56 protein-coding genes (1 of these 56 only partly in view) are annotated in these 57,671 nt (G+C 39.5%); 33 read left to right on the top strand and 23 right to left on the bottom strand.

Features of this window, described 5'->3' with window-relative positions; translation table 11 throughout:
• Positions 1-54 precede the first annotated feature (54 nt).
• Positions 55-1,950, bottom strand: coding sequence for an acetate--CoA ligase (acs, locus tag ACFE6N_RS16305; protein WP_378938174.1), 1,896 nt, complete (start codon positions 1,948-1,950; stop codon positions 55-57).
• 292 nt (positions 1,951-2,242) lie between these two features.
• On the opposite strand from acs, the gene rpmB reads away from it, so the two are divergent.
• The 6 genes from rpmB to rimO all read left to right on the top strand — a co-directional run bounded on the left by rpmB (position 2,243) and on the right by rimO (position 5,833).
• Positions 2,243-2,476: a 50S ribosomal protein L28 gene (gene rpmB, locus ACFE6N_RS16310; protein WP_025145121.1), complete on the top strand. Its 234-nt coding sequence runs from the start codon at positions 2,243-2,245 to the stop codon at positions 2,474-2,476.
• Positions 2,477-2,520: 44 nt separating this feature from the next.
• Entirely contained in the window at positions 2,521-2,703 is a 183-nt protein-coding gene (gene rpmG / locus ACFE6N_RS16315) for a 50S ribosomal protein L33 (RefSeq protein WP_010599807.1), read from the top strand.
• A gap of 83 nt (positions 2,704-2,786) precedes the next feature.
• On the top strand, positions 2,787-2,942 hold the full coding sequence (locus ACFE6N_RS16320) for a DUF4295 domain-containing protein (protein ID WP_010599808.1): 156 nt from the start codon (positions 2,787-2,789) through the stop codon (positions 2,940-2,942).
• Between the two features lie 82 nt (positions 2,943-3,024).
• Positions 3,025-3,987: a signal recognition particle-docking protein FtsY gene (gene ftsY, locus ACFE6N_RS16325; protein ID WP_378938177.1), complete on the top strand. Its 963-nt coding sequence runs from the start codon at positions 3,025-3,027 to the stop codon at positions 3,985-3,987.
• Positions 3,988-4,063: 76 nt separating this feature from the next.
• A complete protein-coding gene (locus ACFE6N_RS16330; protein ID WP_134204166.1) occupies positions 4,064-4,438 on the top strand; it encodes a GxxExxY protein in 375 nt (124 codons plus the stop codon).
• 66 nt (positions 4,439-4,504) lie between these two features.
• On the top strand, positions 4,505-5,833 hold the full coding sequence (gene rimO / locus ACFE6N_RS16335; protein ID WP_378938180.1) for a 30S ribosomal protein S12 methylthiotransferase RimO: 1,329 nt from the start codon (positions 4,505-4,507) through the stop codon (positions 5,831-5,833).
• A 166-nt stretch (positions 5,834-5,999) separates the two neighbouring features.
• Here the strand turns inward: rimO and ACFE6N_RS16340 are convergent, their stop codons facing one another.
• The 4 genes from ACFE6N_RS16340 to ACFE6N_RS16355 all read right to left on the bottom strand — a co-directional run bounded on the left by ACFE6N_RS16340 (position 6,000) and on the right by ACFE6N_RS16355 (position 12,068).
• Positions 6,000-6,341: a hypothetical protein gene (locus ACFE6N_RS16340; RefSeq protein ID WP_378938182.1), complete on the bottom strand. Its 342-nt coding sequence runs from the start codon at positions 6,339-6,341 to the stop codon at positions 6,000-6,002.
• Between the two features lie 1,683 nt (positions 6,342-8,024).
• Entirely contained in the window at positions 8,025-9,023 is a 999-nt protein-coding gene (locus tag ACFE6N_RS16345) for an NAD(P)H-dependent glycerol-3-phosphate dehydrogenase (protein WP_166672333.1), read from the bottom strand.
• Between the two features lie 215 nt (positions 9,024-9,238).
• Positions 9,239-10,576 (bottom strand): efflux RND transporter periplasmic adaptor subunit, encoded by a 1,338-nt coding sequence (locus ACFE6N_RS16350; protein WP_378938184.1) that lies wholly within the window; start codon positions 10,574-10,576, stop codon positions 9,239-9,241.
• 139 nt (positions 10,577-10,715) lie between these two features.
• Positions 10,716-12,068 (bottom strand): TolC family protein, encoded by a 1,353-nt coding sequence (locus ACFE6N_RS16355; protein ID WP_378938186.1) that lies wholly within the window; start codon positions 12,066-12,068, stop codon positions 10,716-10,718.
• Between the two features lie 81 nt (positions 12,069-12,149).
• Between ACFE6N_RS16355 and ACFE6N_RS16360 the strand changes: the two genes are divergently transcribed.
• From ACFE6N_RS16360 to ACFE6N_RS16370, 3 genes are all read left to right on the top strand, one after another.
• Entirely contained in the window at positions 12,150-12,818 is a 669-nt protein-coding gene (locus ACFE6N_RS16360) for a polysaccharide deacetylase family protein (protein ID WP_378938188.1), read from the top strand.
• Positions 12,819-13,178: 360 nt separating this feature from the next.
• Positions 13,179-15,944: a bifunctional aconitate hydratase 2/2-methylisocitrate dehydratase gene (locus ACFE6N_RS16365; protein ID WP_378938190.1), complete on the top strand. Its 2,766-nt coding sequence runs from the start codon at positions 13,179-13,181 to the stop codon at positions 15,942-15,944.
• Between the two features lie 193 nt (positions 15,945-16,137).
• Positions 16,138-18,417 (top strand): aconitate hydratase, encoded by a 2,280-nt coding sequence (locus ACFE6N_RS16370; protein WP_378938192.1) that lies wholly within the window; start codon positions 16,138-16,140, stop codon positions 18,415-18,417.
• Positions 18,418-18,836: 419 nt separating this feature from the next.
• Here ACFE6N_RS16370 and ACFE6N_RS16375 read toward each other — a convergent pair whose 3' ends face one another.
• Both ACFE6N_RS16375 and ACFE6N_RS16380 read right to left on the bottom strand, forming a co-directional pair.
• Positions 18,837-19,274, bottom strand: coding sequence for a DUF2007 domain-containing protein (locus ACFE6N_RS16375; RefSeq protein ID WP_378938194.1), 438 nt, complete (start codon positions 19,272-19,274; stop codon positions 18,837-18,839).
• 48 nt (positions 19,275-19,322) lie between these two features.
• Complete coding sequence (locus tag ACFE6N_RS16380; protein ID WP_378938196.1) at positions 19,323-20,660, bottom strand: GH1 family beta-glucosidase; 1,338 nt, start codon at positions 20,658-20,660, stop codon at positions 19,323-19,325.
• Positions 20,661-20,759: 99 nt separating this feature from the next.
• Between ACFE6N_RS16380 and ACFE6N_RS16385 the strand changes: the two genes are divergently transcribed.
• Complete coding sequence (locus ACFE6N_RS16385) at positions 20,760-23,300, top strand: PKD domain-containing protein (protein ID WP_378938198.1); 2,541 nt, start codon at positions 20,760-20,762, stop codon at positions 23,298-23,300.
• Positions 23,301-23,427: 127 nt separating this feature from the next.
• Here the strand turns inward: ACFE6N_RS16385 and ACFE6N_RS16390 are convergent, their stop codons facing one another.
• Both ACFE6N_RS16390 and ACFE6N_RS16395 read right to left on the bottom strand, forming a co-directional pair.
• Positions 23,428-23,865, bottom strand: coding sequence for a hypothetical protein (locus ACFE6N_RS16390; protein WP_378938200.1), 438 nt, complete (start codon positions 23,863-23,865; stop codon positions 23,428-23,430).
• A 177-nt stretch (positions 23,866-24,042) separates the two neighbouring features.
• Positions 24,043-25,860 carry a MutS-related protein gene (locus tag ACFE6N_RS16395; RefSeq protein ID WP_378938202.1) on the bottom strand — a complete coding sequence of 606 codons (1,818 nt, stop codon included), beginning with the start codon at positions 25,858-25,860 and terminating at the stop codon, positions 24,043-24,045.
• 110 nt (positions 25,861-25,970) lie between these two features.
• Between ACFE6N_RS16395 and rlmH the strand changes: the two genes are divergently transcribed.
• Positions 25,971-26,444 (top strand): 23S rRNA (pseudouridine(1915)-N(3))-methyltransferase RlmH, encoded by a 474-nt coding sequence (gene rlmH / locus ACFE6N_RS16400; RefSeq protein WP_090983930.1) that lies wholly within the window; start codon positions 25,971-25,973, stop codon positions 26,442-26,444.
• Between the two features lie 86 nt (positions 26,445-26,530).
• Positions 26,531-26,656 (top strand): hypothetical protein, encoded by a 126-nt coding sequence (locus ACFE6N_RS16405; protein ID WP_262987382.1) that lies wholly within the window; start codon positions 26,531-26,533, stop codon positions 26,654-26,656.
• Between the two features lie 59 nt (positions 26,657-26,715).
• On the opposite strand, the gene ACFE6N_RS16410 is transcribed toward ACFE6N_RS16405, so the two are convergent.
• A complete protein-coding gene (locus ACFE6N_RS16410) occupies positions 26,716-27,255 on the bottom strand; it encodes a DUF5606 domain-containing protein (protein ID WP_090983932.1) in 540 nt (179 codons plus the stop codon).
• Positions 27,256-27,392: 137 nt separating this feature from the next.
• Positions 27,393-27,854 carry a peptidylprolyl isomerase gene (locus ACFE6N_RS16415; protein ID WP_090983934.1) on the bottom strand — a complete coding sequence of 154 codons (462 nt, stop codon included), beginning with the start codon at positions 27,852-27,854 and terminating at the stop codon, positions 27,393-27,395.
• A 230-nt stretch (positions 27,855-28,084) separates the two neighbouring features.
• Between ACFE6N_RS16415 and ACFE6N_RS16420 the strand changes: the two genes are divergently transcribed.
• Together ACFE6N_RS16420 and ACFE6N_RS16425 are read left to right on the top strand one after the other, a co-directional pair.
• Positions 28,085-29,266, top strand: a complete 1,182-nt coding sequence (locus tag ACFE6N_RS16420) for an asparagine synthetase B (protein WP_378938315.1) — start codon at positions 28,085-28,087, stop codon at positions 29,264-29,266.
• Positions 29,267-29,547: 281 nt separating this feature from the next.
• Positions 29,548-30,288 (top strand): porin family protein, encoded by a 741-nt coding sequence (locus ACFE6N_RS16425; protein ID WP_378938205.1) that lies wholly within the window; start codon positions 29,548-29,550, stop codon positions 30,286-30,288.
• A 78-nt stretch (positions 30,289-30,366) separates the two neighbouring features.
• Here the strand turns inward: ACFE6N_RS16425 and ACFE6N_RS16430 are convergent, their stop codons facing one another.
• Genes ACFE6N_RS16430 through lpxK form a run of 3 tightly spaced genes read right to left on the bottom strand, consistent with a single transcriptional unit; the run spans position 30,367 to position 34,223 of the window.
• Positions 30,367-32,373 carry a putative porin gene (locus tag ACFE6N_RS16430; protein ID WP_378938207.1) on the bottom strand — a complete coding sequence of 669 codons (2,007 nt, stop codon included), beginning with the start codon at positions 32,371-32,373 and terminating at the stop codon, positions 30,367-30,369.
• A gap of 1 nt (position 32,374) precedes the next feature.
• On the bottom strand, positions 32,375-33,190 hold the full coding sequence (locus ACFE6N_RS16435; RefSeq protein WP_090983940.1) for a purine-nucleoside phosphorylase: 816 nt from the start codon (positions 33,188-33,190) through the stop codon (positions 32,375-32,377).
• Positions 33,162-34,223 carry a tetraacyldisaccharide 4'-kinase gene (gene lpxK, locus ACFE6N_RS16440; RefSeq protein ID WP_378938209.1) on the bottom strand — a complete coding sequence of 354 codons (1,062 nt, stop codon included), beginning with the start codon at positions 34,221-34,223 and terminating at the stop codon, positions 33,162-33,164. The genes ACFE6N_RS16435 and lpxK overlap by 29 nt, the downstream gene beginning before the upstream one ends.
• A 378-nt stretch (positions 34,224-34,601) precedes the next feature.
• Here lpxK and ACFE6N_RS16445 point away from each other — a divergent pair, with 378 nt between their 5' ends.
• The 8 genes from ACFE6N_RS16445 (at position 34,602) to pruA (ending at position 42,026) form a co-directional block, all read left to right on the top strand.
• Positions 34,602-35,909 (top strand): NAD(P)/FAD-dependent oxidoreductase, encoded by a 1,308-nt coding sequence (locus ACFE6N_RS16445; RefSeq protein WP_378938211.1) that lies wholly within the window; start codon positions 34,602-34,604, stop codon positions 35,907-35,909.
• Complete coding sequence (locus ACFE6N_RS16450; RefSeq protein ID WP_378938213.1) at positions 35,910-36,623, top strand: methyltransferase domain-containing protein; 714 nt, start codon at positions 35,910-35,912, stop codon at positions 36,621-36,623.
• Positions 36,620-37,672, top strand: coding sequence for a type III polyketide synthase (locus tag ACFE6N_RS16455; protein WP_378938214.1), 1,053 nt, complete (start codon positions 36,620-36,622; stop codon positions 37,670-37,672). Before ACFE6N_RS16450 ends, ACFE6N_RS16455 begins: the two co-directional genes overlap by 4 nt.
• Before the next feature lie 25 nt (positions 37,673-37,697).
• Positions 37,698-38,144 carry a 3-hydroxyacyl-ACP dehydratase FabZ family protein gene (locus ACFE6N_RS16460; protein WP_378938216.1) on the top strand — a complete coding sequence of 149 codons (447 nt, stop codon included), beginning with the start codon at positions 37,698-37,700 and terminating at the stop codon, positions 38,142-38,144.
• Entirely contained in the window at positions 38,137-39,414 is a 1,278-nt protein-coding gene (locus ACFE6N_RS16465; RefSeq protein WP_378938218.1) for a beta-ketoacyl-[acyl-carrier-protein] synthase family protein, read from the top strand. Before ACFE6N_RS16460 ends, ACFE6N_RS16465 begins: the two co-directional genes overlap by 8 nt.
• The gene (locus tag ACFE6N_RS16470) at positions 39,407-39,670 is read left to right on the top strand and encodes an acyl carrier protein (RefSeq protein ID WP_145856965.1); all 264 of its coding nucleotides are present in this window, start codon (positions 39,407-39,409) and stop codon (positions 39,668-39,670) included. Before ACFE6N_RS16465 ends, ACFE6N_RS16470 begins: the two co-directional genes overlap by 8 nt.
• Entirely contained in the window at positions 39,657-40,112 is a 456-nt protein-coding gene (locus ACFE6N_RS16475; RefSeq protein ID WP_378938221.1) for a 4'-phosphopantetheinyl transferase superfamily protein, read from the top strand. The genes ACFE6N_RS16470 and ACFE6N_RS16475 overlap by 14 nt, the downstream gene beginning before the upstream one ends.
• Before the next feature lie 279 nt (positions 40,113-40,391).
• Positions 40,392-42,026, top strand: coding sequence for an L-glutamate gamma-semialdehyde dehydrogenase (pruA, locus tag ACFE6N_RS16480; RefSeq protein ID WP_378938223.1), 1,635 nt, complete (start codon positions 40,392-40,394; stop codon positions 42,024-42,026).
• A 95-nt stretch (positions 42,027-42,121) separates the two neighbouring features.
• Here the strand turns inward: pruA and ACFE6N_RS16485 are convergent, their stop codons facing one another.
• A complete protein-coding gene (locus tag ACFE6N_RS16485; RefSeq protein ID WP_378938225.1) occupies positions 42,122-42,883 on the bottom strand; it encodes a response regulator transcription factor in 762 nt (253 codons plus the stop codon).
• Between the two features lie 86 nt (positions 42,884-42,969).
• Between ACFE6N_RS16485 and ACFE6N_RS16490 the strand changes: the two genes are divergently transcribed.
• Positions 42,970-43,221, top strand: a complete 252-nt coding sequence (locus tag ACFE6N_RS16490) for a hypothetical protein (protein WP_378938227.1) — start codon at positions 42,970-42,972, stop codon at positions 43,219-43,221.
• Positions 43,218-43,946 carry a DUF3667 domain-containing protein gene (locus ACFE6N_RS16495; protein ID WP_378938229.1) on the top strand — a complete coding sequence of 243 codons (729 nt, stop codon included), beginning with the start codon at positions 43,218-43,220 and terminating at the stop codon, positions 43,944-43,946. Before ACFE6N_RS16490 ends, ACFE6N_RS16495 begins: the two co-directional genes overlap by 4 nt.
• Positions 43,947-44,118: 172 nt before the next feature.
• Here the strand turns inward: ACFE6N_RS16495 and can are convergent, their stop codons facing one another.
• From can to ACFE6N_RS16510, 3 genes are all read right to left on the bottom strand, one after another.
• Positions 44,119-44,775, bottom strand: a complete 657-nt coding sequence (gene can, locus ACFE6N_RS16500; RefSeq protein ID WP_378938231.1) for a carbonate dehydratase — start codon at positions 44,773-44,775, stop codon at positions 44,119-44,121.
• A 2-nt stretch (positions 44,776-44,777) separates the two neighbouring features.
• Complete coding sequence (locus ACFE6N_RS16505) at positions 44,778-46,385, bottom strand: SulP family inorganic anion transporter (protein WP_378938233.1); 1,608 nt, start codon at positions 46,383-46,385, stop codon at positions 44,778-44,780.
• Positions 46,386-46,530: 145 nt separating this feature from the next.
• The gene (locus ACFE6N_RS16510) at positions 46,531-46,833 is read right to left on the bottom strand and encodes a hypothetical protein (protein WP_378938235.1); all 303 of its coding nucleotides are present in this window, start codon (positions 46,831-46,833) and stop codon (positions 46,531-46,533) included.
• A 744-nt stretch (positions 46,834-47,577) separates the two neighbouring features.
• Here ACFE6N_RS16510 and ACFE6N_RS16515 point away from each other — a divergent pair.
• The 7 genes from ACFE6N_RS16515 to ACFE6N_RS16545 all read left to right on the top strand — a co-directional run bounded on the left by ACFE6N_RS16515 (position 47,578) and on the right by ACFE6N_RS16545 (position 53,595).
• Positions 47,578-49,119: an acyl-CoA carboxylase subunit beta gene (locus ACFE6N_RS16515; protein ID WP_378938237.1), complete on the top strand. Its 1,542-nt coding sequence runs from the start codon at positions 47,578-47,580 to the stop codon at positions 49,117-49,119.
• Positions 49,120-49,238: 119 nt separating this feature from the next.
• Positions 49,239-50,405 (top strand): MFS transporter, encoded by a 1,167-nt coding sequence (locus tag ACFE6N_RS16520; RefSeq protein ID WP_166672336.1) that lies wholly within the window; start codon positions 49,239-49,241, stop codon positions 50,403-50,405.
• Between the two features lie 14 nt (positions 50,406-50,419).
• Entirely contained in the window at positions 50,420-51,013 is a 594-nt protein-coding gene (locus ACFE6N_RS16525) for a hypothetical protein (protein WP_378938239.1), read from the top strand.
• Positions 51,014-51,015: 2 nt separating this feature from the next.
• Positions 51,016-51,426, top strand: coding sequence for a GNAT family N-acetyltransferase (locus ACFE6N_RS16530; protein WP_378938241.1), 411 nt, complete (start codon positions 51,016-51,018; stop codon positions 51,424-51,426).
• Positions 51,427-51,492: 66 nt separating this feature from the next.
• Positions 51,493-52,608 (top strand): M42 family metallopeptidase, encoded by a 1,116-nt coding sequence (locus ACFE6N_RS16535; protein ID WP_145856982.1) that lies wholly within the window; start codon positions 51,493-51,495, stop codon positions 52,606-52,608.
• Positions 52,608-52,880, top strand: coding sequence for a hypothetical protein (locus ACFE6N_RS16540; RefSeq protein ID WP_378938244.1), 273 nt, complete (start codon positions 52,608-52,610; stop codon positions 52,878-52,880). The genes ACFE6N_RS16535 and ACFE6N_RS16540 overlap by 1 nt, the downstream gene beginning before the upstream one ends.
• A gap of 310 nt (positions 52,881-53,190) precedes the next feature.
• Positions 53,191-53,595: a PAS domain-containing protein gene (locus tag ACFE6N_RS16545; protein ID WP_378938247.1), complete on the top strand. Its 405-nt coding sequence runs from the start codon at positions 53,191-53,193 to the stop codon at positions 53,593-53,595.
• Between the two features lies 1 nt (position 53,596).
• Here the strand turns inward: ACFE6N_RS16545 and xth are convergent, their stop codons facing one another.
• Positions 53,597-54,373, bottom strand: coding sequence for an exodeoxyribonuclease III (xth, locus tag ACFE6N_RS16550; protein WP_378938249.1), 777 nt, complete (start codon positions 54,371-54,373; stop codon positions 53,597-53,599).
• Between the two features lie 148 nt (positions 54,374-54,521).
• Between xth and ACFE6N_RS16555 the strand changes: the two genes are divergently transcribed.
• Together ACFE6N_RS16555 and ACFE6N_RS16560 are read left to right on the top strand one after the other, a co-directional pair.
• Complete coding sequence (locus tag ACFE6N_RS16555) at positions 54,522-54,980, top strand: hypothetical protein (RefSeq protein ID WP_378938251.1); 459 nt, start codon at positions 54,522-54,524, stop codon at positions 54,978-54,980.
• Positions 54,970-55,464 (top strand): hypothetical protein, encoded by a 495-nt coding sequence (locus tag ACFE6N_RS16560; RefSeq protein ID WP_378938253.1) that lies wholly within the window; start codon positions 54,970-54,972, stop codon positions 55,462-55,464. The genes ACFE6N_RS16555 and ACFE6N_RS16560 overlap by 11 nt, the downstream gene beginning before the upstream one ends.
• 152 nt (positions 55,465-55,616) lie before the next feature.
• Here the strand turns inward: ACFE6N_RS16560 and ACFE6N_RS16565 are convergent, their stop codons facing one another.
• The 4 genes from ACFE6N_RS16565 to ACFE6N_RS16580 all read right to left on the bottom strand — a co-directional run.
• Entirely contained in the window at positions 55,617-55,988 is a 372-nt protein-coding gene (locus ACFE6N_RS16565) for a two-component system response regulator (RefSeq protein ID WP_378938255.1), read from the bottom strand.
• 75 nt (positions 55,989-56,063) lie between these two features.
• Complete coding sequence (locus ACFE6N_RS16570; RefSeq protein ID WP_378938257.1) at positions 56,064-56,582, bottom strand: RNA polymerase sigma factor; 519 nt, start codon at positions 56,580-56,582, stop codon at positions 56,064-56,066.
• A gap of 125 nt (positions 56,583-56,707) precedes the next feature.
• Positions 56,708-57,358, bottom strand: a complete 651-nt coding sequence (locus ACFE6N_RS16575; protein WP_378938259.1) for a response regulator — start codon at positions 57,356-57,358, stop codon at positions 56,708-56,710.
• A gap of 40 nt (positions 57,359-57,398) precedes the next feature.
• Positions 57,399-57,671: the 3' portion of an ATP-binding protein gene (locus tag ACFE6N_RS16580; protein ID WP_378938261.1), read on the bottom strand. It continues 804 nt past the right edge of the window; 273 of the gene's 1,077 nt are visible here — the last part of the coding sequence; the start codon falls outside the window, past its right edge; the stop codon is at positions 57,399-57,401.

A 57,671-nucleotide genomic window follows, 5' to 3' on the forward strand; every position in this document is an offset into this window, starting at 1 on the left:
CAACAAAAATGCCCTCGAAAATTTCGGGGGCATTTCTTTATCTTACAATTAAATTTAAAGTTTCTTCGCAGCTTCAATAATTTCTTCTACCACACCCGGATCAAGCAAGGTAGAGGTATCGCCTAAATTACCGGTATCGCCTTCGGCAATTTTGCGTAAAATCCTACGCATAATTTTGCCCGAACGTGTTTTGGGTAAACCAGACACAAATAATATTTTATCAGGCTTGGCGATAGCACCAATTACACGGGTAACCGTCTGTAAAATATCTTTTTTGGATAATTCTGCTTCGCCATGCATATCAGGATAAATAACAAAAGCATAAATGCCCTGCCCCTTTACATCATGCGGATAACCCACTACTGCGCTTTCTACCACACCGGCGTGCATATTAATGGCATTTTCTACCTCTGCGGTACCAATTCTATGCCCCGAAACATTTAACACATCATCAACGCGGCCGGTAATCCGGTAATAACCATCCTCATCCCTTAAACAGCCGTCGCCGGTAAAATATAAATTCTCGTAAGTAGAGAAATAAGTCTGCTTGCAACGCTCGTGGTCGCCATAAGTGGTACGCAACATACCTGGCCACGGGAATTTAATGCAAAGATTTCCCATCACCCCGTTTCCTTCAATTTCATTGCCGTTTTCATCTACTAAAATGGGCTGGATACCGGGTAAGGGCAAGGTAGCAAAACTAGGTTTGGTTGGAGTTACGGTTGCTATAGGTGAAATCATGATTCCGCCGGTTTCGGTTTGCCACCAGGTATCCACAATAGGCGCTTTGCCATGTCCGATCTTCTCATCGAACCAATGCCAGGCTTCTTCGTTAATCGGCTCTCCTACCGAGCCTAAAACACGGATAGAGCTTAAATCTTTGCCATTAAGCGGATCATCGCCATAACTCATTAAAGAACGGATAGCCGTAGGTGCCGTGTATAAAGTATTTACTTTGTATTTTTCTACAATATCCCAGAAACGTGATGGTGTAGGGTAAGTGGGGATACCCTCGAAAAGCACCGAAGTGGCACCCTGCGAAAGCGGTCCGTAAACAATGTAGGAGTGTCCGGTAATCCAGCCGATATCCGCCGTACAGAAATAAACTTCGCCGGGCTGATAATTAAATACATTGGCAAAGGTATAGCCCGCATAAACCATGTAACCGCCACAGGTATGTACCACACCTTTGGGTTTGCCTGTAGAACCCGAAGTATACAAAATGAAGAGCATGTCTTCAGCATCCATTTCCTCTGCTTCGCAGATATCGTTTACGTGCTTCACTTCATCTTCCCACCATACATCACGTCCTTTCAACATTGAAACAGGCGTACGCACATGGGTTAACACAATACATTTCTCTACAGTTGGACAGCCGATCAATGCATCGTCAATTACATCTTTTAAAGGAATCTGTTTGTTGCCACGGTAAGAACCATCAGCGGTAATCACCACTTTGCATTGCGAGTCGTTAATCCTGTCGGCAATGGATTTGGCAGAGAAGCCGCCAAAAATAACCGAGTGTACCGCACCGATGCGCGCGCAGGCCAAAACAGCAATAACCAGCTCGGGTACCATGGGCATATAAATGCAGATACGATCGCCTTTTTTGGCGCCATTGCGTTTTAACACATTGGCAAAACGGCAAACACGCTCATGCAACATTTTATAGGTATAGGTAACACTTTCTTCTTCCGGGTTGTTCGGTTCCCAAACAATGGCTGGTTTATCGCCATTGGCAGCAAGGTGCCGGTCCAAACAATTTTCGGTGATGTTAAGCTTTGCCCCTTCAAACCATTTGATATCGGGTTCGTTAAAGTTCCAGGATAATACCTTAAACCAGGGTTTGCGCCATTGGAAGTTTTGCGCCACTTCGCCCCAAAACTGCTCAGGGTTTTCTACGCTTTTCTTATAATCTTCTTCGTATTGCTTAAAAGAGGTAATTTGCATCGCTAGTTTTTTATATTTTTGGATTTAGTGGCAGCTAATTTAACTAAATAATGCCAATGAAAAATAGTCTTATCGTATCAAAATGGAGATCAAATGTTAAGCAGACTGTTTATTTTAAAAGCTGAGAATTTAAATATCCGGAATAACGAACAAGGCATGAACCTTTACCAGCTGTAAATATTAATTATAAAAAATAATTAGCTAGGCTATTGCTGTTTACAATTATTATTCAGATATTTGCAAACTCTTAAAAAAATTAAGCGGACGATATTAACAACTATATTTACAAGTCATGTCAAGAGTTTGTGATTTAACAGGAAAAAAAGCAATGGTAGGTAACAACGTTTCTCACTCGAACGTTAAAACCAAACGCAAATTTTACCCAAACCTACAACTTCAGAAATTTTATATTCCTGAAGAAAACCGTTGGATTACGTTGAAAGTTTCTACTTCGGCGATTAAAACCATCAATAAAGTGGGCATCAGCGAAGCAATTAACCGTTTCGTAAAAAAAGGATTTTTGTAAAAAACATTAACTGTTGAGATTAACAGTTTTCAATTTATATTAAAATGGCAAAAAAAGGTAACAGAGTTCAAGTTATTTTAGAATGTACTGAACACAAAGAAAGTGGCATGCCGGGTATGTCTAGATATATTTCTACCAAAAACCGTAAAAATACTACTGAAAGATTAGAATTGAAAAAATTCAATCCAGTATTGAGAAAAGTAACCGTACATAAAGAGATTAAATAAGGCTGAAGGTAAAAGGCTTAGGCTTGAGGGTTTAACCACTCATTCAATCCTTCTATCATTCAATCATTTAAAATTATAAGAACATGGCAAAGAAAGTAGTTGCAACCCTTAAAACAGGTACAGGTAAAGAATATTCGAAAGTAATTACAATGGTAAAATCACCAAAAACGGGTGCTTACTCATTCAAAGAACTTATCGTACATAACGACCACGTAAAAGATGCTATCGCATCTAAATAAGGTTAATATTTTTTAATATAAAATATTACAGGCCGTTCCGTTTTTAACCGGAAGGGCTTTTTTTGTTATATCAAATTTAGATATGGGTTTATTCGATTTTTTCAAAAAGAAAGAAACTGCGCCTGAAGCTCAGGAAGCGCTGGATAAAGGTTTAGAGAAAACCAAAGACGGTTTCTTTAATAAAATTACCAAAGCTGTAGCCGGTAAATCGACTGTTGATGATGAAGTTCTTGATAACCTGGAAGAGGTTTTGGTTACTTCTGATGTGGGTGTAAGTACCACCTTAAAAATCATCAAACGCATTGAAGAGCGTGTAGCCAAAGATAAATACCTGAATACCGCTGAGCTTAATTTTATCCTTCGTGATGAAATTCAATTACTGCTATCCGAAAACAACAGCAATGATTTCCGTCAGTTCGAATATGGCGATCATAAACCCTATGTAATTATGGTGGTTGGCGTAAATGGCGTGGGCAAAACCACCACCATTGGTAAACTGGCACATAAACTTAAAGAATCGGGTTTAAAAGTTGTTTTAGGCGCAGCCGATACCTTTAGGGCTGCAGCCGTTGACCAGATTAAACTTTGGGGCGAACGTGTTGGCGTAAGGGTGGTGGCACAAGCCATGGGCTCTGACCCTGCTTCGGTTGCTTTTGATACCCTGCAATCGGCCGTGGCCAATGGCGAAGATGTAGTGATTATCGATACCGCCGGACGTTTGCACAACAAAATTGGTTTGATGAACGAGCTTGGCAAAATTAAACAGGTGATGCAAAAGGTAGTACCAGGTGCTCCGCACGAAATTTTATTGGTATTAGATGCCTCTACCGGCCAGAATGCCTTTGAACAGTGCAAGCAGTTTACCGAAGCTACCGATGTAAATGCATTGGCCATTACCAAATTAGATGGAACAGCAAAAGGCGGTGTGGTGATCGGGATTTCTGATCAGTTTAAAATTCCGGTTAAATATATCGGTGTAGGAGAGAAAATAGGCGATTTACAGCTTTTTGACAAGAAAGAGTTTGTGAATAGTTTGTTTAAGTAGCACCTCGTGTATGATTCCACTGATTTAGGGGATCACACGGATTAGTAGATTTCATCGATTTTATATAGATTTAATAATGATCAAATATGAAAAAGATACGCTAACACAAAAGATCATCGGCTGCTGTTATGAAGTTCATAATCAGTTGGGACCAGGTTTTTTGGAAAAAATATATGTGAATGCATTAAAAATTAAACTCCAGCAAAAAGGTTTAAATTACATTGCAGAAAAGGAATTTAATGTAATATTTGAAGATATTATTATTGGGAAATTCAGATGCGATCTTTTTGTTGAAAATAAGGTAATTGTAGAATTGAAATCCGTTACGGGGTACCAACCTAAGTTATTTCAAAGTCAACTTATATCATACTTAAAAGCCAGCAAAATTAAAACAGGATTATTGATTAACTTTGGCAACACAAGCTGCGAAGTAAAAAGACTGTCCGTTTAAATAATATATCATCGGTATTTCACCTGATCGGTGTAATCATTTTATATCGGTGCTATTACACATAACATGAATACCAAAACAATAAAAAAAACAACAATCAAACAACCTAAAATCAATGTGATTACCTTAGGCTGTTCTAAAAACATATACGATTCGGAAGTATTGATGGGACAGTTGCGCGGCAACAACCTCAACGTTGCCCACGAATCAGGCAAAATGGGTAAAGATGATATCGTAGTGATTAATACCTGCGGTTTTATCGATAATGCCAAACAAGAATCAATTGATACCATTCTGCAGTTTAGCGAACTTAAAGAAGCCGGCAAAATTGGCAAAGTGGTAGTTACGGGCTGCCTTTCTGAGCGTTATAAACCCGAACTGGAATCGGAAATTACCAACGTGGATGCCTTTTTTGGCACCAACGATTTACAAAATATTTTGCACGAGCTGGGCGCGAATTACAAACATGAACTGATTGGCGAACGTTTGCTCACCACTCCATCACACTTTGCCTACTTCAAAATTGCCGAGGGATGTAACCGTCCATGCTCGTTCTGCGCCATACCGCTAATGCGTGGCAAACACATGAGTAAACCGATGGAAGAATTGGTTAACGAGGCTAAAATACTGGCTAAAAACGGCACTAAGGAATTAATTTTAATTGCGCAGGATCTTACCTACTATGGCTTAGACCTGTATGGCGTGCGCAAGCTGGATGAGCTCATGCGTCGCCTGTCAGATGTACCAGGTATCGAATGGATCCGCCTGCAATACGCCTACCCTTCTGGCTTCCCGATGGAAATTTTGGATGCCATGAATGAGCGCGACAATATCTGTAAATATCTGGATATGCCCTTACAGCATATTACCGATAACATGTTAAAATCAATGCGCCGCGGCACCACTAAGCAAAAAACCATTGACCTGGTTAACCAGATCAGGGATAAAGTACCGAATATTGCCATGCGTACCACTTTAATATGTGGTTACCCTGGCGAAACAGAACGCGATTTCGAAGAAATGGCAGCATGGGTTGCCGAAACCAAATTTGATCGTTTAGGCTGCTTTACTTACTCGCATGAAGAAAAAACACATGCACACACATTGGTTGACGACATCCCTGAGGAAGTAAAACAACAAAGGGTAGACGATATCATGGAAATCCAGCAGGGCATATCATTTGATATTAACCAGGAAAAAGTAGGTAAAACCTTTAAAGTGCTGATTGATAAAAAAGAAGGTGATTTCTTTGTAGGCAGAACCGAATTTGACTCGCCAGAGGTGGATAATGAAGTGTTGATCGATGCGGCAACAGGTTACGCCGCTAACGGAAGCTTTGTTAATGTGAAAGTTGACAGAGCGGAAGATTTCGATTTATACGGAACCATCGTTTAAAAAAATATAGTCAACAAAAAGTCGCAAAAGCAAGCTTTTGCGACTTTTTGTTTTTAAAGCTTATTTAGTCGCACATGTCACGTTAAACCAGTTTGAATGCCTCCTAAAACATTTGAACAGTTCTTGTAGACAGATGACCATCCCCTATTTAGGGAGTGATGACTAACTAATTTTTAGAAGCTGGCCTGTTTTTAATCTGACTAGGTTTTAACCAGATTTTAGCGCCTGTAGCGTTTACATAGTATTTCTCGTTCTTTCCATTGATATAAACATCAGAACCATCTGGTGCCATTTTACCTTTCCAGGTTTTATCCGCTACCTTCGAACTACCTTTTACCGCTACTTCAGCCGTTTTATTTCCTACTGATTTGGCACCTTTACCAATGGCTTTCCCGGTTTTGTCTAATGCTTTACCTACCTCAGTTTTTTTCTCTTGTGCGTTTACGCTAAGGGTTACACCGCCAAATAAGGCCATTGTTAATAAACCCATTACTAATTTCTTTTTCATGACAGCTATATTTTTTATTTAAACTGATAACAGTTGATGGTAACATTTGTTTTATTTCTGTTACATGAGTAGAGATAAAGTTTTAAATATTATTTTCTGAGCATGTAAAATCAAGTGTACAGGATAGGAAAGGGCGATCTCCGCTTAAAAGCAGCAAGCCCTGATTTACAAATAATATTTATTCTTTTTCGGAGCGCAAAGGCTGTAGCAACTATTAATGTCTGTTCCCGTGCTTCGCTGTATCCCTCGCTGCGCTTCGGGGATGCCGCTGCGCCCGGGGCTAAAAACTCAGTTGCTGCAAAGAACATTGTATAAACTTTTAATATCGGGTAAAATACTTCTTGATTTTTTATTCTGTCTCCCGTTCAATAAACCTTATTGAAGCGGCTATCCTTTTTGGCGCACCAATTAAAATGTTCCTACTAACCCTCACAAAAAGATAATAGCGAAAAGAAGGACTGCACTAACCGAAAGGCAACGAACCCTGATTTACAAATAATATTTATTCTTTCTTTGAAGCGCAAGGGCTGTAGAAACTATTAATATCTGTTCCCGTGCTTCGCTATATCCCTCGCTGCGCTTCGGGGATGCCGCTGCGCCCGGGGTTAAAAACAAAGTTGTTGCAAAGAACAAATATAAACTTTCAATATCGGGCAAAATACTTCTTGATTTCTTATTCTGTCTCCCCTTCAATAAACCTTATTGAAGCGGCTATCCTTTTTGGTGCAGAAACAAAAATTTGCATACTAACCCTCACAAAAAGATTATAGCGGAAAGAAGGACTGCACTAACCTAAAGGCAAAGAAACTTGCTTTACAAATGATTTTTATCCTTTTCTGGAGCGCAAGGGCTGTAGCAACGGTTAATGTCTGTTCCCGCGGTTTGCTGTATCCCTTGCTACGCTCCGGGGATGCCGCTGCGCCCGGGGCTAAAAACTCAGTTGATGCGAAGAACAAAGTATAAGCTTTCAATATCGTGTAAAATACTTCTTGATTTCTTATTCTGTCTCTCGTTCAATAAACCTTATTGAAGCGGCTATCCTTTTTGGTGAAGAAACAGTCATTTGTTTACTACACTTTCACAAAAAGATAATAGCGGAAAGAAGGACTGCTGTAACCGAAAAGTAGCAAGCCCTGATTTACAAAAACCCTGATTTTTCAGCATTTCTCTAATAATAAAGACCCTGAAATAAATTCAGGGTGACGGCTACTTTAAATAAGGTGATTTTAACTGCCAAAATGTAGATTTATCGAACTCTGGTTAAAAATATTTTTTTTGGAGCGCAGGGGCTGCAGCAATGATTAAAGTTTGTTCCCGTTCTCCGCTATATCCCTCCGCTGCGCTTCAGGGATGCCGCTGCGCCCGGGGCTAAAAACTCAGTTGTTGGAAATAACAAAGTTTAAAACTTTCAATATCAGGCAAAATACTTCTTGATTTTTTATTCTGTCTCCCCTTCAATAAACCTTATTGAAGCGGCTATCCTTTTTGGCGCACCAATTAAAATGTTCCTACTAACCCTCACAAAAAGATAATAGCGGAAAGAAGGACTGCACTAACCGAAAGGCAACGAACCCTGATTTACAAATAACTTTTATTCTTTCGTTGAAGCGCAATGCAACGATCGGCATTAAAACTATTGCCCGGCTACTTGAATCTAGAAAGTAAAGCTAATCTTTATTCTATTTAACTCAATTTCTCGGCTAATAACTTCATTTCAATCTGTGGGGACCGTTTCTCGTAAATAATGTTATGAACGGCCTTACAAATTGGCATATCTACATGATACTCCTGGTTTTTGATGTGCATACATTTAGCAGCATAATAACCTTCGGCAACCATATTCATTTCCAGCTGAGCCGATTTTACCGTGTAGCCCTTGCCCACCATATTACCAAAGGTTCGGTTGCGGCTAAACTGCGAATAAGCCGTAACCAGCAAATCGCCCAGATAGGCTGATTCTTTAATGTCGCGGTCTATTGGGTGAACCACATCTACAAAACGTTTCATTTCGCTTATGGCATTACTAATCAGCACGGCCTGAAAGTTATCGCCATAACCTAAGCCATGGCAAATACCACTGGCTACCGCGTAAATATTTTTTAAAACCGCAGCGTATTCGGTACCGAAAATATCGTCAGAAACGTTGGTTTTGATATAGCGTGTACTTAAAAGAGCGGCAAATGCGGCTGCTTTTTCTACATCGGTACAAGCTATGGTAAGGTAAGATAGTTTTTCAAAGGCTACCTCTTCGGCATGGCAGGGACCGCTTACCACCAAAATATCATGGTATGGGATGTTGTATTTCTCGTGCAAAAATTCACCGATAATCAGGTTATCTTCCGGCACGATCCCCTTAATGGCTGAGACTATTTTTTTGCCTTTTAAATCATCTGGTGTGATGGTAGAAAGGGTTTCTTTTAAAAATGCAGCGGGTACATTTAAAATCACAAAATCGGCCGATTCTATAATCGATCGTATATCAGAAGAGATATGGTCATGATTGAGCTTTAACTCAACAGAACTGAGGTAATGCGGATTGTGTTTAAATTTTTTAATGTGCTCAATGGCTGTTTCATTACGCATCCACCAAAAAATCTCTTTTTCAGACAAATTATCTGCAAGCATTTTAACGATAGCAGTAGCCCAGCTCCCGCCCCCTATCATTGCTATTTTAGGTACCATGATTATAGAAAAGGTTTTAGGTAAAAGATGTAAGGCAAAGGGTGTAAAACTTAAGGTTTAAAGCGAATGCCTTAAACCCTAAACCTTACACCCTAACCTTAGGAATACACCTTAAAGACGGCAAGTTACTATTTCTTACAGACATTTACGAGAAAAGTGTAAGGCGGACAGGCAAAACCTTACACCTCACACTTTTAGCATTATACCTTAAAAGGCTACTTCTTAACGTCTTTGCTGAACAATTGGTCTTTAGCAGTTTTTTCTACCACCATTCCATCTTTCAATTTGTTCTGAATAGCCGAATACGGACCGGTTACAATTTCCTCACCGGCTTTGATACCCGATTTTACAATGATAAACTGATCGTTCTGGATACCGGTAGTAACCTCTGTTTTTTTAACTTTTTTACTCTTGGCATCGTAAGTATAAACATATTGCTTTACCTTTTTGTCGGTCAGTTTCGATTTCTGCTTATCGGTATTTTCCTGGTTGCCCTGATTATTGTTGTCGCCCGATTTCGCATTATCAGTGAAAACCGCCTGAATTGGAATGGCCAGTCCGGTTAACGACTCACTTTCAATATCAACCGTTGCCGACATGCCTGGGCGGAAAATAGACTGTTGTTTACCCTCCATTTCTTCGCTGATGCGGATTTTTACCGAGAAGTTGGTCACCTGATCAACAGAAGTAGATGTTGTAGTTCCAACAGCTGTTGACGAACTTGCAATTTCGGTAACCACACCTCTGAACTTTTTATCAGAAAAGGCATCCACTTCGATCGAAGCTTTATCACCAATTTTAACACGGGTAATGTCGTTCTCGTTTACATCAACATTCACCTCCATTGATGAGAGGTTAGAAATACGCATAATTTCGGTACCCGCCATTTGCGAAGTTCCCAAAATACGGTCGCCCAGCTCAATTGATAGTTTAGAAACTACCCCATCAACCGGTGCATAAATAGTGGTTTTGGCTAAGTTTGCACCTGCTTCTTTAACATTTGCACCCGTTTGCTCCAAAGTAAATTTGGCACCGGTTACATTTTCTTTGGCACTGGCTAAATTTGCCTTTGCGGTTAAAAATGCTGCTTTGGCTGCATCGAACTCTGAAGCTGAAATTACTTTTTTATTAAAAAGTTCAACATTACGTTTGTAGGTAGCTTCTGCATTGATAAAATTGGCTTGGTTTTGGGCAAGTTGCTGTTGTGCTGCAGCTACACTGGCTTTTTGTGCGTTAAAAGTTGCCACCGTTCTTTCATAACCCGATTGCAGTACATCCGGACGCACTTTACAAAGTAATTGGCCTGCTTTAACAACATCACCTTCTTTTACCTTTAATTCTACCACCTCTCCAGATACCTCCGAACTTAATTTAACTTCGGTTTCCGGCTGGATTTTTCCGCTTGCCGTAACTGTTTCCACAACAGTTTTATCTGATGCTTTTTCTGTAGTTACCTTTTCGGTTTTGTTTCCACCGATTACGCCGGTCAGTTTTAACACAACCAGAAGGGCTACGATAGCAACTACGGTAATAATAATGTGCTTCAGTTTCATAATTTGTATTGTATTTCGTTTATTTAATTGTGTAATGTTTAAAGGCTAAAAGTTTTAAGGTTAAATTCAATTGGCTTTCAAGCTTTAGTATTTTACGTTTTAGCTTTAACCTTTGGTCTTTAGTCTTTTAGCTTTAACCTTAAAAAACAATCTGTTTGCCTAAATAATAATCAATCACCTTGGCACGGAACAGTAAATCGTATTTAGCCTGGATAAAGTCAATCTCTGCTTTATTTCTATTGGTTTGCGCTGTACTATAATCAAGTGAATTAACAAGGCCAACATTATAACGTTGTTCCACAACGTAAAAAGCATCCTTTTGGGCATTAAACGCATTCTGCGTTGAACTGTAGCGACTTTCGGCAGCCCTTAAATCAGTTGTCGCCTGAAAAATAACTTTATTCAAATTATTTTTGGCCAATTGCTCCTGGGTTAAAACATTATTATAATTAATTTTCGCTCTCCGCACATTTGACCTGGCAGTAAAACCATTAAAAATAGGGATCTGCAAGGTCATTCCAATACTTTGACCTAAACGTTGATTGATTTGATCAGCAAATGAGGATTGCGGAAATTGGCCACTGTAGTTGAATTGATAAGAATAAGAAGTATTTAATCCAGCTCCCAGACTTAAGGATGGGTAATACGATCCTTTTGCAACAGCTATAGCTTGCTTTGCAGCCAATGAACGCAAACTGGCCAGTTTGATATCAGGAAAGATGTTTAACGCATTGTTATAAATTTCCTCTGCACTTTGGTTTGTGGGCGCTGTTTTAACATTATCAATCAGCGGCGCTTGAACAACGAACTTTTGATTAGGCTGCATTTCCATGAGCTGTCCTAAAGTTAAGTATGAAATGGAAAGCGCATTTTGTGCATTGGTTAAATTCAATTCAGCCGTAGCCACTTGCGATTTCGCCTGAGATACATCCGCCAGGGTCTTATTTCCTGCATCTAATAAGGCATTCTCCCTTGCTAAAGTTTTATTAGCAATATCCAGCTGTTCTCTGGATGCCCTTTCTAAATCGGTATTGTATAAAACCTGTAAATATGCCGTAACAACATTTAGAACTAAGTCATTTTTTATTTTTTCAACATTACTTTTGCCAACTTCAAAGAGTGTTTTATTCTGCCGAATCTGATTAACTTTAGCAAAGCCTCTAAATACATCAACATTTGTACCGAGGTTTGCACTGGTAAATAACGAGGTTTGATTGGTTACCTGAAAGGTTGTTTGATCCAAACCGCGACCAAACGTCAACGTTGGACCTACAGAAGCATTTAGGTTAGGATAAAGCGCATATTTAGATTGTGTTAAATCCTCATTTGCCAATGCTGCACTAAATTGAGCCTGTTTAATCGTTAAGTTATTATTTAACGTGTTTTCAACCGCTTGTTGAATGGTGATAACCTGCTGGGCATTTACATCAACAGCAAAGTTCAATAATAATACAAAAGCAGATCCGGTAATTAACTTTTTATTGGTAAACATCTTCATAATTTGTTTCGATTCTAATATAAACAACTTTTAATCATTTCAATCTGTTCAGGCATTTACTAACTTTGAAGTTAAATGTACCTGATCAAATCACCGCTTCTGCTAAAATGGTATTATCCATCGCTGTTATGGAATAAATCCCGCACCGAAAAAGTTATTTATCTGACCTTTGACGATGGACCTATACCCAATGTTACAGATTTTGTATTAAAAACTCTGAAAGTCTTTAATGCTAAAGCTACCTTTTTTTGCATCGGCGATAATATTATTAAACATCCCGGTGTTTTTGAACGTGTAAAAACCGATGGACATGCCATTGGCAACCACACTTTCAATCATTTAAAAGGATGGAAAACCGATGATGAAACCTATCTGAAAAACACGCTTAAGTGCCAGGAACTCACACAATCCAACCTTTTCCGCCCACCTTACGGGAGAATCAAAAAAAGCCAGATTCGTAGTTTAGAGCTTGGAGCTTGGAGTTCGGAGTCTAATGCGCCAAACAACCCACAACTCACAACTCATAACTCCAAACTCGACATCGTCATGTGGGATGTACTCAGCGGCGATTTCGACATTAATCTCTCGCCTGAAAAATGCTACCAGAATGTGATCAAACATACCGAAAACGGTTCTATCATCGTTTTTCATGATAGCTTAAAAGCATTTGATCGTTTGGAATATGCATTGCCCAGGGTTTTAGCCTATTTTACCGAAAAGGGTTTCACTTTCGCTACGCTTTAGCGATTGTTGTGCCAAGTCAGGCATACCAGCTCCAGTAAGCTGAAACGGGCTTTCTGTCAGACTACCAATGAGAAGCTGTTCGAAAACGGACAAAACTGTACGGAATTGAACGATTAACTAAAGTAAGCAAGCTGTTCCCCTGATCTGTCTATAACAATTTAACCAACCTAGTTGTTTAGAACAATTCCAAATTACGTAATCACCGACTCATGTCCGATAAAAAGATTGCTTTTTATTATTTTTGTTCCATCCAAAAAATTCACTTTTTTGGCCTATAACCACAAATTAATCACAATTAATAGTATTCTTTGGGAATTGTATTGATATATAACACTCCGCGAAAAAGGATAAATAGCTAAGATGAGTATTTATAACGATTATATTAAAGAGATTGAAGAACGTAAAATCCAGGGTCTTCATCCTAAACCTATTGATAGCGCCGATTTATTAAGCGAAATCATCGATCAGATCAAAAATGTAAATAATTTTAACAGGGCAGATGCTGTTAATTTTTTCATATACAATACCTTGCCGGGTACCACGGCCGCAGCAGGTGTTAAAGCCCGGTTCTTAAAAGAAATTATTGCAGGTGAAACTGTTGTTGCAGAGATTACACCTGATTTTGCTTTCGAGCTCTTATCTCACATGAAGGGCGGTCCTTCCATTAAAGTTTTGTTGGATATTGCCTTGGCAGACAATGGTGATAAAGCCAAAAAAGCTGCCGATGTGCTTAAGACACAGGTATTCTTATACGATGCCGATACCGATCGTTTAAAGGAGGCTTACCACAACGGCAATGCCATAGCCAAAGAAATACTGGAAAGTTATGCCAGAGCCGAATTTTTTACCGGATTACCTCCTGTTGCTGAAGAAATTAAAGTAGTAACCTTTATAGCAGGTATTGGCGATATTTCTACGGATTTATTGTCTCCGGGTAACCAGGCGCACTCGCGTTCTGATCGTGAATTACACGGCAAATGCATGATTACACCTGAGGCACAACAGGCCATTAAAGACCTTCAGGCACAACATCCCGATAAAAGCGTGATGCTGGTAGCCGAAAAAGGTACCATGGGCGTAGGTTCTTCACGGATGTCGGGCGTAAACAATGTGGCCCTTTGGACAGGTAAAAGATCAAGTCCTTATGTGCCATTTGTAAACATTGCACCAATTGTTGGTGGTACCAATGGCATTTCGCCTATTTTCTTAACCACAGTTGATGTGACAGGTGGTATTGGTATCGACCTGAAAAACTGGGTAAAGAAAACCGATGAGAATGGAAATGTAGTGCGCAATGAAAATGATGAACCGGTTTTAGAAGAAGTATATTCAGTAGCTACCGGAACGGTGCTTACCATTAATACCAGAACCAAAAAATTATATAACGGCGAACAGGAGCTAATTGATATTTCTAAAGCTTTAACGCCGCAAAAAATGGAATTCATTAAAGCGGGTGGCTCTTACGCCATCGTTTTTGGCAAGAAAATCCAAACCTTTGCGGCCAAAACTTTAGGGATAGAAGCTCCGGTTGTATTTGCTCCGGCTAAAGAAGTATCTATTGAGGGTCAGGGTTTAACTGCTGTAGAGAAAATATTTAACAGAAATGCGGTAGGTTTAACACCAGGTAAGGTTTTACATGCCGGTTCTGATGTGCGCGTAGAAGTAAACATTGTAGGCTCGCAGGATACTACCGGTTTAATGACGGCTCAGGAATTAGAGGCTATGGCTGCAACGGTAATTTCACCAATTGTTGACGGTGCTTACCAGTCAGGTTGCCACACGGCATCTGTATGGGATAAAAAAGCACAGGCAAACATCCCAAAACTGATGAAATTCATGAATGATTTCGGGGTGATTACGGCGCGTGACCCTAAAGGTACTTATCATTCAATGACTGATGTGATCCACAAAGTATTGAATGATATTACAATTGATGAATGGGCAATCATCATTGGTGGCGATTCACACACCCGTATGTCAAAAGGTGTGGCTTTCGGCGCCGATTCTGGTACAGTGGCGTTGGCATTAGCTACCGGCGAAGCCTCTATGCCGATTCCGGAATCAGTAAAAGTAACTTTTAAGGGCGAGATGAAAGCACACATGGATTTCCGTGATGTGGTACATGCTACACAACTGCAGATGCTGCAACAGTTTGATGGCGAAAACGTATTCCAGGGCAGGATCATCGAGGTACACATCGGAACTTTACTGGCCGATCAGGCCTTTACTTTTACCGACTGGACTGCCGAAATGAAAGCAAAAGCTTCGATCTGTATTTCGCAGGATGATACTTTAATCCAATCGCTGGAAATTGCGAAAAACCGTATCCAGATCATGATTGACAAAGGTATGGACAACCATAACCAGGTGCTTCAGGGACTGATTAACAAAGCAAACAAACGCATCGAAGAAATTAAAACCGGTATTAAACCAGCTTTAATGCCTGATACAAATGCCAAATATTATGCAGAGGTAGTAATCGACCTGGATTTAATCAACGAACCTATGATTGCCGACCCTGATGTGAACAATGCCGATGTTTCTAAACGTTATACGCATGATACCATCAGAGATTTAACTTTCTACGGTGGTGATAAAAAAGTAGACCTTGGTTTCGTAGGTTCTTGCATGGTACATAAAGACGATTTGAAAATCGTTTCACAATTATTGAAAAATGTAGAGAACCAAACCGGTAAGGTAGAGTTTAAAGCACCACTGGTAGTGGCTGCTCCTACTTACAATATTATTGATGAACTGAAAGCAGAAGGCGACTGGGAATACTTACAGAAATACTCAGGATTTGAGTTTAGCGATGCCTTGCCTAAAAGTGTAGCGCGTACCGAATACGAAAACATCATGTACCTGGAGCGCCCTGGTTGTAATCTTTGTATGGGTAACCAGGAAAAAGCTGCTAAAGGTGATACTGTGATGGCTACTTCTACCCGTTTATTCCAGGGACGTGTGGTAGAAGACAGAGACGGCAAAAAAGGGGAATCATTACTGGCTTCTACCCCTGTTGTGGTGCTTTCAGCTATCCTGGGCCGCATTCCAAGCATCGAAGAATATAAATTAGCAGTAGATGGCATTAACTTAACCAAGTTTACCCCTATTTCTACAAAACAATAAGAAACAAAAAAGCATATTATTTGTTAACTTTTAGAAAAGGCTATCGGAGAAAATCTGATAGCCTTTTACTTTGCATAAATAATTGCATAGAATGGTTTTAAATAAGATATTATGACAAATCTCGAAAATAAATCTGTTTAAAATTGTTTACTTTAGAGAGTACCTTATTGATAATAATTATAAAAATTTAAGTATGGCTTTTGATATAGACATGATTAAAAAGGTGTATGCAAACTTTGGTAGCCGCGTAGAGGCTGCACGTAAAGTTGTGGGCAGGCCTTTAACATTATCTGAAAAAATATTGTATGCACACCTTTGGGATGGAGATCCTAAAAAGGCGTTTAAGCGTGGATCTGATTATGTAGACTTTGCACCAGACCGCGTAGCGATGCAGGATGCTACCGCACAGATGGCTTTATTGCAATTTATGCAGGCGGGCCGTCCGAAGGTTGCTGTGCCTTCTACTGTACATTGCGATCACTTAATTACAGCCAAAGAAGGTGCGGCCATAGATTTACCTCACGCCAAAACAGAAAGCGCAGAGGTTTTTGATTTCTTGTCATCTGTATCCAACAAATATGGTATCGGTTTCTGGAAACCAGGCGCTGGTATCATCCACCAGGTTGTATTGGAAAACTATGCTTTCCCGGGTGGAATGATGATCGGTACCGACTCGCACACGGTAAATGCCGGCGGTTTAGGCATGGTAGCTATTGGTGTTGGTGGTGCTGATGCCTGTGATGTAATGGCGGGTTTACCATGGGAACTAAAATTCCCTAAATTGATCGGTGTAAAACTAACAGGTAAATTAAACGGCTGGACGGCTGCCAAAGATGTAATCCTAAAAGTAGCTGGTATTTTAACCGTAAAAGGTGGTACCGGAGCTATTGTAGAATATTTCGGCGATGGTGCTACTTCCATGAGCTGTACCGGTAAAGGTACCATTTGTAACATGGGTGCCGAAATTGGTGCAACCACATCTACTTTTGGCTACGATGAGAGCATGGAACGTTACCTACGCGCCACCAACCGAAACGAAGTGGCAGATGAGGCGAATAAAATTGCTGCTTATTTAACAGGTGATCCGGAAGTTTATGCCGATCCTGAAAATTATTTCGATCAGGTGATCGAGATTGATTTAGATACTTTGGAGCCTTACCTAAATGGCCCTTTTACACCAGATTTAGCTACTCCGGTTTCGCAAATGAAAACGGAAGCAGAGAAAAATGGCTGGCCATTAAAAGTAGAATGGGGTTTAATCGGTTCTTGTACCAACTCTTCATACGAAGATTTGTCGAGAGCAGCTTCTATTGCCAACCAGGCCATTGCTAAAGGTTTAACCACCAAAGCAGAGTTTGGTATTAACCCGGGTTCTGAGCAGGTTCGTTATACTGCAGACCGCGATGGTTATTTAAAAACTTTCGAGGATTTAAATGCAACAATATTTACCAATGCCTGCGGTCCATGTATTGGTATGTGGGACCGTACAGGTGCAGAGAAAGCAGAAAAAAACACCATTGTACACTCATTTAACAGAAACTTTGCTAAACGTGCCGATGGTAACCCGAATACTTTCGCTTTTGTAGCTTCGCCGGAAATGGTGGCAGCCATTGCCATTTCGGGCAATTTAGGATTTAACCCATTAACAGATACCTTAACTAACGATAAAGGTGAGCAGGTTAAATTAGACCCGCCTACCGGCTATGAATTGCCAACCAAAGGTTTCGCGGTAGAAGATGCAGGTTTCCAGGCACCGGCAGCTGACGGCTCGCATGTACAGGTTTTGGTTTCGCCAACTTCGCATCGTTTACAATTGTTAGATCCGTTTGCACCTTGGGAAGGCACCGACCTGAAAGGGCTGAAACTCCTGATCAAAGCTAAAGGTAAATGTACAACCGACCATATTTCGATGGCAGGCCCATGGTTAAAGTTCCGTGGCCACCTGGACAACATTTCTAACAATATGCTAATTGGTGCGGTAAACTATTTCAACGATAAAACAGATACCGTTAAAAACCAGTTAACTGGCGAGTATGGTCCGGTACCAGCTACACAACGCGATTATAAAGCTGCTGGTTTGGGCTCAATCGTAGTGGGTGATGAAAACTACGGCGAAGGCTCATCACGCGAGCATGCAGCCATGGAGCCGCGTCACCTAGGCGTACGTGCCGTATTGGTAAAATCTTTTGCCCGTATCCACGAAACCAATCTTAAAAAACAAGGTATGCTGGCCTTAACTTTTGCCGATAAAGACGATTACGATAAAATTTTAGAAGGTGATACGGTAGACATTTTAGGCTTAACCGAGTTTGCTCCTGACCAACCGTTAACACTGGTATTACACCATGAGGATGGTACTACAGAGCAGTTTGCTGTTAACCATAGTTATAATGCACAACAAATTGAGTGGTTTAAAGCTGGTGGTGCGTTGAACATCATCAGGGCTGAAGCAGCGGCTAAGGCAGCGTTATAGTCTGAAGTCCGGTGTCGGAGGTCCAAAGTCCGCATGTAGGATATCAATCCCGTTTTGTTAAGTCAAAACGGGATTTTTTGTTTCATAAGAATCGTCATCTCGACTGAAACGCAGTGAAACGGAGAGATCTATTTAATTGGATTTAGCTTCGCTGATCATTTGTCTAGTTCTCAACTTTCTTACCAATAACGGCCGCATAGCTAATGGTCATTTCTTTTCGCTAACCATGTTAGGAATTCAGTAGTTTTTCCCCACCTGCACTTGCAGACAGAGCGAAATCTATCTATACAGATTTCTCGACTCCGTTGCACTCCGCTCGAAATCACGGTTCCTTGAAGCTTATACTGTTCGTTTTAACGCCTTTGTTTTTTTAAAAATGGTTGCCAGTAGTTACGATGGAATAGATAACGAGATAAAATTTACTCAAACTCATATCCACAATCATAACAATGATTGCACTTATTGGCTTTAATTGGGGTAGTGAAAGTTAAAAAAGCTAGTATGGTAGCCCAAAGACTATATTTTTTATCGGTTGCCATACCATAGCCTACGTTGGTAGAGCCGCATTTTTCACAAACGGTTTTACCTTCGGCTGATTTTTCTTCACCGGTAATTTCATCTGTTGATTCAAAATCCAAACTATTGTCTTCTGCCAACAAAGCATTAATGGCTTCCACATCGCGTTCAAAAACAATGAGTTTAACACCGCCAATGGCCTGGTTGTAGAGCGGCTGGATTGTGGAAACATTTTCATCAGCCAGGAAACAGGCAAATCCACTATCTTCCAATTTGGCTTTTATGATATTGGCCTCCATCGGGTTGTAATAGGTGCTATAAACTACGGTTCTATCATCCATATTCCAAACATAAGAATTTGTTTTATAATCAGAACGGCTGAAAATCAATTATGTTTTGAGAAATTCTTTCCACCAGTAGCCCGAATCTTTAATGGTACGTTCCTGGGTTTTAAAATCATTATAAACCAGCCCAAATCTGGCTGTAAAACCCTCTGCCCATTCAAAATTATCCATTAATGTCCAGGCCATGTAACCCGCGATATTTACTCCTTCATTTTTTAGTTTGAGCAGTGCTGAAAGGTAAAGTTTAAAATATTCTATCCGTTCCGGATCATTTACACGCTTATCAATTAATTTATCGTGGTAGGCAGCGCCATTTTCGGTAATGAGAATATTTTTGATGGCCGGATAGGCTGCAAACTGTTTTACAATATTGTAAAAGCTATCGGCATTAATTTCCCAACCCATTGCCGTATGCGGCTTTTTTCTGCTCTTGGCTTTCACTTCCCAGGCCTGGATGACCGGGATGAAAGCATTGTATTTCACCGTTAACGGAAAATAGTTTTGAAGACCGACAAAATCAAAGTCGAATTTCATCCTTTCCTGCAATCGCCAGGCACCATACTCAATCTGGAATTTTTCAAGTACATCCCAATCTGCCGTAGGAAAACCCATGCCTAAGGTAGGCTCTACAAACAAACGGTTCATTAAACAATCTATCCGCTTTGCAGCCAGTACATCATTATCGCTTTCGGTGTAAGGGATTATTTCTGAGCAGGAATATGTAGTTCCGATGTTAGCATTGGCCACCTCGGCACGTAAAATTTTGGCGCCATCGGCCTGGGCTAAAGCTGTATGCAATACTGCAGGAAAAAAATTGGTCAAGCCTGTTTTCCCCGGCGCATGTATTCCAAGCATATAACCCAAAGAAGTATAACCAAAAGGTTCATTCAGTACGATCCAGTTTTTTACTTTATCGCCATATTCTAGGGCACAGATCGTAACAAAGGCATTAAAGGCTGCATTAATGCTAAAGCTCGTCCATCCACCCTCGTCTTCTAAGGCCTGGGGCAAATCCCAGTGATAGAGTGTAACATAAGGTGTGATTCCCTGTGATAAACATTCATCAATAAGATGATGGTAAAAACGGATGCCTTCCTCGTTTACTTCTCCTCTTCCATCGGGCAAAATCCTTGACCAAGCGATAGAAAACCTGAACACATTAAATCCCAGATATTTAACGAGCGCGACATCTTCGGCATAACGATGATAAAAATCGCAGGCAGGATCTAATTTATGGTTCTTTTTAATCTTGCCGTTTTTTGCCGTAAAGGTATCCCAGATGGATGGGCCTTTACCGTACTGTGTTGCTGTACCTTCTATCTGCGCCGCAGCAGTCGCTACTCCCCACAAAAAATCCGAACCAAAATCACTTGCTTCAACCATTGTTTACCGATTAATTGCCATAAGTTGCGAGTTTAATATTAACAAATCATTAACAAGCAAAATGATTCGAAATAAAAACAATTTTTAATATTTTTACCCATGCGCTACTCATTCATTTCTTTTCTATTGGTATTACTAAATCTCGCTGCCTTTGGGAAATTCGCGCCACCTCTTAATGATGAACTGATAAATGCCATAAATATTACCAATACGAGTGCATATTGTAGTGCGGATGCCGAATTTAACAATTTAGAAGCTACAGCAAGTAACTATAATAAAGCCCTAAACTGGCCATCAGTTGGAAAAGATGTATGGTATAAGTTTACCGCATCTAAGTTTGATGTTAATATTTCTGTTAGCGGAAAAATTGATGCCGCTAGTAAAAATACCCTGATTGCCCCATTGGTGGCCCTATATTCGTTTGATTCGGCAACAGGCTCTATAAGCGAGCAGTCTGGCTCGCAAGCCACATCAAATAATGTTATTTCATTATACAAAGGCGCTTTAACAGTGGGCCAGGTATACTATGTTAGGGTAAGTGCAGCGAACGATGCTACCGGTACCTTTAAACTTTGTATTGATAATTATTTCCCACCCATACAACCGGGGCAAGATTGTGGAACCTTCTCGGTACTATGCACAAAAGAAACCTTTACACAGCTTAATGTAACGGGAGCAGGAGCTAACAATCAAGAATCGGCCGGAACCTGCCTGGGTAAAGAATCTAACTCCGCCTGGTATATGTTTAAGGCTTCCAAACCCGGTGATTTGACTTTTGTAATCACGCCTACGGTAACCTCAAATGATATTGACTGGATTTTTTATGATTTAGGCATAAACGGAGATTGCAGTAAAGTAAGTGGCGCAACAGCTATACGTTGTGCATCGGGCAGTGGTGTAGATTGCAGTCCTTCTTATTATAAAACCGGCCTGAGCATGACGGAAACAGATTTAACTGAAGCATCAGGATGCCCTGCTGGCCAAAATGGCTTTGTGAAATACGTAGAGCTCGAACAGGATCATGTTTATGCGCTACTCATCGATAATTACTCGGGAGGGAATAATGGCTTTACTTTGGAATTTGGTGGTACGGCAGATTTTGCAGGGCCAACTGCAGAGATCGATGTTAAAAAACTAAATCCATGTACCAACAGCCAGGCGTATATTTTCGAAAGCAAAGCATCAAACTTTGCCACCTTAAAATGGTCTTTTGGCGAAGGGGCAAGCCAGGCTTCTGCCACCACAGCAGGGCCACATACTATAACATATAATACACCTGGCGAGAAAATTGTGGTTTTAGAAGCCAAAGGTACAAACGGTTGCAATGTAGTGACCACGCAAACGTTTATTGTAGCAAATACACCTGAAAAACCAGCAATAAGCGCATCAAATGTGAATTTATGCCAGGGGGACGTACTAAAACTAACTACTCCCTTTTTAAATTTGGCGAGCTACCACTGGTCAGGCCCAAACAATTTTAATTCGACAAGCCAAAATCCCGAAATTCCGGCAATCGGACCTGAGATAGCTGGTACCTACAAGCTTTATGTTCAGGTTGGGGATTGTGTGAGTGAGATAAATTCGGTGAAAATCTTATCGGTCGATTTAAAACCTGAAGCAATGTTTTCGATTGAGGTGAATAATAAGTGCGAAACCGACCAATCTTTTTCTTTCATCAATGCCTCTAAAAATTATACAAAGCTTACCTGGAATTTTGGCCAGGGAATAAAAAGCCAGGTTGCCACGGGTAACGACAGCAAAACAATAACCTTTACTAACCCTGGACTCAAAACAATCACGCTAACAGTTGAAACCAATAATGGCTGCCTATCAACTTTTACAAAAGACATTTTAGTAGAAGTGAAGCCGGAAAAACCAGAAATAACTATTAATCAACCTGCTTTTTGTTTAAAAGATATTATAAAATTATCGGTACCGGCACAAGCGGGGATCACTTATGCGTGGACCGGGCCAAACAATTATTTTGCCAGCACAAATGCCATTGAAATTCCGATAACAGATTTTAATGTGGCCGGAGAATATCAGGTTGTATTAACATCAAGATCTTGCAGCTCTGCCCCTGCAACTATCGTCATTCCGGCTATTGCCAGAATTCCAATTGCTAACTTTTATACCGAACCCTCTTTTAATGTAAAATTTTCGGCTCCTGTACCCATAACATTTACCAATACCTCAGTTGACGGGGATTTTTATGAATGGCGTTTTGGTGACGGTTTTAGCTCCCCGGAAAAAAGCCCAACCCATATTTATCAAACCGATGGGGTATTCCGAATTACGTTAACTGCATTTTCTAAAAACGGGTGCTCTAATTCGGTCACCCAAGGTGATCTGATTATCAAAAAGAATACATCTACATTTGTTCCTAACGCGTTTTCGCCAAATGGTGATGGGATTAATGACGAGTTGGTTATTGGTGTAACCAACCTTAAAAAATATAACATTCATATTTACAATCGCCTTGGTACCCAAATATTCTTTACCAATAATATATTTGAAAATTGGAATGGTACTTATAAGGGTAACGAACTGCCAGTTGGTGTCTATTATTACATCATTTCTGGCCTTGACTTATCAAATAAAAACATTAAATATTCAGGTTCAGTAACCTTAATAAGGTAACTTGTCAAAATACCTTCATTCGATCTCAAACTGGATGATGGAAAAAAATATTTTCTTAGTGCCAGATGGTAACATCAGGCACCAAAATTAGACACCACAATTAGCTAAATTCACAATTATTAAACAGCTAATTTTGAACGAATTCGGTCTGGCTGTCTTCATTCCTTAGCGGATAAGTTCTCATGCTGATAATGGTAATGAGAAACGTAGGTCCATAGGTAATCACAAACTCATCAATTGAAAGGTACCTTAATTTTCCAAATAACAACAAATACACCAAAAAGATGATAACTGACGCAATAAAGGCTTTACCTGCAATAGTGCGTTTAACATAAACTATCTTAGTTTTACCATCAATCTTCCTCATGTTAAATAAAAGTGCACAAAAAGTTAATAAAAGGAATACGCCAGCGTCCTTTATATCAAGATTAACGTTGAAATTGTAGTTTGCAGATACAAGCGACAGGAGATTTATATACCCCATCATAATGACAAAAGTGATAGGGAGGCAAAACAATAAAGTAGTTAATGTTACTTTTAAAGAATAATTGACTGCTTCTTTCATAGCGTATTTAATTTAGATTGAGCTTAGGTGTACTAAGATACAAATTCTCTGATTTTTTCGCTACGTTTTTAGTACAGTCTGGTTTTAAGCGGTCTGATTGATCAAACTATTTTTTGCCACAAGGAAAGATGGTCAGATCTTACACCACTTACAGCTGGTAAAATCTGGAATCATTTATCAATCATCCAGCTTTAATCCAATCTCTTTAAGCAAAATAGCAGCATTAAAAGTTTTGCACGGACCGTGTTTTAACTGATAATCAAATCTCATTTCTCCATCTGTAATCTGGATATCAAAATGGAAATTCCGGACTGCTTCGGGATGATCGATAATCAGATCAGCCAGTTGCAGGTCGTGGGTAGCAAAAAGGGCAGGCGTGTTTTCAGCAATCAGCTTTTGGATAAAAACCTTTGATCCTAAATATTTATCGCGGCTGTTGGTGCCCCGAAGCATTTCATCAATCAACACAAAAGTGTCTTTATCTTTTACCACATTATCCAAAATCATCTTCAAACGGTTCAGTTCTGCTTTAAAGGTAGAGGTACTTTCGTTCAGCGAATCTTTAATCCGCATATAAGTATTGATGGAAAAAACAGCTAATTGCATTTTTTGGGCGCAAACCGGTGCCCCTGCATAAGCCAGCACCATATTAATGCCCAAAGTGCGCAGAAAAGTGCTTTTACCAGCCATATTAGAACCTGTTACAATATCAACAGTTGGTTTGGCCTCCACCCGAAAATCGTTATTTACCCTTACCTCCTGATGAATAAGTGGATGACCAATATGAGTAGTAGCCAGTGCAAACTGATCGGTAATGACCGGAAATACCCAATCTGGCTGATTGTAAGCCATTGTAGCCAGCGAAATCAATTCTTCAAAATCGCCCAGATGGTCAAGTGCAGTAATTACATCTTTTGAAGATGATTGATACCAATTATCTAAATGAATACAGCATTTTAAATCCCAAAGTAAAAGCGCATTGAGTACACCTCCCACGATGATATTTAGCCTGGCATCAAAATTTTCGATAATCCTTGTTAAAGATCTAATTTCCTTACTCACCGGAATTTCCGAATCAAGTAAGTTTAGTGTGTAGCTGCTTTTCCAATTTTGGCTTTCCGTCCATAAAATGGCCCTTGCATATCCGTTTAGCTGGTTCGAACTTCCGCCGAAGCTATAAAACACTTTGTTTATTTTTGAGCCCAGCAATACGTTCCACCCAATATGGATTACAACCAAAAGCGCTAAAACTTTCCAGAAAACACTACTTACCAAAATTGCAGTCAGTAGCATAGCAATAGAAACATATGGCACCAGCTTAACATAAAACCGTATAAAAGATCCTTTAACAAAGCTCAACTGTTCACCCAGCAGGTTTTTTAGCTGCACTTTGATCTGCTCTATTTTTTCAGGATCGTAGCCATGCAGGTTAGCCCTAAAACTATAGGTTTCTGCTATATGATGTTTTATTTCATTTATGGCTTCCTGCCGGAGCAATATCCGATCCCTTGTCGTTTTCTCTGAAAAATTTTTAGCCAGCAACCTGATGCCGGTTTTGGTACTGCAACGGTTGGTGAGCGCAAACAGTGATGAGGTACCAAAAATATCAAGATCGGATGTATAAGGATGCTGTTCAGCCTCGAATGCTTTACCATGGTCATATCCGTTAGGGGCACCATGCAGCATGTTCCATTCGTTTTGATAAACCCATAAAAGTTGTTTTTTATAATCGATTTCACGATCCAACCGGCTTTGTCTGCGCACTACAAATGCAAAGGCAATAACCGGCAGTACTAAACAAATCTGGATTAATGTGCGCAGGTTGTCGTCTGCTGAACGCAGCAGCAAAACAAAGAATAAAATTTCGGCCAGAAACAAGCCTATACGCAATAAGGAAAGCTGATCGATCAGCTTTTTTGTTCGATCTATATGGGCAGTAACCTCATTGATTTTCTCCTGGTAACCGGCTATTATGGCTTCTTGTAGTTTCTGCATAAACTTTATTTTCTATATATTTCCGAAGGTATCAGATCGATAGATTGTCTTTTTTGTTACAATTTCTCTAAGTTTGAATTTCAAAATCCTAAAGATAGGCAAATTATTAAATGAAGATTACCCTGATCGCCATTGGCAAAACTGAAGATAAATATTTAATTGAAGGAATTGAGAAATACATCAACCGGCTAAAACATTATATCAACTTTAGTTTTTTAGCCATACCTGATGTAAAAAATGTTAAAAACCTGAGTGAAGCGCAACAAAAAGCAAAAGAGGCAGAGTTGCTACATAAGCAGATCAATAATGGCGATATGGTAATTTTACTGGACGAGAAAGGGAAAAAATATTCTTCGGTTGAATTTTCCAGCTATTTAAACAAACAGATGATCGGCAGTGTTCAACATTTGATCTTTATTATTGGCGGCCCTTACGGATTTGACGACAGTATTTACAAACGGGCAAATGGCTTAATCTCACTATCTGATATGACTTTTTCGCACCAGATGATCAGGTTGTTTTTTGTGGAGCAGCTTTATCGCGGATTTAGTATCTTAAAGGGGGAACCTTATCACCATGCTTGATGATGGGAAATGCTTGAGGTAAGATGTGCGATGGGAATAAGATATGGAAAAAGGAAATATAAATCATCATTAAATAAAAAGACACCATGTTATTAGATAAATATAAAAGGGAATACAGGTACAAGAGCCGCCAGGGCGGCAGCAACAAATACTTATGGATCAGCATTATCATTTCACTGATTATTGGTGGCTTGATCTGGTATTTCGGTTAGGCGCATAAAAAAACACCAGACAAACTGCCTGGTGTTTTTTTTATTTCCAGTATTAAAGCTTAAACTCCTTTTTTACTGGTCATATTCGCTTTTTTAGCAGGAGCTGAAGTTTTAGTAGTTGCTTTTGCACTGGCTGCTGCCTTAGCGCCCGTAGCTTTTACTTTTTTATCGCCTGCTTTTTCTTCAGCTAATTTAGCTTCAGCAGCCGGAGCCGGAGTTTCAGGTGCTTCTTCCGTAAACAAAGGCAAATCTTTTAAAAGGTTATACCAGGTAATGATTTTTTTCATATCTGAAGCATAAACTTTTTCCTGATCGTGCCCCGGAGCAACTTCCAAAAAGAAAGCGCGTAAATCGCCTTTAAGATCCGGAGTACTTCCTTTTGCAGAAATTTTGGCAAAAATATCAGCCAGTTTAATTTCTTCTTCTTCGCCATATACCGTAATATCTTCTAACGAAGCTAATTTTGTGTTGGTGATGTTGGCTACAATTTTAGTTTTTTGCGCATCTAAGCCTTCTAAAATATAACCCACCTTATTTTGTCCAACCAGTTTAAATAAACCTGGTCTGCCAGATACGGCAACAATTCCTCTTAAGTTCATATGATGTGTGTTTAGCGGTTGGGGGTTAGCGAAATAAATTGTCTACCGCCAAACGCATAATATATTTAATGTTTAAAAACCATTACTGAGCACCTGGCGTAGTGCTTTAAACGCTTACCACCAAACGCCTAGCGCTCTTAATCTTCTACAACTTCAATATTTACAATCTTATCACCCTGACGGATATCATCAACAAGATCTACATTTTCGATAACTTTACCAAAGCAAGTGTGGTTACGGTCTAAATGAGCAGTATTGGCTCTGCTATGACAGATGAAAAACTGTGAACCACCAGTATTACGGCCAGCATGTGCCATCGATAAAACACCACGATCGTGATATTGATTTTCACCATCTAGTTCGCAGTCGATTTTGTAACCCGGGCCACCAGTACCTGCTAAATGTGCCTTAGCAGGATCTTTTGAATTCGGACATCCGCCCTGAACCACAAAGTTAGGAATTACACGGTGAAAAGTTACGCCATCGTAAAAGCCCTCTTTAGCTAATTTTTTAAAGTTTGCAACGGCTTTAGGCGCATCGTTATCGTAGAATTCTACGGTCATATCACCTTTTTCTGTTTTTATTATTGCTTTACTCATATCAATATCGGTACTAATTTTAAATTTTGTCCGCCAAAAAAATTTTATAATTTTCAGTAGAGGGCAAAAATAACAAAATTGTATAACTTATAACATCATTAAATTTTTCTATCCAGTTTAAATGCGGTATTTTAGTGTTTTAAGCTAACGATTTGATAAAGAAATATTATATCCTGCTCATCTGCCTGCTTTGCTCTTTAGGGCTAAGGGCTTCTTCCCTATTAATTTATATGGATGAGGACCAAAAAAACCACTTAAAAGCTTATGGTATTGCCTATTGGACCATCAGTAAACAACTGGAGGTGGATTGGCTTTTAAATTATCGTGGCGGAAGTTTTTTGATTAAATACAATAAAATAGTTGAAGATGAGCTTAAAATCCGCGGCGTATCTTATGAAGTAATGGCCGATGGAAAGGTAACCAGCCTGCTAAACGAAATCAGCGATCCTGCTGTGAATATGGAAATGGTTAAACTGGAGAAAACGCCCAAAATTGCCGTTTACTCTCCAAAAAGCAAATTGCCCTGGGATGATGCTGTTACACTTGTTTTAACCTATGCAGAAATTCCATACGATGTGATTTACGATGACGATATTCTTCAGGATAAACTAAGCAAATACGATTGGCTGCACCTGCACCATGAAGATTTTACAGGTCAGTATGGCCGTTTTTGGGCTAACTTCAGGTATGCAACCTGGTACCAGGAAGATGTTAAAAACCAGGAAGCACTGGCCAAACGTATGGGCTATAAAAAAGTTTCGGAAATGAAGTTAGCCGTAGCCAAACATATTAAAGAGTATTGTGCCGGTGGCGGTTTTTTGTTTGCCATGTGCTCTGGTACCGACAGTTTCGACATTGCATTAGCTGCGGAAGGTGTAGATATCTGTGCCCAGATGTTTGACGGGGATCCTGCAGACCCGAATGCACAATCGAAGCTTGATTTTAACAAAACCCTTGCTTTTCAGAATTTCAGGCTGGATAACAATCCCATGAATTATGAATTTTCGGATATTGATGTCACCCAGACCCGCACATTAAACCAAACCAATGATTATTTTACTTTATTCGACTTTTCTGCCAAGTGGGATCTGGTGCCAACCATGCTTACCCAGGATCATGATAAGGTGATTAAAGGTTTTATGGGACAAACTACTGCCTTTAAAAAAAGCCTGGTAAAAACAAGTGTAACCGTTCTGGGCGAAAATAAGGGCGCAGCAGAGGTACGATATCTGCATGGCGAAATCGGCAAAGGTCAGTTTACTTTTTACGGCGGACACGATCCGGAAGATTATCAGCACGCAGTGGGCGATCCGCCAACAGACCTAAGTTTGCATCCAAATTCTCCCGGCTACCGCCTGATCTTAAACAATGTACTTTTTCCGGCAGCCAAAAAGAAACCTCAAAAAACTTAAATTTATAAAATTTAATGCCTGGTATTTTTTTGCCTGAGCTTAAAAGTCTGTCTATCCTTGCTGTATTCCTATTATGTATACAGTAAATGGTTCCTGATATCATTTCTAAAGTAGACCGTAAATACACCTGATCTTCACTAAAATTATACTGATAGCCAATAATTTAGCTAACAAATTGTAACACACTTGATACTTTGGCACAGCTTTTGGATAGATACTGGCAATTAACAAACAGGGTAATACCTGAAATTTAAACCAGATTTTTATAAAAGAAAAATATCATGAAAAAGTTATTATTTAGTGCTTCAATCGTTTTATTAGCAACAGGTGCTTTCGCTCAAAACACTATGACGGGTAGCGATGCGAGATTTGGAATAAAAGCCGGAGTAAACCTGGCAAGATTTCACGCAAGTGGTACTGATGGCAGTACAACATATAATGACAATGCAAAGGATAATGTTGGTTTTAATGTTACTGCATTTGCTGATTTCGGTGTAGGAAACAATTTCTTCATTCAGCCAGGAGTATCATTACAGAGCAAGGGTAATAAATTTGAATCTACCGGCACAACAACAGTTGGTAACAACAGCATTACTACCACCTCATCTATTAAAACAAATTTAATGGCTATTGAAGTACCGGTTAATGCAGTGTTCAGAATTCCTACAGGTACTGCAGGTGCGGTTCAGATTAGTGCGGGTCCTTATATCGGCTTTAACATTTCAGGTAAAGATAAAGGACAAACGACAACTACAACGGTCAACAACAGCAATAATACCAGCGCAACTGTAACTACTTCTAATGACAGAGACCTCTCTTTCGGCAGTGCCACTGACAAGAATTATGGTAGCACAGATTTTGGTGCAAACTTTGGTTTAGCTTACCGTACAAATTCTGGATTTTTAGTAGGTGCGAACTATGGTTTAGGACTTTCAAATTTAATTCCTAAAGATAGCCGCGGTAATTCTGATGCAAAATTGACTAACCGTGTGTTAGGATTTTCAGTAGGTTATTCATTCTAGTCTGGAAAAAATACAGCATAAAAAAACCTTCCTGGTATAATCAGGAAGGTTTTTTTATGCTTTTAATTATGCTCTACCCTAATCATAAAAATTCCAGCTTACGCCGAATTTTAGTAAGGCGTCTTGCATAGGGTATCTATTTACCGTATAATAACCCGGTTGGAAAAGACCTTGATTTACAAAATCATATTTAACAAAAATATTGGCCCTTTTCAAATTAGCCTTAAAAAATACATCAACTATTGGTCTTGACGGCAGATTCGTTGGATTACGCTCATCAATATAAAATTGAGCTGTAGCCGGTGAATATAAGTAATTTGCATATTCAGAGTTATACCTCACATCAAATCCTACATTGGCTTTTAATACTTTGAAAAAGGTATTATCAAAATAAATACTGTTATAAGTATAAAAATCAGGTGTTCTTAATACGGCATTTTTATCTGTTTTCTGATAAGCAACATAGTTTTCCATCACAAATTTACCAAACCTGGTTTTCTTGGATACATCCACCCTGATTAGGCTAATATCAGCGGTAGTCTGTTTTGGTAAAATAGCAGTTGTGCCATTAGTATGATCTGCAGCAAAATAAAGATAGTTGCTGGTTAAGTAATATTTGGCGCCTGCAGTAAAACCATACCGATCATTAATGTAATTGAAGGATAAATTGGCAATTTTGGTATTCTTAAAATCGTTGTCTGTCCACTGGTAATGATTGCCATGGTAATAATTAAAAATAGCCGCCGGAGTTTGGTTCTGCGCATAAGCCCCCAACTCAATCCTGCCAATGGTTTTGCCTAAAAGAATTTTACTTTTCGCTTCATATAAATAATCCCCGGCGTTTTCGCCCTGCAAAATTTGCTGTACATCTAGATTGAAATCTATGTTATTAGAAAACCGATAACCCGCCGCGCCTAAAATAGTGATGTTTTGATATGCAAACCTGCTTTGTTCATAACTGGTGCCATCCTGCTTTAAGCCCAGGTATTCATGTGTATAATAATCGTGCCTTACACCCGCATCAACCTTTAACTCATTTTTTATAACCGAACTATTTTTTGGCCTTAAAAAGAAACTGTAAATAAATTCATTCTTGATGTGTTTTACATGGGTAGAATCGTCGGTATATACCGTACTCGCCATTCCGGGAGGCAGCACATTGTTCGGATCAGCTCCGTTTTTATAGAAATCATAACTATCATTATTATACTCAAAAGTGTATGAAACCTTATTGGTAGGCAAAACCGCATTATTAACATTTACGGAGGTATCTATCCTGCCTACATAATAGGTTTGTTTCAAGAAAATGGTATTTTTCCGGTACAGATTTCTGGCGTCAGATAAGTTTATAGGCTCTGCCTCTCTTGAAATTTTAGAATAGTTAGGTTCGAATAACCCTGTAGCTACTGTAGAACCATTCTCATAGGCGCGCATGGTGTTGAAAATTGCCGATGCCCACATATTGTAACGTTTATTGGGCGACTGATACCATGAAAATATGGCAACATTCAAGTTATCGCCACGCTGCCTGGAATAAAAACCCTTGGAATCGCCACGGTTAAAATTGACACCAACGTTCCAGTTTTTTTTAATATTCTGTGTATGTACAGCCCTGAAAAGCTGCTCTTTTTGGCCTGCACTTATAAAGTATAAGCTGGTAAAGGGCGTTCTTGCCTGATAGTAAATGATATCATCAGGTGTTAGCGCATAATAATCAAGAGAATGAAAACCTACGTCAAAACCAATGCGCTTACTGGGTTCGTACAGTAAGGGCCTTGCCGAAAGCCCCATATTACCATTGTTAATGGTTGGATGGGTGGGCTGTAAAAGCGGGCTATAGTTCTGAATATTAAACGTTGAGGTGTCAAGCGGCAATAGCACAATGCTATCTTTCGTTAAAGACAGCTTGGTAAAACGAATATATTTCGCGGTAAAAACTACAGAATCTTTGGCGCCATCCAGCTTTTTCCTAACTGAATCGAGTTCTTTATTGGTACCAACACTTGTTTTTAAATCTTGTGAAAAGGCTTTGCTTAAGCCTAAAAGCAGGAAGAGAAAAAAACAGATCTTAACAGCTTTATGCATCTTATAGTTCAGAAATTAAGCGGGTTAAAATCTCAGTCATCTTAGGTTCGGCTTTAGCGGCCGCGGCTAAAATTTCATCCAGGTCAAAAGGTTGCAGATCTTCCGGAAAACCTTCGTCTGTAAGTACCGAAATGGCAAAAACAGGCAAACCAGCATGGTTGGCCACAATAACTTCTGGCACCGTACTCATACCTACTGCGTCAGCTCCAATTAAACGCAGGTAACGGTACTCAGCCTTTGTTTCTAAATTAGGTCCGGAAACTGCAACATATACACCTTTATGACATTTGATATCAACACTTTTAGCGATTTCCAAAGCTTTGGCTATAATATCGCGCTTATAAGGCTGGCTCATATCCGGAAAACGCGGACCTAATTCACTTTCGATCAAACCACGCAACGGATTATCCGGCTGTAAATTGATATGATCGTCGATAATCATCAAATCGCCCTTTTTAAATTCGGGATTTAAGGAACCCGCAGCATTAGACACAATTAAATTTTCAATACCCAAACCTTTCATTACCCTAACCGGAAAAGTGATTTGCTGCATGCTATAGCCTTCATAGTAATGCAAACGACCTTGCATGGCTACAATTCTCTTCCCGTTTAATTTCCCAAAAATGAGTTTCCCGCTGTGGAACTCTAAAGTAGAAATGGGAAAATTGGGGATATTAGAATACATCAGTTGATGTTCAATTTCGATTTCTTTTACCAGACCACCCAGGCCAGTACCTAAAACAATACCTATTTCGGGCTTAAAGTTCTCTGTTTTGCGTTTTATATATTCAACGGTTTCTTCTATTGCTCTTAACATAATTTAAAATGAGTTCGTCAAAGGTAATCTTATCTTCTTCAAATAATTCAACCTCTATGGGTAAATAATATATAGGTAAATCTACCAGTAAATCTTTAAATCCGGTAGCTCTTAAACGTTTGCTATCCTTTTCTGTTGTGATTATGATTTTATCTTTTTTATCACTGGCCATAAAAGCCGATTTAAATTTCTTAAGATCATCAGTTTTAAAGCTATAATGATCAGGAAATTTTTCGTGTTTGATGTTTTCAGCGTATTTTTCCAGTTCTTCGATTAAAGGATCGGGATTTGCAATTCCAGTGAGCAGGAAAATTTCGAAATTTTTAATCGACTCCAGCGTATGGCGTTCGTTCTGGTATAAATGGATCAGATCGCCATATTTTAAGTAAGAATGTAGTACAGGCTGATCTGCATTTGGCTGTAATTCATTTACCGATGCCTGTTGGGCCACATGCAATAAAGGCACGGGCGATTTGGTAACCAAAAATACATCGGCTCTTTTGCGTGAGGAGAAAACATCCCTTAAATTACCTGCAGGCAGCAAAAATTGCAAAGTGCCTAGTTTTCTGAACTCGAAAAGCAAAATATTTAATCCAGCCCTAATGGCGCGGTGCTGAAAAGCATCATCCAGAATGATCATATCATGATTGTTTTGCAACTGTTTTACCCCTTTTACCCGGTCTTCGCATACCGCCACGGTAACCTGCTTAAATTTCTGGTAGTACTGTAAAGGTTCATCACCAATCGTTTCGGCAGTAGCATCATCATTGGCCAGGATAAAACCGCTGGTTTTTCGCCCATAACCCCGGCTTAAAATAGCTACTTTATAGTCCGAAAGCAACCTGACTAGGTATTCGGTAGTTGGTGTTTTTCCAGAGCCACCAACAGCGAGGTTGCCCACGCAAATCAAAGGTAGGTTGAACGATACACTGCGCATGATTCCCCAATCATAAAGCTTTTTCCGTAGTGTAATGGCCATGGCATAAACCAATGAAAAAGGAAGCAATAAAAGGCGTAAATAATTAACTAGCATAGTATCGTGTTTTCAAAATTACTGATTATTTAAAAAAGAACGGCATTACTTTAGGCAATGCCCTTTAACTGAACCTTTGCCGTTTAAAAATGTTTGCTGAATAATACCCACTCGGAAACTACTATGGTTTAAATTGATGAGGTTATATTTTTATTTTTATACTTCCTTTTTCACTAAAAACATAAATACATATCTCCAAATGAGCGGTTAGTAGCTGGCCAGTTATTCCCATTCTTTTATAACCGCGTTGGCCCTACTCACACCCCGTATTTTACTATCGATCGATAAGGCAATAACCTGCTGGAGGGAAATTTTATCCGGATAAAAACAGGTTTGCAAACGAGCGTAAACAGAAACGCTAAAAAATGAAACGTTCAGATGGCAACATCTGAAAGCACATTAAACGATCACATGAAAGTAGCCTACACCGCGTTAGCACATTGTACAGCCGGCTTGCATACCCCGGCATGTTCTCTACAGTTCCTTCTGTGGTTAAAAACAACAAACGGAACAAATAGCACATTAAAACGTTATATTAGCATTCCATCTTATTCTATGCAGGCCAAAACAGAAATTTTAATTATTGGGGGTGGATTGGCAGGCTTAACTGCGGCACTTCACCTGAATAAGGTGGGTTTAATGGTTACATTGATCGAGAAAGATACTTATCCCCACCATAAGGTTTGCGGTGAATATATTTCGAACGAAGTAATTCCTTATTTTAAATGGCTCGGCCTGGATATTGAAAGCCTCGCACCTACATTCGTCAGCGACCTGCTTTTTACTTCAAATCTTGGTAAAAGTATACAGACTAAACTGCCACTTGGTGGTTTTGGTTTGAGCAGGTATACGCTCGATCATTATTTGTATAGCGAACTGATCAAAAGAAAGGTAAATATTGTTCATGACCGTGTTGTAGAAATCAGTTTTGCCAACAATCAATTTACAGTAGCCACTACAAACCATACCTTTAATGCTGCTTACGTAATTGGTGCATATGGAAAAAGATCTTCTATTGATATTAAATTAAACCGGCCTTTTATGAGCAAGCAATCGCCTTACCTGGCCGTTAAAGCACATTACAAAGGCAATTTCCCTAATCATCTGGTTAGTCTCAACAATTTTGAAGGCGGTTATTGTGGTGTTTCAAAGGTTGAAAACCAACGGTTAAATATTTGTTACCTTGCAAATTATGAGCACTTCAAAAAACACAAAAACCTATCTGGCTTTCAGGAAAACGTACTATATAAAAACAGGTATCTAAAAGATATTTTAGAAAATGCGACCAGCTTATTCGATGCTCCGTTAACCATTAGTCAGGTTTCTTTTGAATGTAAAGAACCCGTTTATGAACATATTTTAATGGTTGGCGATACTGCAGGCTTAATCCATCCGCTTTGCGGTAATGGTATGGCTATGGCCATTCACGCTGCAAAAATTGCTTCAGAACTTTTGCATCAAAGGATAGATGGCAAGATCAGTTCGCGTGAGGCACTGGAAGCAAGTTATACCGCATACTGGAACAGGGAATTTAAAAGCCGCTTAAAAACGGGAAGAATGTTAGCCTCCTTGTTGAGGAATAACCAATTAGAAAGCTTAGCGGTAAATACATTAATTAAAATGCCATTTTTGCTCCGTACCATAATTAAAAAAACACATGGCAAGCCCATCACAATATCGTCATAAATGCCAGTAAACACCGAATTCAGAAGCACAGCACCAGAAATTATGGATGATTTCGCCATGGAGGGCGAAATATTGCGCGACGCGCTCGACAAAATAGCCAGCATTAATCAACTTCTTGGTGGCAATAAAGTTACCCTGGCCGGAGTTAAAATGTTAATCGCCAGCAAACCATCCGATCAGGTTTTCCGTATTACCGATATTGGCTGTGGAAATGGAGACATGTTGCGCACTTTGGCTGATTACGCAAAAAAGAAAGGTTTACATTTTATTTTAAAGGGAATAGATGCCAATACATTTACCATCAGTCATGCGCAAAGTTTATCAACCAACTACCCCAATATAACCTATGCCTGCAGCGATATTTTTGATGATTTAAGTAAAACAGAACCTTGCGACATTATGCTTTGCACTTTAACGCTTCATCATTTTAAAGATGAAGAAATTATAAATCTGTTACAGAATTTTAAAAGATCTGCAACAATGGGGATTGTAATAAACGACCTGCAGCGAAGCGCAATAGCCTATTACCTGTTCAAGGCGCTTTGCTATGTTTTCAGGTTAAATCATATGTCGAGAGAAGATGGATTAATATCCATTTTACGTGGATTTAAAAGGGCAGATTTACTAAAGTATACAAAACAATTAAACCTAAAATCAAGTTCCATAAAATGGAAATGGGCTTTCCGCTACCAGTGGATAATTAAAACAACATGAGCGTAACCATAAAAGCAGTAAGTAAAGCCTTACCAGCATACTTTCGGTCAACCGCCGACATTTTACCTCTTTTAGATAGCTGGCTGATCGATCAGGATGACCGCTTCATCAGAAAGGTAAAAAAAATTTTTGAAGGTGCTGCAGTAGATAAAAGATATTCGATCATGGCGCCCGAAGATGTTTTTAGTGATTTAAGCTTCGAGGAAAGAAACGATATTTATGTGCGCGAAGGCATAAAGCTCGGAGCCAAATGTTTGGAAACCGCACTCGAAAAAGCCAGTTGGCAGGCACAGGATTTAGATTATATTATTACAGTAAGCTGCACCGGAATCATGATCCCATCTTTGGATGCTTATCTGATCAATCTGCTTAAACTCCGTCAGGATATTGTTCGTTTACCCGTAACCGAAATGGGTTGCGCTGCTGGTGTATCGGGTATGATTTACGCCAAGAATTTTCTGAAAGCTAACCCAGGTAAACGAGCAGCGGTGATTGCGGTAGAGTCGCCTACAGCAACCTTTCAGTTAAACGATTATTCGATGGCCAATATCGTTAGTGCGGCCATATTTGGCGATGGTGCTGCCTGTGTGTTACTAAGCTCGGATAAAGAAGATACCGGGCCGGAGATTCTGGCAGAAGAAATGTACCACTTTTATGATGCAGAGAAAATGATGGGCTTTAAACTCACCAATACCGGACTGCAAATGATACTGGATGTAGCCGTTCCTGAAACCATTGCTAATCATTTCCCGGATATCATCCATCCATTTTTGAAGAAAAACGGGTTCGAAATCAATGATATCAATCATTTGATCTTCCATCCGGGTGGAAAGAAAATTATCCAGACTGTTGAAGAATTATTCGGACAGCTTGGCAAAAATATAAACGATACAAAAGAGGTATTAAGGCTTTATGGAAATATGAGCAGTGCTACGGTTCTTTATGTTTTGGAACGGATGATGGATAAAAAGCCGATGCCGGGAGAAAAAGGGCTGATGTTAAGCTTTGGCCCAGGTTTCTCAGCACAACGCATACTCCTACAATGGTAATGTTTATCCACTCAATAATCTGCTCATGACAACAGAAGAAATACTAGATCAACTGCCTTATGGTAAACCGTTTCTTTTTGTTGATGAGTTACTGCACGTTAATGAAAATGGAGCTAAAGGCACTTACACCTATGCTAAAGACCTAGCCTTTTATAAGGGCCATTTCAAAAATCACCCTGTTACGCCAGCAGTAATCCTTACTGAAACCATGGCGCAGATCGGCTTGGTTTGCCTGGGCATTTACCTGCTTAAAGGGAATGGAACGGATCAAAATATATCCATTGCCATGACTTCAAACGCAGTTGATTTTTTAAAACCTGTTGCACCGGGCGAGCAGGTGACGGTTACGAGCGAAAAAGTGTATTTTCGGTTCAATAAACTCAGCTGTAAGGTAAAGATGGAAAATGCAGCCGGAGAAGTAGTTTGCAAAGGAAATATTTCTGGCATGTTAATTCCGAAAGAAAATGGATAATAGAGTGGTCATTACGGGTTTAGGGGTATGCGCTCCCAACGGCACTACCATTAATGAGTTTTCTGATGCCATAAAGCAGGGTATTTCTGGCGTTCGGCACCAGCCGGATCTGGAAATCTTAAACTTTTCCTGTCAGATAGCTGGTAAACCATTGCTTAGCGAAGAGCGGATCAGCCGATATTTTTCACCGCTTGAGTTGCGGAATCTAAATAGCACAGGGATTATATATGGTGTTATTGCAGGTTTAGATGCCTGGGAGGATGCAGGTTTAAATATCGAAAATAATAACGAACCAGACTGGGATAGTGGCACCATTTTCGGAACAGGTACTTCCGGTATTGATAAATTCAGATGGGCAATTAACAAAATAGATGCCCTTGAAATAAAAAAACTGGGCAGTTCAGTCGTGATTCAAACCATGGCGAGTGGCGTGAGTGCTTTTATTAGCGGGAAATTGGGCTTAGGCAACCAGATCAGTACCAATTCATCTGCCTGCGCAACCGGAGCAGAAAGTATATTGCTGGCATATGAGCGGATTAAAACAGGCCAGGCCATCAGAATGTTGGCCGGGAGCACCAGCGACAGTGGCCCGTACATTTGGGGTGGTTTTGACGCGATGAAGGTTTGCACATTTAAACATAACCGCGATCCTGAAAAAGGCAGCCGACCAATGAGTGCCACCGCAAGTGGTTTCGTACCTGGAAGTGGCGCAGGGGCTTTGGTATTGGAATCGCTTGAAAGCGCACTGGCAAGAAAAGCCAAAATTTATGCTGAAGTATGTGGAGGACATGTCAATTCGGGCGGTCAACGGGGTTTAGGCTCCATGACAGCACCAAACCCTGTTGCAGTACAACGGTGTATCCAGGCCGCATTAAGAAATGCGGAAATTGAAGCACATGAAATAGACCTGATTAACGGCCACCTTACCGCAACAAGCAAAGATGCGTTGGAAATTGAAAACTGGAAAATAGCCTTACAGTTGCCCGATGATGATTTTCCATACATCAATTCTTTAAAGGGCATGATTGGTCATTGTATCGCAGCATCAGGCAGTATAGAATGTGTAGCCTCGATACTTGAACTTTCGGAGGGTTTCATCTTTCCCAATATCAATTGCGAAGACTTAAACCCTGATATTACCGCTTTAATTGATGCGAAATGCATTCCACAAACTGTCATTCACCAACCTATTAATATTTTAGCGAAAGCCAGTTTTGGTTTTGGCGATATTAATGCCTGTATTATTTTTAAAAAGTATCCACATGAATAGAGAAGAGATTATAGAAACCCTGAAAACAATTATTGAACCCTACAGTGAAGATGCAGCAGCCTTAGCTGATATCGACGAGAACACCGATTTTATAAAAGATCTAAAAATAAATTCGGCTAATCTGGTCGATATTGTTCTGGACGTTGAAGAGAAATTCAATATCGAAATAGACAACGATTCAATGGCTAAAATGCTTACGGTAAAAGCTACAACCGAAATTATAGCTCAAAAACTGGAAGCACATGCTGGGCAATGACATTGTTGACCTGAATCTGGCCAAAATCCAAAGTAACTGGAGGCGTAAAAATTACCTTGATAAGATTTTCACCACAGAAGAACAGTTATTGATTGAGTCGGCAAATGACCCCAATGAAATGGTATGGCTGTTATGGAGCATGAAAGAATCAGCCTATAAAATCCACAACCGCAAAACGGGAATTCGTGATTTTTCACCCAAAAGTTTAAACTGTGCCGTCTATGCAGATAGCCTTGGAGAGGTAAATATTAATAACTGTACCTATTTCACCAAAAGCAATATACAAACAACCTTTATACACACGATAGCTGCTCCTGTTTTCGATAAACTGGCAGCAGTTAAAGTAGCCATTTATGAATTACCTGATCATCCGGATGATTACAAACGCACCCAACCTGCTTCTGTAAGCCATCATGGGCAGTATTTGGCTTTGGTGTATTAATAAATCCTTTTTTTCTTTATAATAGTTGATAATTGTCAGTTGGTAACAACTGACACCACAAAAAAGTTGGTAACAACTGACACAACAAACAAACCGACACGACAAGAAATACCATTAACGCGTCATTTAAACAGCCAGATTTTAACCCTAATAAACCTATAATTAACGCATATTATCATTCCTTCAGACAGTCTACCGTTTACGCTGTTTTCTTTACAGAATAATGGGATGGCCTACCCTAAAAAGCATTATCTTTGTGCAAATCATAAAAAATAAAACATGCTTAAAGGATTTTTTAACGTACCCACTCCGGTAAACGAACCTATATTAAATTATGGCCCTGGCAGTAAAGAACGTGCGCTTTTGAAAGAAGCACTTGCAGAAGCCCGCTCACACCAGCAAGACATCCCGATGTACATTGGTGGCAAACAAGTTCATACCAACAAAAAAGGGAAAGTTGTTCCTCCACACGATCACCAACATATTTTAGCCCAATTTAGCATTGGCGATAAAACCCATATTACCCAAGCGATTGATGCTGCTTTAGCAGCAAAAGAAAATTGGGAAAACCTGGCCTGGGAACACCGTGCAGCTATTTTCTTAAAAGCTGCCGACCTGATTGCAGGTAAATACCGTTACAAATTAAATGCGGCGACCATGTTGGGGCAGAGCAAAAATGCCTATCAGGCTGAAATTGATGCCGCATGCGAGCTGATCGATTTCTTACGCTTTAACGTAAGCTACATGGTAGAAATCTACAAACAACAACCGCCAGTTTCGCCCCGCGGAAGCTGGAACCGTGTTGAACAACGCCCGTTAGAAGGTTTTGTTTTTGCCCTTACCCCATTCAACTTTACAGCAATTGCTGCAAATTTACCGGCATCAGCGGCGATGATGGGTAATGTGGTGGTTTGGAAGCCTGCTGATACACAAGTTTACGCGGCTAACCTTTTAATGGAAATTTTCCGTGAAGCAGGTGTACCTGATGGCGTAATTAATTTGGTATATGCCGATGGACCTGAAGCAGGTGAAGTGATTTTCAACCACCCTGATTTTGCAGGAATACACTTTACAGGCTCCACAAAAGTTTTTCAGGAAATCTGGAAAACAATTGGAACAAACATCCATAAATACAAATCGTACCCACGCATAGTTGGCGAAACCGGTGGTAAAGATTTTATCCTGGTTCACCCATCTGCACAAACAAAAGCAGCCAGTACGGCAATTGTTCGCGGTGCGTTTGAATACCAGGGACAAAAATGTTCAGCTGCTAGCCGCGTTTACATTGCAGAGAGCCTTTGGCCAGAAATTAAAGAACAGATGTTGGCTGATCTTGCCAGCTTTAAAATGGGCGGAACAGAAGATTTCAGCAACTTTATCAATGCCGTTATCGATGAGCGTTCTTTCGATAAATTAGCAAAATATATCGATCAGGCTAAACAAGATCAAGGTGTAGAGATTATCGCAGGTGGGAACTATGATAAAAGTAAAGGTTATTTCATCGAGCCGACGATCTTAGTGGTTAATGACCCGAAATATACAACGATGTGTGAAGAACTGTTCGGTCCTGTTTTATCTGTTTATGTTTACGCGGACCAAGATTTCGACCAGATTTTAGAAGTGATTGATACAACATCTCCTTATGCATTAACCGGTGCATTAATTGCTCAGGACAGATATGCCATCGAAAAAGCAAGCCATGCGCTACGTAATTCAGCTGGAAACTTCTACATCAACGATAAATGTACGGGTGCAGTTGTAGGTCAACAACCGTTTGGTGGGGCCAGGGGTTCTGGTACAAACGATAAAGCCGGTTCTATGATCAATTTATTGCGTTGGGTTTCTCCACGTACCATTAAAGAGGTTTTCGAATCGCCAACAGACTATCGTTATCCATTTTTGGCAGAAGACTAATAAAATATAAACATGATATCGAAACCTCCGGAATGTCCGGAGGTTTTATTTTTTACAGGAATGGCCGCTCTGGCTGCCTGATCATCCGGAGAGAATTAAATTATCTTATTGTTTACCGCGTAAGAAAGGGCTTCTACAATATTCCCAACGCCAAAATTCTCGAATATCTTTCGTCTATAGTACTTTATGGTATCAGGAGATACAAATATCTTATCGGCGATCTGGTTAATGGTTAAACCTTGTGCATATAACCGTAAAACTTCGATTTCGCGATCACTAAGTTTCGGTTTCAGTTGTTTGCTCCAAACCTGTTTTGCTACATCAAGCTTCCAGATCTGATCGGAGCCATGTTTATGAATAGCAGCATTACCTTCCGTTTTACTTGAAGAAATGGAGACCACGCAAACAGCTTTCCACATCTTTCCCGCTGCATTCAGAAAAAGCGGGGTAAGCTTATGGTTAATCAAAGTCGTTTTTCCGCCTTTATTCAGCAAATGAAAATCGTAAGTAATACTGTATAACTTTTTTTCTTTAAGGGGTATTTTCTCAAAAAAATCAAATCCCGATTCGTTAATTAAATTCAAGAGATGCAGATCATTTTCAGGTACGTTATTCATATAAAACTCATACCCTAAGGCCATTACTTCAGCTACACTATGGCCACATAAAAAAAGTGGATTGCTAGATACATATTCGAATTTCATTTCTGCATAATCGATCACATACAAGCTTTGATAGGTTAATTTTTCGAAAGCGCTGATGGCTTCCAGATAATTATCCAGCTGGAGTATATCTTGAGAAGTGATATTGTCTATTTTGTTTTTGGTAAGTAACCCTCTATGCTGATCAGCTTTCATGACACTACTAAAGTAGCAAAATTACACTAAAGTGTAATCGCCAATCAGATTACATTTCTGAATTTTGTTGAATAGCACAAATCAATATGGCAGCAGAAAAACTATCTAAGCTGGATTTTTCAGAATTAATTAAAAATAAGGCAAAATTAAAAGCTATAATCATAGCGGGTACAATTGTTTGGCTATTTCTGATGGCCTGCGTGGTATACCTGTTTATATCTAAAACAAAATCGGCTACTCCATTTATAGCCATTCTCACTGCTATACCCATCGCATTCTTACCGGCTATTAACAGCCTTATTGAGATTAACAAGGAAATTAAATTACGCAATAAATGATGATAACGGCAACCTGTATCAGCTGCAACCAGGATATACCTGAAAACTATTGTCCAAGATGTGGTGAACCAGCCAAACTCAAAAGAATCGACTGGCATTATATTCAACACGAAATAGAGCATGTGCTGCATTTAGAAAAGGGAATATTCTATACCATTAAAGAATTATTGATCAGGCCAGGGCAAACCATCCATAAGTTTATATCCAGTGATAGAAGCAGACTGGTAAAGCCGGTTGCATTTTTAATCATAACCTCTCTAATTTACACGCTGATTAATCATTTTTTCCATATTGAAAAAGGCTACTTTAATTTTGATCAAACCAAAAATGCGGCCGTAAACCCAATTAACGAATGGGTTCAGAGCCATTATGGTTATGCCAATATTATGTTAGGCGCATTTTTGTCACTATGGCTGAAACTTTTTTTCAGAAAATATGCTTATAATTTTTTTGAATTGCTGATTCTTTTGTGCTTCCTTCAGGGAATGGGTATGCTTATGTTCTCGGTTTTTGCCACAATTGAGGGACTAACCCATAAACACCTTTTGCAGTATTCTGGTATGCTGTTTATCGTTTACTTTTCATGGGCTGTAGGGCAGTTTTTCGAAAAGGGCAAATACATTAATTATCTGAAAGCTTTGGGTGCTTATATTTTGGGTGTAATCCTCTTTACGTGCTGTACGCTGATATTAGGAATACTGATCTATACCGTTGCCAAACATTAACATCGCTTTGTCTCTAAAATTAAATCAGGTTCCACAACATATAAAAAGCATTTTAGTTCCGGTCTTTTAATTCAGGAAGCTAAAGCCAAAACATACCGAAAATAAAAGCGGCTGTATCATATGACACAGCCGCTTTCGCTAACAACTAAAAAATGGCTTAATAATGTTGTCTTTATCCCACCTGGAAGGCAGGCGCAACATCATCAACGCAAGTACATGTTACCTTCATGTCTTTAATAATTCCTGTTTTTAAACTGTACACCCAGGCATGTACTGCCAGTTCCTGGCCACTGGCCCAGGCACTCTGCACAATTGAGGTATTGGCTACATTTGCAGCTCCTTCAATGGCATTTAATTCCACTAAACGGTCAAATCGCTGATCAGGATCTTTGATCGTTGCCATTTCGCGTTCATGGGTACGATACACATCACGGATATTTCTCAACCAGTTATCGATAATTCCAACCTGTTTATTGCCCAATGCCGCTTTTACCCCGCCACAACCATAATGGCCACAAACGATAACGTGTTTAACTTTTAATACATTAATGGAATAATCTAGCACGGAGAGTAAATTCATATCGGTATGAACCACTACATTGGCGATGTTCCTGTGTACAAAAATATCACCCGGTTTAGTGTTTGTGATCTGGTTTGCAGGTACACGGCTATCAGAGCAACCGATCCACAATACCGGTGGGCTTTGACCTGCCGACAGTTTATCAAAAAATTCAGGATCGTTATCAATCGTATCTTTAACCCAATCTTTATTGCCTTGTAACAAGGTATCATAAGTAATATCTTTCGTTTCTATTGTTTTTGCGCACATAATTATAATTTATTAATTTCTTCTTCTACTTTAATATTTAATTTTGGTACTCTATAATGTTTTTGGATATTCTCCAGGGTTACGATAATGCCTTTAGTATAAGCATTATGCTTATAATTGTAAATTGTTTCCAATACATCAGGATCGATATACCTGGCATTTGAACCATCAATAATTACATTTGTTTCTTTTGGAATATTCGTTAAAACTACCTGTATCGCTGCCTTATTTAAAAAAGAAACCTCTTCTGCCAATTTAATTCTGATATTCTTTTTATCGCCTTCATTCGTAATCCTGTAAAAGAATGGGTTACGCATATTGGTCCGCAGTAAATAAAAAATAGAAACCAGCATACCAATGGCTACGCCTTTTAACAGATCGGTGAACAATACCGCCAATACAGTAACCACAAATGGCACAAACTGGTCCCACCCTTTATGATACATATGTTTGAAAAGACTGATTCGTGTAAGCCTATATCCGGTTACCAAAAGAATAGCCGCCAAACACGATAACGGAATCATGTTAATGAGTCCGGGAATAAACAATAGCGACAATAATAACCAGATACCATGAAAAATAGCCGACATTTTGGTTCTGCCACCAGCGTTTACATTTGCCGAACTCCGCACGATTACAGATGTCATAGGTAAACCACCAACCATCCCGCTGGTAATATTTCCTATCCCCTGTGCAATCAGCTCCCGGTTTGTTGGTGTTACACGCTTAATCGGATCAATTTTATCTACCGCTTCGATACTGAGCAAAGTTTCCAGGCTTGCTACAACCGCAATGGTAATGGCCACGATGTACACATTTTTATTGGCCAGTTGTGAAAAATCGGGCATTGTAAATAGTCCCAAGAATTCACCGAAGCCATTTACTACCGGTATTTTCACCATTTGATCGGCCCGTAACGGATAATCGGTTCCGGCAAAAACCAGGGTTCCCAGAATCCCTAAAGTAACCACTACCAATGGTGCAGGTACAACCGCCAGTTTTGGAAACTTTGGCCATAAAATCAGGATAGCTATTGATAATAAACTGATAACCACCGCAGCCAGACTAAAATGGCTTATTGCTGCAGTAATTGCAGAAAAAGTATTTTCATGATCCTGTTGAAAGAAACCCTCGTCACCAGTAAAATCGGTATCAACACCCAATGCATGCGGTAACTGTTTTAAGATTAAAATCAGTCCGATTGCGGCAAGCATCCCTTCAATCACACTAGAAGGGAAGTAATTACCAATAGTTCCGGCCTTAACCAGCCCTAAAATCAACTGGAACACCCCTGCCAATACCACAGCAAGTAAAAACGTAGGATAGCTTCCCAGCGAGGTTATTGCACCTAATACAATAACTGTTAAACCTGCTGCAGGTCCGCTAACGCTTAACTGCGAGCCGCTAAAAGAGGCCACTACAATTCCACCTATGATTCCGGTAATTAAACCTGCAAATAGCGGCGCGCCAGAAGCCAGGGCAATCCCTAAACATAATGGTAAGGCCACCAAGAACACCACAATACTAGAGGGTAAATCTTTCTTTAGGTTCTTTTTTAGAAAATATTTTTTCACATCCGAACCTGAAAAGGCCGGGTTAATTTTTTGCATAATGATTATGATCTAGTAAATTTTAACGAATAAAATCGTAGGGGATCAAAATATTCTGCACAAAGCATTTACGTATTGCATAAATTTAAATATAGCAACAGCGCTCAATGGCATTGAGCAGGTGATTTACCCCAAATAATTAAAACTAAATCAAGTTAGGCGGAGGTGTTGGAACAGTAGGGTGATATGGATCTACATATCTTTTGAAATGCTCTATAAAACTGCTCTTCAAAAAGAAATGGCTGGAAGAGAACTCATAAGAAAGGATAGGATGATTCAGCTCGGTGAGTTTGAAATCAGTAAATTTTGCGGTGTCTTTGGCGGCATCTTTACCGCCTTCATGCTCTAACTCAATTTGCATGATAACAGCATTCATCATTTCCTTATCAATACTTGTATAAAATACAGGTGCACCGGAAATGCCCATCTTCGCTATGAAGATGACCATAAATGTAGCAACAATTAAATACTTGTATTTCCTTAAAAACATTTAAAATTCTAATGCTGTTTTAATTCCTATGCTTACAAAAATAAACGGATTATTGGTTTTTCAATACAATCAGTTGTAAAAAAAATATCATTTAAATAAAATACAGGTATTCCTTTAAAAAAACGAGGTGCTTATAAGGTTGGGAAACAGTTGGTTTTGTTATTATCGGTCAGTTCAGTCCTGCCATCCGCTAAATCTTTTTGGCAAAAATGGCTGTAAATTCGAAATCAATCGGAGCCAAAAAGATACCGCTTCTGTCAGGTTTAGGAAACAGAGGTTCGTTTTCCATGTACTGACCTAAGTGAAATAAACCCGATTGTCGGGAAGAGCTTCCGATCCTTCATCGGAACCCGTACCAAAAGCGGGACCAGACCTGCCAAAAGCAAAGAACCAACCGTTTCCTGATCATGTCAACTATCCTATCTGAAAATGCCAGATGCACAGTATCGTTCATTTCCAATTTATAGCAACATAATTATTTTTAGGAAATGAAAGGACAGTATTTCATAGGTACTTTAGCCCTGCCATCCGCTAAATCTTTTTTGCAAAATTGGCTGTAAATTCGAAATCAATCGGAGCCAAAAAGGATACCGCTTCTGTCAGGTTTAGGGAACAAAAATTGTGGTGCTTCGGTAAATAACACCCCACCAGACTTGCATTACCGATAGTAATTTTTAATTTTAAAATCTCATAGCTTCAGCCATGGATAAAAAAATAGCATTACTCAGAGATAAAATAAACCAGGCCAGTCTTGGCGGCGGACAGGCCCGTATCAACAGTCAGCATAAAAAAGGGAAACTTACTGCCCGCGAGCGCATTCATTTTCTAATGGATGATGGCAGCTTTGAAGAAATCGGCATGATGGTTACCCACCGGAGCACCGACTTTGGCATGGAACGCGAAAAATATCCGGGCGATGGTGTGGTAACGGGTTATGGAACCATTAACGGCAGGTTAACCTATGTTTTCTCTCAGGATTTTACCGTGTTTGGTGGTTCACTATCTGAAACCCATGCGGAGAAAATTTGCAAGCTGATGGATATGGCTATGAAAAACGGGGCTCCGTTAATCGGCCTAAACGATAGTGGTGGTGCACGTATCCAGGAAGGTGTTGTTTCTTTGGGTGGTTATGCCGATATCTTTTATAAAAATGTACAGGCTTCTGGCGTAATCCCACAGCTGTCCGCAATAATGGGCCCTTGTGCGGGCGGAGCCGTTTATTCGCCAGCTATCACCGATTTTATTTTGATGGTAGAAAATACGTCATACATGTTTGTAACCGGCCCGAATGTGGTTAAAACAGTAACACACGAAGAAGTAACATCTGAAGAATTGGGCGGTGCCAGTACACATGCAACAAAATCTGGTGTTACCCATTTTGCCTGTGCCAATGAAATTGAGGCCATTAACCATGTTAAGAAACTTTTAAGCTATATGCCCCAAAATTGTGAGGAAATAGCCGATCAATTACCTTACGAAACAGCCGATGAAAACCGGCCACAACTTAGCACAATTATGCCAGAGAATGCTTCACAACCTTACGATATACGTGAAGTGATTGAAAGTGTGGCCGATACTGATAGTTTTTTAGAAGTACATGCTGCTTACGCAGAAAATATTGTGGTGGGTTTTGCCCGTCTGGCCGGCAGAAGCATTGGTATTGTAGCCAATCAGCCCGCCTACCTGGCAGGAGTTTTAGACAGCAATTCTTCGGCTAAGGCCGCACGCTTTGTCCGCTTTTGCGATTGCTTTAACATTCCATTGCTGGTATTTGAAGATGTTCCGGGTTTTTTACCAGGCACAGATCAAGAGTGGAACGGCATTATTACAAATGGTGCCAAATTGTTATACGCCTTTAGTGAGGCTACCGTACCACGCATTACCGTAATTACCAGAAAAGCGTATGGCGGTGCCTACGATGTAATGAACAGCAAACACATTGGTGCAGATATGAATTACGCCTGGCCAACTGCAGAAATTGCCGTAATGGGTGCTAAAGGTGCAGCAGAAATTATTTTTAAACGCGAAATCACCGCAGCAGAAAATCCGGAAGAAAAATGGCTCGAGAAAGAAAAATTATACTCCGATATCTTTGCCAATCCTTATCGCGCTGCTGAACGTGGTTTTATTGATGAAGTAATTGAACCGGCCAAAACCCGTACCAAGTTAATCAAAGCATTTAAAATGCTGGAAAATAAGGTGGTGAACAACCCGAGAAAGAAACATGGAAATATACCTCTGTAAGGATGGAAGACGGATAAGTTAAGATGGTAAATGGATTAACTCCACCATCATCCATCTTACATTATTACATCTTACTTATTTAACCCCATCTTACATCATTACATTTTACATCAACTTACATGTTAAAAAAAGCAGATATCCTCCTCATGGCTTTTTGCACAGGCCTCATTGTTGCAAATATTTATTACTGCCAACCTTTGGTCATCTTGATTGCAAAAGATTTTGACCTTACCGAACCCGTTGCCGGGAAGATTACCTACCTTACCCAGATTGGTTACGCTTTAGGCCTTTTCCTCTTAGTGCCACTGGGCGATATGTTTGAACGCAAAAAGCAGATTCTCGTAATTACCGGACTTGCCATTTTTGCTTTACTTATAGCGGCAGTTTCACAAAGCTTTTTTATACTGGAAATGGCATCTGTATTCATCGGTGCCTGCTCTATTGTACCTCAATTAATATTGCCATTGGCAGCCAATCTAAGTTCCGATGAGAATCGTGGCGCCAACATTGGAATGATTATGAGCGGTCTGTTGGTTGGCATTCTGGCTTCACGCGCAGTGAGTGGCAGTATCGGGTTTTGGCTAGGCTGGCGGGCTGTGTATTATATGGCTGCAGGGATTTGTGGCCTGCTTATTTTTTTAATGGCCAAGCGCTTTCCGCAAAGTTATCCTCATTTTAAAGGCTCCTATAAAGAACTCATGCGTTCGATGTTTGGTTATATCAAAACACAACCTGCCTTAAGGGAAACTTCGATTATTAATTTTCTGGCTTTTGCCATTATCAGTGCTTTCTGGACAACCATGGTATTATTCCTTGCTAACCCGCCCTTTAATTTCCAAACGTTGCAAATTGGTCTATTTGGAATTGCAGGAGCAGCAGGAGCTTTGGCTGCACCACTGGTTGGAAAATTAAGCGACGGCAACAATCCGCGCAAAAACTTAATGATCGGCTTTATATTGCAACTCATCAGTATCGCTTTGTTTTATTTTACAAACAGCCATTTATACCTGTTTGTAATCGGTATTGTTCTGATCGATATCGGCCAGCAAGCAATACATGTAACCAACCAAACCCGGATTTATACCCTAATACCAGAAGCCAGAAACCGGCTGAACACCATTTTTATGTCGGTTAGTTTTATTGGTGCCAGCTGTGGCTCGGCACTGGGTTTATGGCTTTGGGACCAGGGCGGATGGAATTTATTCTGTTATGGAATGACAGGCATCATTATTCTTAACATATTAATTTATCAGTTTTACGGAAACAAAAAATCACAATTTAAATAACCTTTACAAATTTTATGAAATCTAAAAACGCAATCAAAGCATTTTCAGTATTATTCGTTTTCATGACTATTGTTGGTAAAACGAAGGCGCAGGACAGTACAAAATTAGAGCAGCCAACCGAAGTAAAATCGTTTAACAAAATAAGGCTTAATCTTTTGGGCATAGGTTACGAAAGAGAACAAAAAGTAGGTAAAACAACTTCGGTTTATTTTGGCGCAGGAGCCGAAGGTGCATTTATTTATCAAACCGAGTTTACAATGGATAACAATTATAATATCAGTGTCAACACAGAAACAGATTTCAAGATTTATCCATCATTAAATGCAGGTTTCAGGCACTATTACAATTTTAACCGGAGAATTAAAAAGGGTAAAAGAACCATAAACAACAGCTCCGGTTATGTTGGCCTTGATGTATTAACAATCATCCCTACCCAAAGCAATACTTTGTACGGTTCACAGATCAATATCATGCCTCAATGGGGTTTTCAAACCTATGTCGGGAGAAAAATTAACTTCGAGTTATCTCTTGGCCCACTTGCGGCCATAAATAAAATTGATACTTATTATGGAATTGGTGGCCGGATAGGTTTTAGCTTTTTATTATAATTATGGTTCAAATTGAGCAGATATTTCCCTCGCTAACCTGGCGGATCAGGCATGAAGCCATGTATCCGGAGTTACCTTTTGACAGCGTAAAGCTTGCCAGCGATTTTGATGGCATCCATTTTGGATTATACCTCGATCATAAGTTAACAGGGGTAGTTTCTCTATTTTATGAAGGAACTGTATATCAATTCCGTAAACTGGCCATCTTACCTGGTGCACAAAAAATGGGTTTGGGTTCACAATTAATGGCCTATATCCTTGATTTTTGTAAAATTCAAAAAGCGACAAAACTATGGTGCAATGCACGTGTAAATGCTAAGGAATTTTATTTTAAATTTGGCTTCCACGAAACAAATAAAACGTTTTGTAAAGATGGTTACGATTTTGTGGTCATGGAAAAAGAAGTATCATAATAATTAACAAGACGGACAAACGCATCATGCCATGCGCTTTGCCCCATGCTATAAAGCAAATAACATATGGCTAAGAAAAAAGACGAAGAAAAGAAAAAACATGTTGCTGTGGTTACTAAAAAATCGCTGCAGTTTCTTGAAGAATACATCAATAATCCTGCTCCAACCGGTTATGAATGGGAAGGACAAAAACTTTGGTTAAATTATTTAAAACCTTATATAGACGAACACTTTATCGATAATTATGGTACCGCTGTGGGTGTGATCAACCCCAAAGCTGATTTTAAAGTGGTTATAGAAGCCCATGCTGATGAAATTTCCTGGTATGTGAATTACATTACCAGCGACGGCTTAATTTACGTGATCCGTAACGGCGGTTCTGATCATCAGATTGCACCTTCAAAACGTGTAAATATCCATACCGAGAAGGGCCTGGTTAAAGCAGTATTCGGATGGCCTGCTATCCATACGCGCCATGGCGAGAAAGAACAGGCTCCGGAATTAAAAAATATCTTTTTAGATTGCGGTTGCACCTCAAAAGAAGAAGTAGAAAAACTAGGCATCCATGTGGGCTGTGTAATTACCTACGAAGATGAGTTTATGGTATTAAACGACCGCTATTATGTTGGCCGTGCTTTAGATAACCGTGTGGGTGGTTTTATGATTGCCGAAGTAGCCCGTTTATTAAAAGAAAACAAGAAAAAACTTCCTTTCGGTTTGTACATTGTAAATTCGGTACAGGAAGAAATCGGTTTACGTGGTGCCGAGATGATTGCCCAGCGCATTAAACCGAATGTGGCCATTATTACCGATGTAACGCACGATACCACTACGCCAATGATCAATAAAAACGTTCAGGGTGATCTATCAGCGGGTAAAGGACCTGTGGTTTCCTATGCTCCGGCTGTTCAAACCAATTTAAATAAACTATTGATCCAAACGGCTGAGAAAAATCAGATCCCCTTCCAGCGCCAAGCGTCTTCACGTTCTACAGGAACTGATACCGATGCTTTTGCTTACTCAAATGGTGGTGTACCATCGGCATTAATTTCGCTGCCGTTACGTTATATGCATACTACGGTAGAGATGGTGCATAAAGAGGATGTTGACAATGTAATCAGCCTGATTTATGAAAGCTTATTGAACATTAGCAACGGTCAGGATTTCAGATCATTTAAATAATGGAAAAATTAAATCACCGGAAAATCATGATCAGCACCTTATTAAAGGTTTTGCTTATGATTGTAGTTATCTTTATCCTTAACTCCTGGCCAAGCATTAAACAGAGTTTTATTGGTAACGCACCACCGTTGGATTATTGGCTCGATCATAGCTTTAAAGTAAGCAATATCATCCTTATTTTAGGATTTGGTGGTTATTTTTATTACAAAGATTTAATGAATCAGAAAGAACTGATCGAAAAGGCAAAAGTCTCAGATCAGCATTCAAATTAGTAACTAAGACTAAAATGCTATATCGCGAAAAATCTCTGAATTTTTCTGTACTAAGCATAACTTTTACTGAGCCTGCCAGATGAACAACATCGTCATGTAGTTTATCTGGCAGGTTATCTATTTCAATACAGCCGCATTAATATCCAAATATGAACTTTAAAGCGCCTGCATTGCCAATCATTCAAACGTTTATCTTTTGATTTAGAGATAATCATAGGTACGCAGTGTTTCCCGTACATTAATTTTTGTTAATACTCAACATATCTTCACATAGTTTGTGTAATTTACCTTCATAGTTATCCTTCTTATTATGAACACAAACAAAAAAAATGTTGATCTATCCGTTATTTGTGATGATCACTGGGATGTCGTATTCGACCACCTTCGCCTTGGTTTTTGGGAACTGAGTATAACAACCGGTATACTTCGTTCAACCCGATCTTTTAAAGAGAATTTTGGTTACCCGCCAGATGGCGTTTTAAACTATGAAACCGTTTTAGGCCTAATCCTCCCCGAAGACCTCGATCATGTTCAGGATGAGATAGAGCTTACCGTAACCAGAGAAAAAAACAGCTATGATGTATTGTACCGGATCCGCCGTCCGGATGGAAAAATCCGGTGGATCAAAGCCGATGGAATACTTTCCCAACAGGATGGCGAATCGTTAAAACTGATCGGTACAACATTGGATGTTACCGATTTGAAACCATCCTGATTTACATGTCATCCAATTCTATCCATACAGGTCCGTGGTCGCTTGTTTTTTCCCATCCCCTAACGTTTTTATCCACTCCTGCTGATTTTAAGCGATCGCTCACCTGAGGACTCAATAAAAAATGGTCAATTCTTAACCCGGCATTTCTGCCGTAAGCATTGCGGAAATAATCCCAAAAGGTATATATTGTTTCTGCTGGATATAACTTTCTGATCGCATCTGTCCAGCCCTGTGCAATTAGGTCTTGAAATGCCTGCCGGGTTTCCGGACGAAACAAGGCATCTTCAACCCATCGTTCAGGTTTATAGGCATCGAGTTCGGTAGGAATTACATTATAATCTCCAGCCAAAACCACCGGGATATTCTGCGCCAGCAAAGTCGCTGCATGTGCCGTAAAACGCTCAAACCATCGCAGCTTATAATCAAATTTGGGCCCTGGCGCCGGGTTACCGTTAGGAAGGTACAAACAACCAACTATGATACCATTTATCATTGCCTCTATGTACCTGCTGTGTAAATCTTCAGGGTCTCCGTCTAAACCACGCTTCAGTTCGGTTATTTCTAAATTTCTGGCAAGTATGGCCACTCCGTTCCAGCTCTTCTGCCCATGCCATATGGCGTTATACCCGGCATCTTTAATCGCCTGTTCAGGAAACTTTTCCTGCGGCGCCTTTAGTTCCTGCAGGCACACCACATCTGGCTGGGTTTCTTCCAGCCAGCGTAAAAGTACGGGCAAACGGCCATTTACACCGTTCACATTATAAGTAGCTATTTTCATTCTATAAATCTTTGCATTAAAAATTCAAAAATAGATGATTGTTGTATTGATCTCAGCCTATTTTAAGCAACATTTTACACATTAATTAAAGATAATTTAAAATTTGGCATTATCTTGCACCTCATTTAGGTTGACCGTTTAAATAACCATGTTCAAAGCAGTATTAAACAATCGTTCTGCAGAGCCGGAAAATATCCGTTGGTTCTATGATCAGTATGCGCCCATGCTGCTTGGTTATATCAATGGTATTGTGCAAAATCCTCAAAAATCAGAAGATCATCTGGTTGCTATTCTCACTTCATTCGTGAAAGATGTTGTTGTTTCACCAGAAAAAAACAGATTAAATATGTGGCTGGAACTGCGCCAATATGCACAAAGTAAATTAACTTTGTATACGGCTAAAGATCGTCCGTTAAATCTTAACCAATCAGTACCTAAAGGTGGGTTGGATGTGTTAGATGATTTACAGAAAAGAATATTTTGTGCAGTGTATTATCACGGAAAATCAATTCAATACCTGGCGACAACAATTGGATGTGATGAAAGCGAAATCCGTAATCAGTTAAAATTATCAATCGATAAAATGAGGAGGGCAAGTGGAAATTAATAAAATCATTGAGAGCGGTTTAATGGAAACCTATGTGATGGGAATTGCCACCGAAGAGGAGGTACAAAAAGTTTTATCACTAAAAAAGGAATATCCTGCATTTAAGGCTGCTTTGGAGCAGTTGGAATATGATATGGAGGTATTGGCGCAAAACATGAGTATTGAGCCTCCGGCAGGCACTTTGGCTAAAATCGAACAGGAGATTAATGAAATACAACGCCAAAACCAGGCGTTACAAAACAATTTGAATTCCGAATACAGTTATGATAAAATTCACCAGGAAAATAAACGGGAAAAATATATAGAGGTAGAATCAGAGTCTAACCAAATGCGTGTTAACAAAGCCTGGAAATGGGTATTTGTTGCCGTTTTTGTATTGGGCAAGATATTTCTGGCCTTTGCTATTTACTTTTACCTGGAAAACAGACAGATTAAGGAACAGATTAAAGAGTTGAAGATAGAACTCAAACAAAAGAACAGGTAATATGTGGAATATAATAGATAAACCTGCCTTTTTAAAACCAATACTAAACTGAAATGTTTAGTTGTTAAGATTCATTCATGTTTGAGCGCATGTTTGAGTTTAGATATGGGGATAGGCTGTTGGTCTATCCCCTTTTTTATTTCCAGGCATTTTTATTTATCCAATAATGCCTTAACTTTTTGCTGGAAATCGGTGATATCAAAAGGCTTTTCAATGGTGTCATCAGGCGAGCAGCTTAAGTTATCCATATTGACTGCAGAAAGCAATATTACCGGCAAAGATGATGTTGCAGCATTATTTTTTAACCTATTGCAAACATCACGCCCGTCATGCTGGCCGATAAGTATATCAAGTAAAATAACATCTGGTCGAAAATCAGCTATGGTACGCTCTAACTCAGACTCATGAGCATTCAAAATACCTTTTATATGATAATGTTCTTCCTCAAAAATTAATTTAATAATATCATGAATGTTCTCGTCATCATCAACTATTAGAATCTTTTTAACTAGCGCGTTGCTCATACGCAACAAATCTAGTTTAAGTGATCTGGTTCGCGCAACGTATTTATACGTGAATTTACCGAATAAACCATAAGGTTAGGCGGCCAAACCCGATTTATAGTTTTTAAGCATCTTTTTAAGAAGACCTCTGGCTACATGTATTTTAGTTTTTACAGTACCCAAAGGGATATCGAGCTCGGCGGCGATTTCGTGATATTTATAACCTTCAAAATAGCGGCAAAAGCAGAACCTACAATCCTCAGGTAAAGCATCTAAGGACTTTTGGATATCTTCCATTATAAACTTGGTGGCACCATTATTTAAAGATGCGCTCGGAATCAATTGAACAGAGGTTAAATCCTCTTCCTGCTGGATCATTTCGTTCTTACGCTTAACCTTATAATAATGATTAAGAAAAGTATTTTTCAGAATGGTAAAAAGCCACGCCCGCACGTTACTTCCCATTTCAAATCTTGCCGAAAACCTAAATGCTTTCATAAAGGTATCCTGAACTAAATCAGCAGCATCATCTTCATCATGTGTGTATGCTAATGCACGGTCGAAAAGTGGTTGTCTGTATTGGTAGATGTCGCAATTAAAATTTAATGTATCCATAATTCGTTTTAAGGCTGATGTAAATATTCAACAAACCTCAACTCCTTATGTTATTTGTAGAAATACCCGATTTTTTACGGTTTATTATAAACACTTAAAAAAGGGGCAAAAAACGTTCAAAAATGCTAGTCTACATAACCATTTCGCATGGCAAAACGAACTAGAGATGCGGAATTTTTAGTGCCGGTTTTACTGATTAAAGCTTCTCTCTGGCTCTCCACAGTGCGCCTGCTCAGGTATAATTTATCAGCTATTTCCTGGTTGGTTAATCCATCTGCAATGAGTTTTAGTACATTAATCTCACGCTCCGTAAAGTTGATTTCCGTATTCAGTTTTCGCGAAAGTATATTCAACTGCATATTAAAACGCTCTAAAATGGAGATGCATAAATTAGAAGAAAGGTAGCGTTTTCCCTTCATAACATGCTTTAGGCAAAACAACAGTTCATCTTCTTCAATATCTTTTGACAGGTAAGCAAAAGCTCCTGATACAAAAGCATTTGATGCATACTTTTCATCATCCAAAATGGATAGAACAACCACTTTCGCGGTGTATTTACGTGCTTTAATCGTACTTGCCAGGGCAATCCCGTCTAATCTTGGCATTACAATATCCGATAAAATAATATCAGCTTTTATTCCTTTTTCCAAAAGTTCCAGGACGGCCAAACCATCTGGTACTTCTGCAACAACATTGATGCCTTCGTGTTTTTCTATGAGCGCTTTAAGTGAGGCCCGGATAATATGGTGATCATCCGCAAGAATAATGTTAATCATAATTCAAATATAACTTACGCCGTTTTAAAATTAAAAACGTCTACTTTGGCAGCTCGATATAGAAGGTTGTTCCAGCACCGGTTTTACTCTCAAACCAAATTTTTCCCTGATGTAAATCTACAATCGCTTTGATAATACCCATCCCAAATCCGCCAGACTCTTCCCCCTTAAGACCCGGCCTTAAAGTTTCTGGCAAATGGTTAAAAAGTCCGGCTTGTAACTCTTCCGGAATCCCAATCCCATCGTCGGCCACAGTAATCAGCACTGTACTTTCATATTCTTCGGCATGGATAGTAATGGTTCCATAATCGGC

This window comes from Pedobacter sp. BG31 (genome assembly GCF_042464845.1).
Classification (GTDB): Bacteria; Bacteroidota; Bacteroidia; order Sphingobacteriales; family Sphingobacteriaceae; genus Pedobacter; species Pedobacter suwonensis.

Bases quoted from the DNA above. Each gene is read 5' to 3' on its own strand.
- rlmH (WP_090983930.1), top strand. From the start codon at position 25,971: ATGAAGATTACCCTGATCGCCATTGGCAAAACTGAAGATAAATATTTA.
- ACFE6N_RS16390 (WP_378938200.1), bottom strand. From the start codon at position 23,865: ATGAAAGAAGCAGTCAATTATTCTTTAAAAGTAACATTAACTACTTTA.
- ACFE6N_RS16430 (WP_378938207.1), bottom strand. From the start codon at position 32,373: ATGCATAAAGCTGTTAAGATCTGTTTTTTTCTCTTCCTGCTTTTAGGC.
- pruA (WP_378938223.1), top strand. From the start codon at position 40,392: ATGCTTAAAGGATTTTTTAACGTACCCACTCCGGTAAACGAACCTATA.
- rimO (WP_378938180.1), top strand. From the start codon at position 4,505: ATGAATACCAAAACAATAAAAAAAACAACAATCAAACAACCTAAAATC.
- xth (WP_378938249.1), bottom strand. From the start codon at position 54,373: ATGAAAATAGCTACTTATAATGTGAACGGTGTAAATGGCCGTTTGCCC.
- ACFE6N_RS16555 (WP_378938251.1), top strand. From the start codon at position 54,522: ATGTTCAAAGCAGTATTAAACAATCGTTCTGCAGAGCCGGAAAATATC.
- ACFE6N_RS16340 (WP_378938182.1), bottom strand. From the start codon at position 6,341: ATGAAAAAGAAATTAGTAATGGGTTTATTAACAATGGCCTTATTTGGC.
- lpxK (WP_378938209.1), bottom strand. From the start codon at position 34,223: ATGCTAGTTAATTATTTACGCCTTTTATTGCTTCCTTTTTCATTGGTT.
- ACFE6N_RS16345 (WP_166672333.1), bottom strand. From the start codon at position 9,023: ATGGTACCTAAAATAGCAATGATAGGGGGCGGGAGCTGGGCTACTGCT.
- ACFE6N_RS16420 (WP_378938315.1), top strand. From the start codon at position 28,085: ATGGATGAGGACCAAAAAAACCACTTAAAAGCTTATGGTATTGCCTAT.
- ACFE6N_RS16460 (WP_378938216.1), top strand. From the start codon at position 37,698: ATGACAACAGAAGAAATACTAGATCAACTGCCTTATGGTAAACCGTTT.
- ACFE6N_RS16495 (WP_378938229.1), top strand. From the start codon at position 43,218: ATGATGATAACGGCAACCTGTATCAGCTGCAACCAGGATATACCTGAA.
- ACFE6N_RS16490 (WP_378938227.1), top strand. From the start codon at position 42,970: ATGGCAGCAGAAAAACTATCTAAGCTGGATTTTTCAGAATTAATTAAA.
- ACFE6N_RS16485 (WP_378938225.1), bottom strand. From the start codon at position 42,883: ATGAAAGCTGATCAGCATAGAGGGTTACTTACCAAAAACAAAATAGAC.
- ACFE6N_RS16505 (WP_378938233.1), bottom strand. From the start codon at position 46,385: ATGCAAAAAATTAACCCGGCCTTTTCAGGTTCGGATGTGAAAAAATAT.
- ACFE6N_RS16465 (WP_378938218.1), top strand. From the start codon at position 38,137: ATGGATAATAGAGTGGTCATTACGGGTTTAGGGGTATGCGCTCCCAAC.
- ACFE6N_RS16545 (WP_378938247.1), top strand. From the start codon at position 53,191: ATGAACACAAACAAAAAAAATGTTGATCTATCCGTTATTTGTGATGAT.
- ACFE6N_RS16415 (WP_090983934.1), bottom strand. From the start codon at position 27,854: ATGAGTAAAGCAATAATAAAAACAGAAAAAGGTGATATGACCGTAGAA.
- ACFE6N_RS16435 (WP_090983940.1), bottom strand. From the start codon at position 33,190: ATGTTAAGAGCAATAGAAGAAACCGTTGAATATATAAAACGCAAAACA.
- ftsY (WP_378938177.1), top strand. From the start codon at position 3,025: ATGGGTTTATTCGATTTTTTCAAAAAGAAAGAAACTGCGCCTGAAGCT.
- rpmB (WP_025145121.1), top strand. From the start codon at position 2,243: ATGTCAAGAGTTTGTGATTTAACAGGAAAAAAAGCAATGGTAGGTAAC.
- ACFE6N_RS16360 (WP_378938188.1), top strand. From the start codon at position 12,150: ATGTACCTGATCAAATCACCGCTTCTGCTAAAATGGTATTATCCATCG.
- rpmG (WP_010599807.1), top strand. From the start codon at position 2,521: ATGGCAAAAAAAGGTAACAGAGTTCAAGTTATTTTAGAATGTACTGAA.
- ACFE6N_RS16540 (WP_378938244.1), top strand. From the start codon at position 52,608: ATGGAAAAATTAAATCACCGGAAAATCATGATCAGCACCTTATTAAAG.
- ACFE6N_RS16535 (WP_145856982.1), top strand. From the start codon at position 51,493: ATGGCTAAGAAAAAAGACGAAGAAAAGAAAAAACATGTTGCTGTGGTT.
- ACFE6N_RS16425 (WP_378938205.1), top strand. From the start codon at position 29,548: ATGAAAAAGTTATTATTTAGTGCTTCAATCGTTTTATTAGCAACAGGT.
- ACFE6N_RS16320 (WP_010599808.1), top strand. From the start codon at position 2,787: ATGGCAAAGAAAGTAGTTGCAACCCTTAAAACAGGTACAGGTAAAGAA.
- ACFE6N_RS16395 (WP_378938202.1), bottom strand. From the start codon at position 25,860: ATGCAGAAACTACAAGAAGCCATAATAGCCGGTTACCAGGAGAAAATC.
- ACFE6N_RS16455 (WP_378938214.1), top strand. From the start codon at position 36,620: ATGAGCGTAACCATAAAAGCAGTAAGTAAAGCCTTACCAGCATACTTT.
- ACFE6N_RS16405 (WP_262987382.1), top strand. From the start codon at position 26,531: ATGTTATTAGATAAATATAAAAGGGAATACAGGTACAAGAGCCGCCAG.
- ACFE6N_RS16570 (WP_378938257.1), bottom strand. From the start codon at position 56,582: ATGGATACATTAAATTTTAATTGCGACATCTACCAATACAGACAACCA.
- ACFE6N_RS16515 (WP_378938237.1), top strand. From the start codon at position 47,578: ATGGATAAAAAAATAGCATTACTCAGAGATAAAATAAACCAGGCCAGT.
- ACFE6N_RS16445 (WP_378938211.1), top strand. From the start codon at position 34,602: ATGGCAACATCTGAAAGCACATTAAACGATCACATGAAAGTAGCCTAC.
- ACFE6N_RS16410 (WP_090983932.1), bottom strand. From the start codon at position 27,255: ATGAACTTAAGAGGAATTGTTGCCGTATCTGGCAGACCAGGTTTATTT.
- ACFE6N_RS16510 (WP_378938235.1), bottom strand. From the start codon at position 46,833: ATGGTCATCTTCATAGCGAAGATGGGCATTTCCGGTGCACCTGTATTT.
- ACFE6N_RS16350 (WP_378938184.1), bottom strand. From the start codon at position 10,576: ATGAAACTGAAGCACATTATTATTACCGTAGTTGCTATCGTAGCCCTT.
- acs (WP_378938174.1), bottom strand. From the start codon at position 1,950: ATGCAAATTACCTCTTTTAAGCAATACGAAGAAGATTATAAGAAAAGC.
- ACFE6N_RS16365 (WP_378938190.1), top strand. From the start codon at position 13,179: ATGAGTATTTATAACGATTATATTAAAGAGATTGAAGAACGTAAAATC.
- ACFE6N_RS16375 (WP_378938194.1), bottom strand. From the start codon at position 19,274: ATGGATGATAGAACCGTAGTTTATAGCACCTATTACAACCCGATGGAG.
- ACFE6N_RS16330 (WP_134204166.1), top strand. From the start codon at position 4,064: ATGATCAAATATGAAAAAGATACGCTAACACAAAAGATCATCGGCTGC.
- ACFE6N_RS16525 (WP_378938239.1), top strand. From the start codon at position 50,420: ATGAAATCTAAAAACGCAATCAAAGCATTTTCAGTATTATTCGTTTTC.
- can (WP_378938231.1), bottom strand. From the start codon at position 44,775: ATGTGCGCAAAAACAATAGAAACGAAAGATATTACTTATGATACCTTG.
- ACFE6N_RS16530 (WP_378938241.1), top strand. From the start codon at position 51,016: ATGGTTCAAATTGAGCAGATATTTCCCTCGCTAACCTGGCGGATCAGG.
- ACFE6N_RS16475 (WP_378938221.1), top strand. From the start codon at position 39,657: ATGCTGGGCAATGACATTGTTGACCTGAATCTGGCCAAAATCCAAAGT.
- ACFE6N_RS16370 (WP_378938192.1), top strand. From the start codon at position 16,138: ATGGCTTTTGATATAGACATGATTAAAAAGGTGTATGCAAACTTTGGT.
- ACFE6N_RS16380 (WP_378938196.1), bottom strand. From the start codon at position 20,660: ATGGTTGAAGCAAGTGATTTTGGTTCGGATTTTTTGTGGGGAGTAGCG.
- ACFE6N_RS16470 (WP_145856965.1), top strand. From the start codon at position 39,407: ATGAATAGAGAAGAGATTATAGAAACCCTGAAAACAATTATTGAACCC.
- ACFE6N_RS16575 (WP_378938259.1), bottom strand. From the start codon at position 57,358: ATGATTAACATTATTCTTGCGGATGATCACCATATTATCCGGGCCTCA.
- ACFE6N_RS16385 (WP_378938198.1), top strand. From the start codon at position 20,760: ATGCGCTACTCATTCATTTCTTTTCTATTGGTATTACTAAATCTCGCT.
- ACFE6N_RS16450 (WP_378938213.1), top strand. From the start codon at position 35,910: ATGCCAGTAAACACCGAATTCAGAAGCACAGCACCAGAAATTATGGAT.
- ACFE6N_RS16520 (WP_166672336.1), top strand. From the start codon at position 49,239: ATGTTAAAAAAAGCAGATATCCTCCTCATGGCTTTTTGCACAGGCCTC.
- ACFE6N_RS16565 (WP_378938255.1), bottom strand. From the start codon at position 55,988: ATGAGCAACGCGCTAGTTAAAAAGATTCTAATAGTTGATGATGACGAG.
- ACFE6N_RS16355 (WP_378938186.1), bottom strand. From the start codon at position 12,068: ATGTTTACCAATAAAAAGTTAATTACCGGATCTGCTTTTGTATTATTA.